This window comes from Palleniella intestinalis (assembly GCF_013166595.1).
GTDB classification, from domain to species: domain Bacteria; phylum Bacteroidota; class Bacteroidia; order Bacteroidales; family Bacteroidaceae; genus Prevotella; species Prevotella intestinalis.
The window spans coordinates 288,358-346,028 of the sequence record NZ_JABKKG010000004.1 but is presented as its reverse complement, the minus strand read 5'-3'; the positions used below and the strand labels follow the sequence as shown (position 1 = coordinate 346,028).

The window sequence follows — 57,671 nt, the reverse complement described above, 5'->3', positions numbered from 1 at the left end:
TCGTACATCAACTACCCTTTCCATATCGACAATTCACAGAACAGAATCTATAACACCGACTCCATCCTCTCCAACACCCACATCGAAAAGAGTCTCGCAAACATCACTGTCAAGAACTCAGGATACATGGGATGGAAGAACCTTGACGACGACCAGTACACAGAGTTCTCCTCCGCAGACACAGTCGACCTCTCAAAGCCACGCATCCTCAGAGTCGTTGCCAACGACGGCTCATGGTTCAAAGACTATACTGTCACAGTCCTCGTCCACACCGAAGGGGCTGACTCTCTCTATTGGGAAGACAAGGGATATGATGCAAACATATCAAAGCTGGCAAACATCCGTGGCACACGCATTGGCAAGAAAATAATCGTTTATGGCACAGAGAACGGCACTCAGAAGGCTTATGCCGCCAACAACAACGACGGACAGGCATGGCAGGAACTGCGGATTAACTCCGAATTCCCTGTCTCCATGGCAACAAACAGCACAAAAGGCTTCGCCCTTATGAGCAACGGCACAGTGCTTTCCTCCGAGGATGGTGAGAACTGGATCACAGAAACGACAAACGCAGACATGCGACAGCTCATCACAGCGTCATCTTCCGAACTCTATTCCATGGGCAACAAAGCTGAGATTATCACCCTTAACCTCAATGACAAGACTGTCAGGAAAGAGACTCTGAAGCTTGACCCTGACGACAAGAGCAAGGGCAAAATTGCCGACCCTGACAACATTTACCCGACAAAGGACATACAGGGCTACACAACAAAGATTATCACAAACCCTGAAATGGAAAGAGTTACGCTCATCGGCAATAACGAGACAGACTCAATCATGACATCATGGGTGAAGATTATCGACAACAGCAATACGGAAAGAAGCCAGAAATGGGCATACCAGATTCCTGACAACACAAGCAAGCACCTGACTCCTGCACTCGAGAACGCAAGCATCACGACCTACGGAACAGGCGCGCTGCTCATCGGAGGCAAGAGGCTTAACCTGGAAGAAGGAAGCGAGGGTGCCAAGAACAACAAGCCTTACGAGAACATATATTTCTCACCTGACAACGGCAAGAACTGGCGGGAAAACTGTGGCGACACACAGATGTATCTGCCAAAGGGCTTCTCCACATATGCCAACTCTGCTGCATTGATCAATGACGGCAGCCATTTCTGGATAATCTGCGGAGGCACCGGACACATCTGGAAAGGTCATATCACCACATTCAGCTGGCGATAAGCATCTCCGGACTATCCGAACTTTCCGCATATACACACTTACGTTATATTATAATGTATGAAGACAACAATTCTCACACTCATCCTCATAATGGCGTCATTGACGAACGCCATGGCGCAGGATGACCCGGAATTCCGCAGGGAAATAGGCATCGGCGTGGGAATGTCAAACTATCTCGGCGACTTCAACGGCTCCCTGACAAAAGGGATGCAGCCCTCCGTGAGCTTGGTCTACAGGCGTCTGTTCAGCCCTTATTGCGGACTGCGCTTCGATTTGGGACACACGCAACTGAAAGGCAGCAGTGCTGATGTCTCAACCTATTACCCTGACTATGCGGAAGAGCCATACACCTTCAAACGCAACATAACGGACTTCAACGTTGTCTTTGAATACAACTTTTGGCCTTATGGGACAGGAAGGGACTATCGGGGAGCAAAACGACTCACGCCTTATGTCTTCGCAGGTATCGGAATGACATTCGCCTCGGGCAATGACGCCAACAGCAGCACGGCAGCAAACGTGCCTCTCGGCATCGGAGTGAAATATAAAGTCGGACAACGCATTAACCTCGGACTGGAATGGGGCATGCATTTCTCCACAAGCGACGAACTTGACGGACTCAAAGACCCTTACGGGATAAAGAGTTCCGGCATATTCAAGAACACAGACTGCTACTCTTCACTGCGCGCAACACTGACTTACAGTTTCTCGGCAAAGTGCAAGACATGCAACAAATACGACTGACAACGACTGTCAGAAAACATAACACAACATCAGAACTCATCTAAAACAACATACCCCGAGCCTATGGACAGGAACAACATCCCACAGCATATAGCAATCATCATGGACGGAAACGGCCGATGGGCAATGGCGCAAGGCAAGCCACGCACTTTCGGACATCAGGCCGGAGTGGACACCGTGCGACGCATAACATCGGAATGCACACGCCTCGGAGTGAAATATCTCACTCTCTACACCTTCTCCACAGAGAACTGGAACCGCCCGTCGGACGAAGTGGCAGCACTCATGGCACTGGTCATCTCTGCTCTTGAAGAACCTCTGTTCAAAGAGAACAACGTGCGCTTCCGCGTCATCGGCGACATGGAACGCCTCCCTGAGAACGTCCGCGAGAAACTCAAAGGACTCGAGGAACGCACCGCAGGCTACACTGCCATGACCATGGTTGTGGCTCTCAGCTACTCATCACGCTGGGAAATCACCGACACTGTGAAGACCATAGCAAAGGAAGTGAAGGACGGCAAACTGGATATTGACAGCATAACCGAAGACACTCTCACAGAAAAGCTACAGACCTCATTCATGCCGGACCCGGACCTCCTGATCAGAACCGGCGGAGAACTGCGCATCAGCAATTACCTCCTATGGCAGATTGCATACTCCGAACTGTATTTCTGCGACACATTCTGGCCCGACTTCATGGAGGAAGACCTGCACAAGGCCATAGAAAGCTACCAACAAAGACAGCGCAGGTTCGGAAAGACAGAAGAACAAGTGGAGAACGAAGAGACGGCATAATCCACGACAAACACCTCACAGCACCCCGCCTTTCCTGGCCACTGCACCCACAAACCGCAACATCGGGGCTGACGGGACAGGAAGAATGAGAACATATAAAGACAGAAAAAAGATATATAGATGAATTTCGCAAAGAGATTATTTGCACTCGCAATCGCCACAGTCCTATGCAACATGGCAATGATGCACGCACAGGATAAAATCGTAAACCCGGAAATCTCGTATGCAGGAAATCCGCGCAGCGTGACCATCGGAGGACTCGCCATAAGCGGCATTGAAGGATATGAAGACTATATGCTCCTGACAATCTCCGGTCTTGCCGAAGGACAGCAGATAACACTCCCGGGCAATGAGATAACCGATGCCGTAAAACGCTACTGGCGCCACGGACTGTTCTCGGAAGTGAGCATCGCGGCCGACTCCCTCGTAGGTGACAAAGTGTACCTGCATATCTATCTGAAAGCACGCCCACGCGTCTCCACAATCAACTATATCGGACTGAAAAAGTCCGAGAAAGAGGACATGGAACAGAAACTGGGACTGCTGAAAGGTTCGCAAATCACACCTAACATGATTGCCCGTGCAAAGACTCTCGCCAAGAAATACTTCGACGAGAAGGGCTTCAACAATGCCGAAATCTCTATACGCCAGCGTGACGATGTGGCACAGAAGAACATGGTCATCCTTGACGTCGATGTCGACAAGAAGTCGAAAATGAAGGTGCACAGCATCATCCTTGACGGAAACGAGAAACTCTCCGACAGCAAAATCAAGGGCGGACTGTTCTCAAAAGGCGCACTCGGGAAAATAAACGAGGCAGGGAAGTTCTACTCTTTCTTCAAGTCAAAGAAATACACTCCCGAACGCTACAAGGAGGCTAAGCAGTCACTCATTGACAAGTACAACGAGCTTGGCTACCGTGACGCGGACATCACCGTGGACAGCGTCTCACAATTCGATGACAAACACGTCAATGTCTACCTCAAAATCGACGAAGGACAGAAATACTACATCCGCGACATCAAGTGGGTTGGCAACACCGTCTACAACACCGACCAGCTGCAAAGCGTGCTCGGCATGAACAGGGGAGACACCTACAACCAGAAACTTCTCCACAAGCGACTCAGCGAGGATGAGGATGCCGTCGGCAACATGTATTGGAACAACGGCTACCTGTTCTACAATCTCCAGCCTACGGAGGTTGACATCAAGGGTGACTCCATAGACCTCGAGATGCGAATATTCGAGGGTCAGCAGGCTCACATCAACCGTGTGCGCATCAACGGCAATGACCGCGTATATGAAAAGGTCATCCGCCGCGAGCTCAGAACCAAGCCGGGCGACCTCTTCTCCAAGGAGTCCCTGCAGCGTACCGCACGAGAACTGGCGACAATGGGTCACTTTGACCCGGAGTCGATCAACCCGGACGTAAAGCCGAACTATGAGGACGGCACGGTTGACATCAACTGGGACCTCGTCTCAAAGTCCAACGACCAGGTAGAGCTCTCCCTCGGTTGGGGACAGACAGGTGTCATCGGACGCGTCGGACTGAAGCTGAACAACTTCTCCATGGCTAACCTTTTCAACAAGAACAAGGAGCACCGCGGCATCATGCCTATCGGCGATGGTGAGGTGATGTCCCTCGGCGCACAGACCAACGGCACCTACTACCAGTCCTACAACATCAACTATTCCACAGGATGGTTTGGCGGCAAGCGCCCTGTATCACTCAATGTGGGAGCGTTCTTCTCCAAGCAGACCGACGTTTCTTCAACCTATTACAACAGCAGTTACTACAATAACTACTACAACTACCTCTACGGATACGGCAACAGTGGTTATTATAACAACTACGAGAACTATTACGACCCTGACAAATACATCCAGCTCTTCGGCGCAAGCCTTGGATGGGGAAAGCGTCTCAACTGGCCTGACGACTACTTCCAGCTGTCACTCTCCCTTGCATACACACGCTATATGCTGAGAAACTGGAACTACTTCCTCATCACGACAGGTAACTGCAACAACCTCAACCTTAGCGTTGCGCTGACACGTCACTCTGTCGACAACCAGCTGTTCCCACGTAAAGGTTCCGAGTTTGAGCTCTCTCTCTCCATCACTCCGCCATGGTCTGCATTCGACGGAAAGGACTATGAGCACCTTGCCACCAACTACAAGTCGGCTACCTACCAGAAGGAACAGCAGGAGAAGTACAGATGGATTGAGTACCACAAGTGGAAGTTCAAGTCCAAGACTTACACTGCGCTCACCGGCGGACAGAAATGTCTTGTCCTCATGACACGCGTCGAGTTCGGTATTCTCGGACATTTCAACAAGTACAAGAAATCACCTTTCGAAACATACTATATGGGTGGTGACGGCATGTCCGGCTATTCCACAACCTATGCGGAAGAGACCATCGGACTGCGAGGCTACGAGAACGGCTCACTCACTCCTAACGGCGCAACCGGATATGCTTACGACCGCTTCGCAGTGGAACTCCGTTACCCATTCCTCCTTGGCAACACCACCATCTACGGTCTGGCATTCGCAGAAGCCGGCAACGCTTGGAGCGACACAAAAGACCTCAATCCGTTTGACATGAAGCGCTCTGCAGGAGCAGGTGTCCGCATCTTCCTCCCGATGGTAGGCCTCATGGGTATCGACTGGGCGTATGGCTTCGACAAAGTCTATGGCACAAAGGGCGGCTCACAGTTCCACTTCATCCTCGGACAAGAGTTCTAAAAGCCACTCCCTGCCAACACCCCGAAAGAAGGAAATACCTCGGCAGAATAGTGGTTCCCCTACACGAAAAAGGCGGTTTCCCCTTTCCCATGAAGGACAAATGCCCTACCTTTGCAGCCGGAAGTATAAACCCTAAAACGAAAAACAGTTATGAAAAAGACACTATTCACACTCGCTCTGCTGCTGACATCGTTGGCAATGTCGGCACAGAAGTACGCTCTCCTCGACATGGAATATATCCTCAAGAACATCCCTGCCTATGAGCGCGCCAACGAACAGCTTGCGCAAGTCAGCAAGAAATGGCAGGCAGAGGTGGAGGCCGTGAACACAGAAGCGTCCACACTCTACAAGAACTACCAGAACGAGGTTGTCTTCCTCTCACAGGAACAGAAGAAGTCCCGACAGGAAGCCATCATGAACAAGGAGCGACAGGCTGCCGACCTGAAGAAGAAATACTTCGGACCTGAAGGCGAACTCTTCAAGAAGCGCGAAGCACTCATGACACCTATACAGGACGAAATCTACAACACAGTCAAGGAAATAGCAGAACTCCGCGGCTACTCCATGGTCATCGACCGCTCCGCCGACAACGGCATCATCTACGGCTCGCCACGAGTGGACATCTCCAACGAGGTGCTTCAGAAACTCGGCTACCAATAACCCTCATCCCTGCCGTTACGAAAGAAAGCATAACAATAACAACAAAATAACAAAACAACAATGAAAAAGATTATCATCATGCTGATGGCACTCTTGCCAATGGCAGCAATGGCACAGAACGCCAAGTTCGGCCACATCGACACACAGTCCATCATGCAGCAAATGCCTGAGTTCATCAAGGCGCGCGGCGAACTCGAAGCTGAGCAGAAGCAGTACGAGAACGAACTCCAGGAGATGCAGAAAGAGCTTCAGGCCAAGGCAGAGAAGTACGAGAAGGAGAAGGCTACAATGAACGCCACAATGCAGCAGTCCACAGAGCAGTCCCTCCAGGAGATGTACACAAAGATACAGCAGGCTTACCAGGACAACCAGCAGAAAATCCAGAAGGCAAGCCAGGAGAAGCTCCAGCCTATCTCCACAAAGCTCCAGAACGCCATCAAGGCTGTCGGCAAGGCTGGCAACTACGTCTACATCATGGACATCTCTGCAGGAATCCCTTACATCAGCGAGACCCTCAGCAAGGACATCTCCAGTGACGTCAAGGCTGAACTCAACAAAATGAAATAAACCCTCCGCGCACCTGTTGTCATGCTCTCAGAAACCGTATGGCAGCAGGTGTGCTTCTTATAGCACATTATGAAAAGACTACTGTTCCTCTCCATCCTACTCGCCACATTGTCCATACCGGCAATGGCACAGGTGAAAATCGGCTATTTCAGCTACGATGCAGCCATAAAGTCCATGCCTGAATACAAAGCAACGCTTGATTCCGTGCAAGCAATACGCAAAGAATACGAAGGCGAAGCAAAACGCGCCGAAGAGGAGTTCAACACAAAATACGAGGCCTTCCTTGACAATTACGACCGCCTCGCGACATCCATACGGCGCAAAAGACAGGCAGAGATGCAGCAACTCATGGAATCCAATGTCAAGTTCCGTGAAGAGACACGCCGACGCATAAGCCGTACAGAGGAAGAGGCAATGGACGCACTGCGCATGAAACTCAACGAGAGAGTGCGCCTTGTGGCACAAAAGCATGGCTTCAGCCTCATCCTCAACACTGACAACAACGCATGCCCGTTCATCGACCCTATGCTCGGTGAGGACATCACAGCACTGCTCAACGAGGACATCAAGCAGCAATAACCCTCATGCCACCAACCCTACAATGAGCCCAATAGGAATCTTCGACTCCGGATACGGAGGACTTACCATACTGCAGAAACTGCAAGAGCGGCTTCCGCAACATGACTACCTCTATTTAGGCGATAACGCGCGTGCCCCCTACGGCTCGCGCTCTTTTGATGTCGTCTATGAATTCACACGGCAGGCAGTGCTCAAACTCTTCGACCTCGGATGCAACCTTGTCATCCTCGGATGCAACACAGCCTCGGCAAAAGCCTTGCGCACCATACAGCAGAACGACCTCATAGCCTACAACCGCGCACACCCTTCCCCTGACGGTACGGAAGGTAAGCGCCGCGTGCTCGGCGTCATACGCCCTACCGTGGAGCAGGTGGGGAGCATAACAAAGACACGCCACATCGGCTATGTCGCCACAGAAGGCACAGTACGCTCCAACAGCTACGAACTGGAGATAGCGAAATTCTTCCCTGACATCAAGGTCACAGGACAGGCATGCCCGCTATGGGCTGCCATCGTGGAAGCCGGTGAGGCGGACAGCGAAGGCGCGGACTTCTTCGTCAAGAAGCGCATCACCCAACTGCTCGCCAAAGACTCACTAATCGACACTATCCTCCTCGGATGCACACACTATCCTCTCCTGATTGGATCCCTCCGCAAAGCCGTGCCGGAGCACATCAGAATCATCCCTCAGGGGGACATCATCGTCGAAAGCCTCGCCGACTATTTCCGCAGGCATCCCGACATGGACGCCCGCTGCTCAAAGGGAGGGACAACGGCATACCTCACCACCGAGAACCCCGAACGCTTCAGGGAATGCGCCCGAATATTCCTGCATCACACCATCGAGGTGGAGCATGTGGACCTCGTATGATTACACCCCCATTTCCCAAAGGTAACCTTTCGCCATACAAAGTGTTACCTTTCACCACCTAAAAGGTTACCTTTCGCCATGTGAAAGGTAACCTTTTGTTTTATGACTTATCACACCCGTTCTCAGAGGAAGGCATATCTGTCATATACGCTTGAAACTATCGGCAAAATCAGGATTTTGGTTACATAATGTAGATTTTTCAATAAAAATCATTACCTTTGCATTCACAACACAAAAGAATCATGAAACAGTTACTGGCATTTATCTTTGCCCTCCCTATATTGAGCATGTCCATTTCCTGCGGAAACAAGAAAAGGAATGTTGATGACACCGTATTCCAAAGGCTGATGGTGAACCCTGACAGCGTGCTGCAGGTGCTTTCCGAACTGGACATAAACAACCTTTCCGAACGTGAAGCTGCACGTTACGCCCTCGCCCACGCTTGGGCGACGGACAAGAGTGGAATGAACGTTGACAATGACAGCCTGCTCAGGATAGCCTACGACTACTACAACGAGCGGAGCAGCGACGCACTGTATCCACGCTGCATGTACTACATGGGCAAGTACTACTCCCTTGTCGACAGTTCGGAAATGGCAATACAGTGCTTTGAAAAGTCTGTCTATGGGGCAAAACTGCAGAAAGACACGATTACCGAGTGTATGGCTTTGGAAAAACTCTCAAAGCTATTATGGTATTATGACATCAAGAAAGCGGTGAAAGTGGCACATGAAGCGACAGAGAAATATTCAGCATTGGCAAATTGTGACACAGTAAATTTGGGGTGGATAGTGCTTAATGAATGCCAAAGTATGAGACATAATGGTGATTATGACAATGCAATGAGACTATGCAGAAAAGCATTTGCCATCGCTAAGGAAAGCAATGATTCCCTGCTTTTGTGTAGTGTTTGTACCGCAATGTCCTATATACACTCAGAAACAGATCAACACGACAGCGCTTATTTCTATGCCAAACAAGCTGTGGAATATGACAGTTTTCATGATTTCAATACAACAATGAACCTTTCCTACGAATATATCCACATTGATTCGCTTAAAGAAGCGGAAAGGGTTCTTATGAGTGTCACGGACTCCGTGCCAATAAGATTGTACACAAAATATTATAACTTGCTTCGCATCTCAATAATGTTGGGCGAGAAAGACAGGGCTTTGGCACTACTGGACTCCACCACAAGCTACATTGACGGAATGTATGTAAGGGAACTTGGTGCAAAGAACGGCTATTACAGGGAAATGACAGACAAGGAACAGGAACGTGCTGAACAGAAAGAATTGTCAGAAATGAAGACAAAATTCATAATAGCCATTGTGGCTTTCTTCCTTGCAGCAATTTCCTTTATTCTATACATTTTCTATAATATCCGAAAAAACATGCAGCACAGGGCAAAGCTCAATAAGGAGAAAATGGAACTCCAACATGAATATGAAAGGAAACTGCATGAGCAGGAGATTGCCAACAAGGACTCGCAGTTGTCCATAATGCGCTCCTATCTGTTGAAAAAGATTGAAGTTGTTTCCAAAATAAAGAACCTTAAAGGAAACTCCGTCATATCACTTGCCGATGCCGACTGGCAAGAGGTACGCGTATTCCTTGACAGTGTCGACAATCTTTTTGTATCGCGCCTGACAGAGAAATATCCTTCTCTTTCAGAAAAGGACATCCGGCTCTTCATGCTCCTCCGTCTGCAAGTGTCATCCAAGACCCTTGCCGACATTTATGGGATAAGCGAGAAATCCATAAAGCAGAAACTTTACCTCTACAAATCCAAGGTGGGATTGGAAACGACCGGCAACTCGTTGCGCTCGTTCATAGAATCATTTTAATACCTGATTTAGACCTCTTTTTGATAAATTTAGACCTATAAATTTTCGCAAATACAATATAACAACATAAAACTCAAACAATTAGCCAAATTTGCATATATAGCAAATTTAGACCTCATTTTCTTGTTTTCAACGGATAATAGCAGTAATTTTACACCCGAAACCAAAACCTAAGTACAACTATGAAAACAAGAATCATCACAACATTGCTGTTAGGATTGTTTGCTATCACAATGTTGGCAGAAGAGAAAAAAGTGGATATCAGACGAAATGAAGTTCATGCACACGGAGGTACACGAAGCGTACAACCATACGTACTGGCATCATACAATGAAAGCCATGTGTCTGTAAGTATCAATAATTACGCAGGCGAAAGCATCATTTATGTATGTAACGAGTATGGTGAAACCGTAAGCATGGAGTCATTGTACATAAGCGGTCATGCGACCTCCTCATCGGACATCTCTTCTTTACAGGAAGGACTATACTACATATACATACAGCTTGGCGACATCTCTTTCTATGGAGAGATAAACAAGTAAAGAACCATATTTGACTATCTAAAAAGAAATAACGAAAGAAGCCGGCATCAATCGTTTTTCATATACTAATTAATTTTATTGTTTAACTTAATCCTAAACCACAATGAAAAAAATATTTATTACAGCAGTCCTTTGTATTGGAGCAATGAGTGCAAATGCGAAAGTTGCTGAACGTACAGATGCAGTATGCATCATCACCGAGTGTGGAACTCAGCATAGAATTCCAAGTGGCTCTACTCCAGCTGATATTGACAGATTTATGGATTTGTGGACAGCTGACGATTGTAGATAGAAAGTTGGCGAGGCTGCTATGAGCCTCGCCAATAACTATATAGCTAAAAATTATGAGAAAGATATTTGTTCTTTTATTATTCATTTGTGTATATACAGCTGGCAATGCACAGAATGCAGGTATACGCATGAGAGTACACTATGCTGTGACTTTCCATGACTTTTATGAGCAGGAACAGGCGCATCAGGATGAGATGGTCTTGGACATAGAAGGAACGCGAAGCCACTTCTATAGCCTGTGGAGTGTACGACGCGCAGAAATCAGAGATAGTATATCTCGCATAGGCGGAAACCGTGCAGACATGGTAAATGCTTTGGATAAGTCAATGTATCCGCGTGCGAAGCATCATTATCAGGTTTGGAAGAACTGCCCTGAGAAAAATATGCTAACATTTGTTGATCAAGCTCTCCTTGATTTCCGTTTTACGGCATCTATGAAACAGCCTGCATGGACGATAGAAGATAGGGACAGCACTGTCTGCAAATATGACTGCCGATTGGCAACGACAGAATATTGCGGAAGGAAATGGCAGGTTTGGTATGCCAAGGACATTCCTGTTTCTGACGGTCCATGGAATCTCTACGGTCTACCGGGGTTAATTCTTGAGGCAAAAGATTCAGAGGGAAAATATACGTTCTCATGTATGGAGGTGCGTAAAGGGACGTTGCGCAACTTGGATGTGCCACAAAAAAAATACACGGACTGTACGCAGGATGAATATTATAACTTGATTCGTGAAAGGTTTAAAGACCCGTATGCATTCAGTGAAAGAGTCGTAGGTTTCAGAGGTGAGGGATTCGATGCCAACGGAAAGCCTTTGGTTTATCCTGAGAGGAAGGCGATGTTTTTGGACAAGCGTTTTGAAAAATAATAATGAAATACAAGTGCCTAAACAAACGCCAATAACCATGAATCCTGTCTATACAACAAAATAATTATGAAAAAGTTATTTATTTTACTGTTCCTTAGTTGCATGTATCTATCGTGCAATGCACAGACAACGAAGTCCGGCATAAGAGTCCATTATGCTGTTACTTTCCATTCCTTTTATGGTCAAGAGCGTGCATCGCAGGACGAGATGGTTTTGGAAGTGGACGGCATAAAGAGCCATTTCTACAGCCTTTGGAGTGTGAGCCGTGCAGAAATCGTGGACAGTGTGAGTCGTGCAGGAGGAAACTATGGTGATATGGATAATGCGTATGCAAAGTTAATGTACCCACGTGCAAGGCATCATTATCGCGTTTGGAAAAATTGTCCGGAACGGAACAAACTGACATATACAGATGTGAGTCTTACCCATTTCCGTTTTACGGCACCTTTGGAGCAACCAGTGTGGACGATAGAGGACAGGGATAGTGTCATCTGCGAATATGCTTGCAGATTTGCGACAGCAGATTATTTAGGAAGGAAATGGCAGGTTTGGTTTGCCAAGGACATTCCTGTCTCTGACGGCCCATGGTATCTTCATGGACTCCCGGGATTGATTCTTGAAGCGAAAGATTCAGAAGGCTTTTTCACATTCTCATGTATGGAAGTGCGCAACGGAACGCTACGCAGTTTGGATGTGCCGCAGAAAAAATATGCCGAGTGTACTCAAGATGAATATTATAGTCTGCAACGCTTATCGTGGAAAGACCCGGAGGCTTATGTCGAGAGGCTGACAGGTTTCCGAGGTGAGGGCTATGATGCCAATGGAAAGCCTTTGAAACATCCGGAGCGAAAGGCGATGTTTTTGGACAAGCGTTTTGAAGAGTGATAAAGGCAGAGTGTATGTGCAGAGTTTTTGTCATAATGTCCTTTATGTTCTTGTGCTTGCATGGCTGCTTTGCACAAGAGATAAGCGGAAAAGTCACTGACACCGGAAAGAAGTCTCTTGCCGGTGCCAGCATTGTTGTCGTGGATAATGGTGGCAAGACAGTGGCATATACGATCTGTGGCGATGGCGGGCGATTCTCTATCAGCCTGAAAGGGAAGGATCAGTCCGGGCTGAAGATTGAATTCATGATGCTGGGATATGAGAAAACAATCATTCCGCTTTCAAAGTTCCGCCAAGGTCAAAGCATTGTTCTGAAGGAGCAGATGTTCACACTGAAGGAGGTCAGTGTGCGTCCTGACAGGATAAAGCAGCGTGGCGACACTCTGGATTACAGTGTGGCGATGTTCAAGCAGACACAGGACCGCTCCATTGCTGATGTGATAAGGAAACTCCCCGGATTGGAGGTTAGCAGCAATGGCAGCATCTCTTATGAGGGCAGGGCCATAAACAAGTTTTACATTGAGGGTATGGACCTTATGGGCAGCAAATACGCCCAAGCCAGTGAGAATTTGCAGGCTGACAAGGTGAAGACAGTGCAGGTTGTCCAGAACCACCAGCCTGTGAAGTCCTTGCGCGGTGTGCAGTTCAGCGAACAGGCAGCATTGAACATTGTGCTGAAAGAAGACGCAAAGAATGTTTGGTCGGGAGTGATGGACATTGGTGGCGGAAGCCATGTGCAAAATGCTGCAAAGCTTCTTTATGACAGCAAAATTATGGTAATGATGTTCAGCAAGAAGATGCAGAACCTCTCCATGTACAAATGCAACAACACAGGAAAGGACATCACATACGAACTCCGTGACCTTGCCACCATGATGCGTGACAACCAAGAGGAAAATGGGATTCTTGACAACATCAGTGTCACAACTCCAAACATTGGCAGTGAGCGTTCACGGTTCAATGAGACGCATGTCGTTGCCACAAACCAGCTGTTCAAGACATCCAAGGACAATGACCTGAGGGTGCAAGCCGACTATCTGTGGGACAGGAAGCACTCGGACTTTGACCGGTCAACATCATATACTGACATAAGCGGCGCTATTGTCTCTGAAGAGAGTGCCACCACTGCGATCAGCAACCAAGTGAAGGCGGATTTGACATATAAGGTGAACAATGACAATATATACCTGAACAACCGCCTGCACGGCAATTTGGGGTTTGACAGAAGCTATGGCATGACATCCCTTAACGGGACAGAGACACGCCGGATGGTGCGCCCACGGAAATCGTTCATCACTGAGGATTTCGAGATAATCCGCACGACAAGGAACGGCAACAGCATGAATTTCTCTTCACAAACCACGTTCAGCTATTTGCCGGGACAGCTGCTTACTGTGCTTGGCGAGACAGAGAAGCTGGACATCCGCTCACTTGTAAGCATGAACAGCCTTTCTTTCCGTCAGCGTATCGGCAGGTTCACTGTGAACTACCGCACAGGAGCAGATGTGCAGGCGCAGCAGCTTGATGTCCGTTATGGTGACACCGATGCTTCAGAAAGCTACAATGAGCAGAACTTCTACATTGCCCCTTCAATGAACCTTGAAACACAATCGCTCAAGATGGTCATTGCCATGAAGGCGAACCTTGCCCACCGTGCTTATGCAGATTATGACAACTGCCGGCTGACTTTGCAGCCACGCGCCTCACTGAACTATCACTTTACTTCTGCCTTGTCCTCTTCTGCCGGCTACAGCTATCAGGAATCGGAAAACTCCTTGATGAGCATCTACCGCACACCAATATTCACATCCTACCGCACACAGGCATCATACAGTGGCAAACCGGAGAATCGTGGGATGCACTCGGCAAACATCAACGCCAGTTACAAGAATCCGATAAAAGGAATCTTCTTCACCGCCTCAACATCATGGTCACACCGTACAAACGAGATGCTTTTCTCAAGCAAGCTAACAGATAATGTCTATTTGCGCACACCGACTGACCAACGCTATGACGCAGACACATATTCCGTCAGGGCACGGTTCTCGAAATCATTCTTTTGGGCTAAGACCTCCATTTCTCTGAACGCAAGCAAGATGTGGTCGGATTATGCCCTCCTCTTTGGCGAGCAGCTCAGCAAATGGCAGCTGAAAAGCTCCATTGTGCAATTGCACCTTGCCATGCAACCTGTAAAAGCATTCTCTTTTGAAATAGATTCGGAGATGAACGCCAGCAAGCAGTCATGCAAGGACAACACCGACTTTACCACTGAAAATCTGGTAAATTTTGCACATAAGCTGTCGCTATTCGTCTTTCCGGCAAAAGGACTCGAACTTTCAATTAAAGGGAGTGCCTACCATTCGTCCGACAAGGATGTGCCGTCAAACTTCTTCATCGACTCCGGAATCTCTTATAAGGCAAAGTGCATCGAATACAGCCTTCATGCAAACAATATATTGGGAAACATGACATACGAGCGCCAGTTACTGACAACGAACGCCAACATTTGTTCCGTCTACTCGCTCCGTCCGCGTGAAATTGTCGCACAAATATCCTTTGACTTGTTTTAGCAAAACAAACTCATAAAGCAGCATTTATATACGTGGGACATACAAAGTTTGCTGTTTTTTTGCTATTACAGAAAATTGTTTGTAATTTTGCATAGGACAAGCTGCAATTTGGCAATTATTGTTGTTTTTATCAGCAGCCATAAACCCTAAACAAGCATGAGAATAGAAGAAAAAGCAAACACGTTCACCCACCTCCTCGGTGCTGTGTTCGCACTGACATGTATTTGGGCAGTATGGCCCGCAACGGAGAAAGGATGGCAGATGACCATGGGTGTCATCTTTTTTATAACGGGCATGTTCCTCATGTTCCTGTCAAGCACTGTCTATCACCTGCTGCCCAAAGGCAAGGCAAAGGACATGATGCGCAAGTGCGACCATATAAGCATCTATGTCATGATAGCCTGCTCCTACACTCCCATCTGCATCGGAGTGGTTGGAGGATGGATTGGATGGGGATTCTTCATATTCCAATGGCTTGTGGTTCTTGGCGGAACGGTATACAAAATCGTGGCTATCAACCGTTTCCCAAGGCTTTCCCTCGCCATTTATCTCATTATGGGCTGGAGCGTCCTCGTCATTGCGCCGGAGGCTTGCCGCCACCTCTCCACGACAGCAATGTCACTCATCGTGGCGGAAGGTGTATTCTACACTGCCGGAACATATTTCTTCTCCCACGACAACCGCCCGAACTACCATGCCATTTGGCACGTGTTCGTGCTTCTCGGGGCAGCAGCCCATTGGTCTGCCGTACTGAGCATTATCCTTTCATAATGATATTTTCCTGTAAAACGTTCCTACCTTGAGGAGCGTTTTCTTATTTTCCACCCTGACCAGAACACAAGCATTGCGACTATTCCTGCCACGAAAATCCACAACAGGACTTCCATTCCGCACATAAACGTGTAAATCCTGCCTGTATGAACCTCCAGCGCCAACTGCCAAACGGACATCGGCAGTCCCTCGTAGCGTTGTGGTTGCGGGATAGCTTCCGTGCCTTCATACCATGTCGTGAAGAACTTTCCACATGCGAAATCCTTTGAATAACCTGCAACAGCGAGCTTCCCGAATGGCGCACCGGCTGTCTCCGGTGCTCTTTCCCCTGTCACTGCGTCAACGGCAGTGCCATGTTTCCTGTCCCATTTGTACATGCCTGTGAACGACCCTACCAGCCATCCGCCCTGTTCCCTTTCGAGGACATTAAGCCCCATGACACTCACCGGCGGCGCTTTCCGCTCACGCAGAGGAACTGAGGCAAAATCTTTCATCGAATAAAAGCCCTCGGATGTGGACAACAGCCAGTCGCCCTTGTCCGCATCATAGCGCACCATGCGCAGCTTGTCCTGCCACGCATTCTTTGTGTCAAGGACGGAATACGGCATGGCAGGCATGGTGCATTTCACGAGTGCTATAAGCAATGGCGGACGCAATGCCCAGCCCGTAAGGCAGAGGAGCATGGTTATGACTATCGTCTTCCGCCCAAACAACTCATGCCATTTGTAGCTTATGCGGAACAGTTTCGGCATTCTTCCATGTCCGGAAGCCCACAGGGCAATGCCTGAAACACAGAAAAAGATGACAAGGATTCCAAGAACATCCACAACAACCTTTCCCGGAACGCCGAACAGTTCGCCACTGTGGAGCAAAAGGACTGTGCGGAAAAGTGACACCTTGCCTGTATATCCTTCAGGCGCTTTGAGTTCGTGAGCGGTGAAAACAGTGTACGGTGGCGTTGCTATGTACACCTTGCTGCGTGAGAGAATGACGAGGGTGTCGCCCCTCATTGTCATGTCCGCCCCTTTGTCTCCCTTGTCCCAAGGCGCGGAAAACTCTTTCCACGCTGCTCCTGTGTGGCGATAGACATTGAAAGGCGACAAGGCAAAAAGCTCCCCTGACGGTGTACGGACAACAGAACGGACAGTCCTCGCATCAGCACCCGACGGCATTCCTGCGGAGAACTCTTTGAAAGAGGACACTCTGCCGTCTGTAAGGAACACACCGCCTGTGCCATAGACGAGGACAGAGTCCCCTGCTTTTAATGTCCCGCGCAGCAGCCCGTTGTTCCAATTATTATAATGGAACGACTCCGGCAACAGGTTTCTGCTCACATTAACGTTCCCATACCAATGGCGGTGGTTCAGGATTATCCCCGAAACGCTGAACATCACCAGGAAGAATGAGAATACTATGCCTAACCATTTATGCCACTTTCGCCAACTTTTTCTCTTCATTTTTGTTTCAAAAGTCTATGTGTTTTCGTCAAATCCGTTACAAAGGTAGCTATAAATGATGACTCAAGCAATACTTAAAAACAAGGATTTCTTGCTTTTATTCATTTTTCTTTGTAACTTTGCAAAAGCGAAGCGGCACCTCAGCAATTCAGAGCAAGCTCCATTGCGTTCGGTTTGCATTCGCTTTGCAAAAGAGTATGCCGCCATTGATATTAAGGTAACGGCAACCATAACCCTAAGACAACAGCAAGTGAGTTACACCAACCCCATACTTGAACTTGAGAAGCAGAAGCGGCTTCTCCAACTGGAATATGAGGCGGAGCGTGATGCGTTCCGCCAACAGACTGAGGCGCAGGGCATCGGAAGGAAGATAAAGCGAGGAGAAGCGTGGCACCCTTTGCAGACGGGAAAGGCGTACTACAATTCGCTGAACCAGTACTGCATCGAAGTGCATCGGCAGAAAGAGGACGAGACAGAGCATAATTTCGAATACGGAAAGCCGGTCTGCTTCTTCACTCTTGCCGACGGCAAACCGTCCTATCTGCCTTTCACCGCCATCGTCTCCTACGTCGACGGCGACCGTATGGTGATAGCCTTGAACAACGAAAGCCACGCTGTAGAACTGCAGGGAAAAGAGAATCTCGGCGTGCAACTGAGCTTTGACGAGACAAGCCACCGCACGATGATTGCCGCCCTTGACCGTGTGATACGCGGAAAAGGCACACGCCTGACTTATCTGCGTGACCTTTTCTACACCGACATGCCTGCACAACGCTACCGCTTTGACACGCCTGTGCGCCTTCCATGGCTCAACCCTACTCAGGAGAAGGCTGTCAATGAGGTGCTGCTGGCAAAGGATGTCGCCATCGTCCACGGCCCTCCGGGAACGGGAAAGACAACGACTCTCGTGGAGGCTGTGTTCGAATGCCTGAGAAAAGAGAACCAGGTGCTCATCTGCGCACAAAGCAATATGGCGGTGGACTGGATTTCCGAGAAACTTGTTGACCGTGGTGTGCCGGTGCTCAGGATAGGAAACCCTACACGAGTGAACGACAAGATGCTGTCTTTCACCTACGAACGGCAGTTTGAGAGCCATCCCGACTATGAGCAGTTGTGGGCGATGCGCAAGGCGATGCGTGAGCTTCGTGCCAACCGAAAGCGTGGCGACCGCTCGTTCCACCAGAAGATGGACCGACTGAGGTCACGCGCAACGGAGATTGAAATGCGGATAAACCAACAGCTGTTCGGCGATGCGCGTGTCATCGCCTGCACACTTGTCGGTTCTGCAAACCGTATCCTCGAGGGACAGAAGTTCGGCACTCTGTTCATCGACGAAGCGGCACAGGCTCTTGAAGCGGCATGCTGGATACCTATACAGAAGGCTTCGCGCATAGTCTTTGCAGGCGACCACTGCCAGCTTCCGCCAACAGTGAAGAGCAACGAGGCGCTGAAAGGCGGACTTGGCGTGACACTCATGGAGCGCATTGCCAAACAGAAGCCGGAGGTTGTGACACTGCTGAAGGTGCAGTACCGCATGAACCACGAGATTATGAAGTTCTCTTCCGACTGGTTCTATGGAGGAAAAGTGGAGTCGGCACCTGAGGTAAAGAACCGCTCTGTCCTTGATTTTGACATCCCCATGCTATGGATTGACACGGCGGACATGGCTTGCCATGAGGAGTTTGTGGGCGAAAGCTACGGCAGAATCAACAAGACGGAGGCAAAACTGACCCTCGCCGCCCTGCAACTCTACTTCGACAAGATTGGCAAAGAGCGCATCCTCAGCGAGAGAATCGATGTCGGAATCATCTCACCTTACCGTGCACAGGTGCAGTATCTGCGCCAACTTGTTAGGAAAGAGCCATATTTCAAGCCCTACCGCCACCTTATCAGCGTGAACACTGTCGACGGTTTCCAAGGTCAGGAGCGTGATGTTGTGCTTATCTCCCTTGTCCGCGCCAACGACGAAGGACAGATAGGATTCCTCCGTGACCTGCGAAGAATGAACGTGGCGATAACGAGGGCAAGGATGAAACTTATCATACTTGGTGACGCTCCGACAATGACGCGCCACCCTTTCTACAAGAAGCTATATGAATACATTGACAATCTCTGACCTTACCATAGGCCACGGCAGACACATTCTGGCATCGTCCCTCAATGCACAGCTGGCTGCCGGCAAACTGACCTGTCTTGTCGGACGGAACGGTGTGGGGAAATCCACACTGCTGAAGACTCTTGCGGGTTTCCTCCCTCCTATGCATGGGGAGATAAGGTACTCAGGAGACAATGGCTCTGACGACATCGTCATAACTCCCGACAGTGGCAGACGGACGGACAACGGACGGCTGGCAAGGCGGGTGAGCGTGGTGCTTACAGGGCGGCCTGATGTCTCAATGATGACCGCACGTGACATTGTGGGTCTCGGGCGCTCACCGTACACGGACATGTGGGGGACACTCCGCGACATCGACCGTGAGATTGTGGAGAGGAGCATGGCACGTGTTGGCGTGTCAATGCTGGCAGAAAGGGACATTGAGACCCTTTCCGACGGCGAGTGCCAAAAGGTTCTCATCGCAAAAGCCTTGGCACAAGAGACGCCAATCATCCTCCTTGACGAGCCGACCGCCTTTCTTGACTATCCGTCAAAGGTGGAGACAATGCGCCTGATGAAGGCCATCGCAGCGGAAAACAATGGCAGCGGACGCCTGGGACAAGGGGTACTGCTCTCCACACACGACATGGAAATGGCGCTGCACCTTGCCGACGAGATATGGCTCATGACGCAGGACAGACGCCTGCTCCATGGCTCTCCAAAGGAGCTGGAAGAGGCTCTCAGAAAGGAAAACCTGAAAATCAGCTTCTGAAAGCACACCCCTGCAATATCGACATTACTGACACTAACGACAATCCTGACAGTCCTGTCATTACTGACATTACTGACCAAATCAACCCAACCAACCCATGAAACTACTGAAAAATCTGCTTCTCCTCACCGCAATCCTGCCCCTCGCAACCTTCGCCGGCAAAGACACATGGAAAAGCGTGACACTCAACACCGCTATCCGCTACACCACCACGGAGGCAAAAAAGCCTGCCTTGGACAAGAACGGCAAGCGGATGACTGTCGTCTACCTCGAGAATCTCGCCTGCGAAAAGGTCGGCCGGAACTCCAACAAGAAGGATGTAAACTGGCTTCTCAAACAAGGTTACTGCGTCATCGAACTTGATTACGGCAAGCATGCAAACGCTGTTTCACCGCTAATCAACAAGGACATCATCGCCATAAACAGCGAAATGCGCAACGGAACGTTCTGCGGAATGGACGACATCTCACAGGACCGTGCATATATCCTCTTTGAAGGCTACCGCATACTGCGTGATGTGAGCTATCATCTTGACGATAAGGATGTCTACAACATGGCCGCCGAGAACGATTCCCTGTACATGGACATCGTCTATCCTGCAAACCCGAAGCGACCTGTGCCCACAGTCCTCTCATTCTCTTACAGCAACAGCTACTACGGCAACACTCACAAACGCATGTTCCTGCCCTACCATTGGGCGGCGTTCAACGACTCTTTCGTCCAGGGAGCGCCGGCCGTGGGATGCGCATGGGCAATAGCCGACCACCCGAAATATTGCGACTGGGGCAACGGAAAGTACAAAGGCGGACCGAACAAGTCGCTCGGCTCCATAGAGATTGCCGATGATGCGGCCCGGAAAGTGCGCTCCGCCATACGCACTGTGCGCGGCATTGGCAGGACGGTAGGCCTTGGGCATGACATCGCCATCTATGGCTTCTCACGCGGCTCCACGGCAGGTTCGCTCGCCATCGGCGACAAACCGTTCGAGGAATGGACACAAAGGGAACGCGGACGCTGCCCGAATGAGGCGGCATACATTCAGGTTGCATTCCTCGGTCCCGGCGTTTTCGACTACAATCTGATGAAAAAGGACTCCCGGGAGTACAAGAACATGGACGCTTACTGCAACTCCACCGCTAACCCGAAAGCTACATGGAAGCGTCAGGGAGGAGCGTTGACAGCCAAGACGAACAGGACTGCGCCGACATTCTTCTTCTACAACAGTGACGATGACCCGAACTATGGCATACAGATGGACAACATCGTCAAAAGCTTCAAGGCGAAAGGCGTTACCCATGAGGTACTTAAAGACTATGGAAAAGGGCATTCCGTCCCACAGAGCATGGAGGATTTGCAGAAGATGTACACATTCCTGCTGCGCCATGTAACAGAATAAGTAGTCTGCAAAAACAGCTTTTATTCCCCAAAACTTATACTCTTACAATGCAAATCGGGCAGTGCTCCTAATGGTGGAACACTGCCCGAAATTGTTATATGTCTTTATGTGTAAAACAAAGTATAACACTTTATATGATAAAAGGTATCACTTCAGTGTGTAAAGTGATACCTTTTACTATGCAAAGTGTTACCTTTCGCAATCTTAAAAATAACAGCTTGATATACAATACATTAGTACAACCACACCATTTTACATCAACCCTATCCAACGAAGGAAATCATTCATGTTGGCAACAAGCATCAGCAGGAGCAGAAGACCCATGCCTATGTTCTGCGCAATCTGCTGGAAACGGAGGCTCGGCACTTTTCCTGTCACCACTTCCATAAGGAGGATGAGGATGTGTCCGCCGTCAAGTCCCGGAATAGGGATGATGTTCATGAAGGCGAGGATTATGGAAAGGAACGCCGTCATGCGCCAGAACATGCTCCAATCCCACACCGGAGGGAACATCGAGCCTATCGCTCCGAAACCGCCAAGGTTCTTCGCGCCGTCGGCGGAGAATAGGTATTTCAGGTCGCCGACATAGCCGCCAAGGACATCAAGACCGTAGTTGATTCCGGCAGGGACACTCTCGGCAATGCCGTAGGAGACGTGTGTCGGTTTATAATAAGAGAATATGCTGCTCTCAACCACACCGAATTTCAGTTTTGGAGTCATTACAAGTGTGATTGTGTCCTTAACTGCGGACTCCAAAGGAATGGCTTTTGCTGCGGAAGGATAGAGCACCGACGATGCGTCACGTGCCACAACAAACTGCACTGTGCGTATTTTAAGACTGTCCTTTGCTGTCTCTGCAGCCATAAGTCTGTCGTCAAGGATTCCCAACTGATAGTGGCAATCGTTCCAAGAGTCAACCGGTTTGCCGTTGATTGAGAGGATTTTATCCCCTTTTCTTATCCCGGCCTTGGCGGCAGGAGTACCGGCAAGCACGCTGTCTATGTCACATGGCACGAGAGGGCGCACAAACACAGGGTCGGATTTCAGCATTTGGAGAAGGTCAAGGTCACCGGGAAGAGCCACGGCGGTCTTCTTTCCACAGCGAAGTACATACGCCTCATGAGCGGTGGTGAGGTCGCGGAACATGTCGGTAGAGAACTCGCGGAAATCTCCTTGGTCAGTTCCGAGGAGTATGTCGCCGTCCTTGAAGCCGAGGGCTTTGGCGGATGAGTTGAACTTCATTCCGCTTTTCATGTCCTTGAGGGCAACATAGTCCTCGCCCCATGTGTAGAACACGGCAGAATAGATTATCAGTGCGAGGAAGAAATTGACCATTACGCCGCCTGCCATGATGAGGAGACGCTGATACGCTTTCTTACTTCGGAACTCCCAAGGCTGCACAGGCTTCTTGGCAAGGTCGTCGGCAGACTGTGTCTCGTCCACCATGCCGTCAATCTGGCAGTAGCCGCCGATAGGCAGCCAGCCCAGTCCGTACTCGGTTCCTGCCTCTTCGTTGTATTTCTTGTTGCCGTCCTCTCCACGTTCGGTGATGAGTTTTTTGCCTCTCAGCCTGCGCCACCAGTTGTCGTAGGAGCTCCAGATGTGGAACTTGAAGTTGGCGAAGATGTAGAAGCGTGACACGCGTGTCTTGAACAACTTTGCGAAGAAGAAGTGTCCTCCCTCATGGAGAGCCACAAGGATTGTTATCGAAAGCAGGAATTGTAATGTCTTTATCCAGAATGTTTCCATTGGAGTTTTGCTTGAATGGTTGTGTGTGGTTGGTTTGGTTATGGGTGTTGAGGGCGGGTCAGTATTGTCAGAAATGTCAGTATTGACAATATTGACGTTTCTGACAATACTGCCTTATAACAGCGAAGCGGCTATGCGCCTTGCCTCAGCGTCGGACATGAGGTAGTCGTCGAGTGTCGGTTTCTTCACGAAAGTGGCGCGCTGCATTGTCTCGGCGATGATGTCGCCCATCTGCAGGAACCCGCATTTGTCCTTGCGGAACGCCTCGTTGACCACCTCATTGGCGGCGTTCACGATGCACGACATGTTGCCGCCCATGCGCAAAGACTCGTAAGCCATGGCGAGACAGCGGAATTTCTCCATGTCCGGCTCAAAAAATTCCAGCGGCTGTTTGAACAAATCAAGCCGCTCACCTGACAGGTGCAGGCGCTGCGGGAAGGAGAACGCATACTGTATAGGCAGTCGCATGTCAGGCACACCAAGCTGCGCCTTCACGCTGCCGTCCACGTATTGCACGGCAGAATGCACTATCGACTGCGGATGGACAAGGACTTGTATTCTGTCAGCGTCCACACCGAAGAGCCATTTTGCCTCTATCACCTCAAAGCCTTTGTTCATCATCGAAGCGGAATCTATGGTAATTTTCGCGCCCATGTCCCATGTCGGATGCTTCAATGCGTCAGCGGCGGTGACACTCTTCATCTCCTCCAAGGTGAACTTTCTGAACGGTCCGCCGGAAGCAGTGAGGAGAATCTTCTCGATTTCCGTGTCGGCATCGCCCACAAGGCTTTGGAATATGGCGGAGTGTTCTGAGTCTACAGGAAGTATAGGGCAGTGGTTTTCCTGCGCCAATCCCATTATAAGTTCGCCTGCAACGACAAGAGTCTCCTTGTTGGCAAGGCATATTTTCTTATGCGCCTTTATCGCACGGATGGTCGGTTTCAGACCTGCGAAGCCCACCATGGCGGTGAGTACCATGTCGATAGGCTCTGCCTCGACAATCTCTTCAAGGGCTTCCGCACCGGCATAGACCTTGATGTCCGGGCAGTCGGATAGCAGGGAGCACAGCCGCTCGTAATGATCCTCATTGGCGATGACCACCGCTGCCGGCTTGAACTTGTGCGCCTGTTCGGCAAGCATCTCCACATGGTTGTATGCAGTAAGGCAATACACCTCGTAAAGGTCGCTATGTTCCTCGATGACCTCCAACGCCTGAGTGCCTATGGAGCCGGTGGAACCTAATATACATATTTGCTTTTTCATTGTTTTTCTTTGTTTTTGTCAGGATTGGCAATACTGGCATAATTGACAATATTGACAAGGTTGACGCGATTGACAATCAGCAGAACGAACCGTCAAGCAGACCTTCCGGCACGGCAACTGTAACCTTACGGCATTCCGTGTCCACCTCTTCGATAAGCTCTTCGGGAGCAGGAATAAGGAGACCGTTGTCGAGTTCAAAGAGAATGTTCTCTGTCGCATCGTCCACAGCCTCTATTGTTCCTACGGTCTTGCCTGTGTTCGAGTCCGTGAGCTCATAGCCCACAAGCTCCGCATAAGTAAGGTCGTGCTCCACTTCGTCGGCAAGTGAGCGTGGGAAAAACACCTCACAGCCGGTCAGTTCGCGCACTTTCTCGGCGGAATCCATGTCACAGAAGGTGACAAGGGCTATCTCGTCACTCTTGAAACGGTATTCCTCCATGAAGAAAGGCACAAGGATTCCGTCGATGCGCAGCACAAGATAGTCCGCTCCGACACGGTCGAACACATCATCATCTATCTGCACCTGCACCTCACCTTTCACTCCGTGGGGCTTTCCAACGCGCCCAATCTTGTAAACATCAGTGTCCTTTATCATCTCTGTTCGTGTATTATTTCCGCACTGTTTCCAAGCAATCGCCCGTCATTCCGTGGCAGAATCACTGGCGTGTGATTCTCGCTCCGAGAGCGTTAAGACGCTGTTCGATGTCCTCATATCCACGGTCAATCTGCGCAATGTTGGCAATCCGCGATGTGCCGTCTGCCGTCAATGCGGCTATAAGCAGGGCAATGCCGGCACGGATGTCCGGACTTGACATGACTCCTGCACGCAGTTTCTTCGAGTGGTTAAGACCCACAACCACCGCACGGTGAGGGTCACAGAGGATGATGTTTGCCCCCATGTCAATGAGTTTGTCAACAAAGAACAGTCGGGACTCGAACATCTTCTGGTGGACAAGCACCGAACCGTTGGCCTGAGTGGCAACAACGAGCAGCACACTGAGCAAGTCCGGAGTCAGTCCTGGCCATGGTGCATCGGAGAGAGTCATGATTGTGCCGTCCATGAATGAGTCGACTGTGAAGGTATCATGCTTCGGAATGAACAGGTCATCGCCTTCTTCCCTGACGTCAACACCAAGGCGGCGGAATGTTTCCGGTATGATTCCGAGATTCTCTATTGACACATCCTTTATCCTTATGCCGTCGCCAATCATCGCCCCCATACCGATAAACGAGCCGACCTCTATCATGTCAGGCAGCACACGGTGCTCACAGCCATGGAGTTCCTTCACACCCTTGATGTGCAACAGATTGCTTCCTATGCCCGTAATGTCAGCACCCATATTGTTAAGCATGCGGCAAAGCTGCTGTATGTATGGCTCACAGGCTGCATTATAGATAGTTGTCTCGCCCTCAGCCAAGACAGCCGCCATGACGATGTTCGCCGTTCCTGTGACAGAAGCCTCATCAAGAAGCATCTTACAGCCCTTCAAACGCTCTCCGCGAAGCTCATAGACATCCCTTCCCTCGACACGGGAGAACTCCGCACCAAGCTTGCTGAAGCCGAGGAAGTGTGTGTCAAGACGACGGCGGCCAATCTTGTCGCCACCCGGCTTTGCCACAGTAGCCTTGCCAAAGCGTCCGAGAAGCGGACCAATCATAAGCACCGAGCCACGCAATGAAGAGCATTTCTTCACGAATTCATCGCTCCCAAGATAGTCAAGGTTAAGACTGTCAGCCTGAAATGTGTATTCGTTCCGCGCATGTTTCGTCACCCTCACACCGATGTCTGTGAGCAATCGGATGAGATTGTTCATGTCAAGAATGTCCGGAACATTGTTTATACGCACCGGCTCTGCAGTAAGAATCGAGGCGCAGATGACTTGCAGAGTCTCGTTTTTCGCACCCTGTGGGACGATAGTACCCTTTAGCGGATGACCGCCTTCTATGATGAAAGTGTCCATGATTTGCTTGGATATAATTGTTTCTTTTTATCAATTAACTGTTCAAAATTGTTTTTTGCCGGAGCTTTCCCTCACAAAACAATTTTGAACAGTCATTCATTTGCCCTTTTTCTTCTTAGGCTTTGCCTTCTTTGTGGCATTGCTCTCAATGGTAAAGAAGTCCAGTTTAACTTTCTCAGGGTCAAGCTGTATCACACCGTCAGTGAACTGTGCGATGTCAGAGAATATGCGGTCATTCTCAGGAATGGCGAAACCATGCTGTATGATGTCACGCTTCATCTGGTTGGCGATGACACGGCTCGCCTCATCACGTGCCGGTCCCGGCGGCATCTCCTTTATGCAGTCGAGAGCCTGGAACACAAGACTGCCGTAATGGCGTACCGGAATCCTCCGTTTCGGATAAGGCATGGGAGCCGGACGCGAGAAGATTTTCTTCGCCCCGGAGATATCATAAGGGTAGTCGATGTCAAGTTTGAAGTCGCACATTATGGCGAGATGGTCCCACAGCTTCTGCTTGTAGTCGGGCGTCTGGCGTATCTCTGGGTGCATGAGTTCCATTGTCTTCACAATGTTCTCCGCAAATCTCTGCCGTGCACTGCGGTTTTCCATTGCCATGCACTGCTTCACCAGAGTATGCACACAACGTCCATACTCCGGCATCTTCATACGTTCACGCTGGGTATTGTAGTCCAGTCCTTCAAGGTTCATAGGAGTTTCTTTGGTTTTAATGCTACAAAATCTTTCAGATAGAAAGGCACGAAATAAGCCACATCCTCTGTCTTTCCCTGCATAAGCCTGCGCTCGGCGAGAGGGAACATGTTCTTTGCCAGAGGCTCTATGCCTTCAATGAGCCGTGCATTGGGATGATTGACAGCCTCCATGCACTTGGCTGCGCCGTTGCCGAAGAAGTAGACAGGGTGGCGGTCAAGATACTCGCGGTAGGTCTCCCCGTCGACAATGTCCGCCTGCACCTGCCGTACAGGGCGCAGGGCACGGTCGTACAGTCCGGCATAGACCTCCATGCGGCGTGCGTCAAGCATCGGACAGAGGAGCGCATCCTCAGGAAGGTCGTCATGCTTCAGCAGCACCGGCACACTGAGGAGCTCAAGCGTGGGCACCGCAATCAGCGGAATGTCAAGACTATAGCACACGCCTTTCGCCATCGATACACCGATTCGCAGCCCGGTGTATGAGCCCGGACCCATCGAAACGGCAACGGCATCGACAGGAATGGCATGGCTGTCGGCAAAGCCAAGGGCTTGGTCGACGAACGTTCCCAATCTCTCATTGTGGTTCGGGCCTGTGCGGTCCTCGTCAGAGTAGATACACTTGCCATCCTCACTAATGGCGACAGAGCACACATCGGTGCTGGTTTCAATACTGAGTATACAAGCCATTTTTCGCAAAATACTTAAATATTCTGCAAATTTACTATTTTTTTCGCAAATAATTTGTACTTTTGCATAAATTTAACGTAGACACACAAGAAAATGATACAATCAATGACAGGTTTCGGAAAAGCAACCGTAACCTTTGAGAACAAGAAAATCAACGTTGAGGTCAAAGCTCTCAATTCCAAGACTCTTGACCTCTCGACACGCATCGCCCCACTCTATCGCGAGAAGGAAATGGAGATTCGCCAGATTGTCTCCGACAGACTGTCACGCGGAAAGGTGGATTTCTGCATCTGGATTGACAAGGACGAGACTGCGGCTGCCACTCCCATAAACCCTGAAATGGTGGACTTCTACTATCAGCAAATCAACAAGATAGCTTACGAGAAGGACATCTCGCTCGCCATGGACTGGTCGACAATCCTGCGGCTCCCTGACGTCCTCAGCCGCAACGAGGTGGAGACACTCGGCGAAGAGGAATGGACGGCGGCACGGAACGCCATAGACTGCGCACTTGCACAGCTCATCGAGTTCCGCATTCAGGAAGGTGCAGCGCTGCAAAAGAAGTTCAGCGAGAAACTGGACAACATCGCCAGCCTTCAGAAGGAGCTTGAACCGTATGAGCAGAGCCGTGTGGAGAAGATACGCCAGCGCATCACCGACAATCTGAAGCTTATCCCTGACGTGGAGTATGACAAGAACCGTCTGGAGCAGGAACTCATCTACTACATCGAGAAACTTGACATCTCCGAGGAGAAACAGCGTCTGACAAACCACTTGCAGTACTTCCGCGACACAATGCTTCTTGACGAACCTATCGGCAAAAAGCTCGGTTTCATCGCTCAGGAGATGGGACGCGAGATTAACACCACCGGCTCAAAGAGCAACCAGGCTGAGATGCAGAACATCGTCGTGAAGATGAAAGACGAACTGGAACAGATAAAGGAGCAGGTGCTGAATGCACTGTAAAATCATTGGTCAGTACTGTCAGCAATGTCAATACTGACAATATTGTCAAAAAAACAACCCAAAACCACCAAATGAAACAAGGCAAACTTCTCATTTTCAGCGCGCCAAGCGGCTCGGGAAAGTCCACCATCGTACAGTGGCTAATGCAGGAGCATCCGGAGCTTAACATGCACTTCTCCATCTCATGCACCACTCGCCAGCCGCGCGGAACAGAGCAGGACGGCGTGGAATACTTCTTCCTCACGCCTGAAGAGTTCAAGGCAAAAATCGCGAAAGACGAGTTTGTGGAGTACGAGGAGGTGTACACCGACAAGTTCTATGGCACACTGAAATCCCAGGTGACAAGCCAGACAGCGAAGGGCGACAACGTGGTCTTCGACATTGATGTCAAGGGCGGATGCAACATCAAGCAGCAGTATGGCGCACAGGCTCTGAGCATCTTCATCCAGCCGCCTTCACTCGAAGAGCTCCGCCGACGCCTTGTTGGACGCGCGACAGACGCTCCGGAGGTCATCGAGCAGCGTCTTGCAAAGGCTGAATACGAACTGTCCTTCGCACCGAAGTTCGACACTGTCGTGGTCAATGATGACCTTGAAACAGCCAAACAAGAGACTTTGGATAAAATCCGAAAGTTCCTTGCAGAATAACCCACCAACGCTCTGATTTGCAAGGAATTACAAATCACGAAACAAAAGGTAACACTTTGCCATGCGAAAGGTAACGATTTACATGGCGAAAGGTTACCTTTCACACCTTAAAAGGTAACCTTTCGCAATGCCTTCCCTGACACCCCACAAAACGCACCATTATGAAGCCACTTGCGGAGCAATGACGAAGCACATGGGAACAAAGAAAAAAGTCGGACTTTTCGGTGGCACTTTCGACCCTGTCCACATAGCCCACACTGCCCTCGCAAAGGCTTTCCGCCGGCAGTTCGGGCTCGATGAGGTGTGGTTTCTTGTCACGCCGCAGAACCCGTGGAAGACGGATTCAAGGCTCTCCCCTGACCATGACCGCCTCGCAATGACACGCCTCGCCCTCGAAAATGAGGAGGGGCTGACGGCGTCCGACTATGAGTTCCACCTTGAAAAGCCGTCATTCTCCTACCGCACACTGAGGAGTCTGCGCAAGGAGTTCTCCGCCACGGAGTTCACACTGCTCATCGGCGGCGATAACTGGGCGGCTTTCGACAAGTGGGCTGAACACCGCGAGATTCTCACCCACCACCCTGTGGCTGTATATCCGCGCACAGGCTCCGCCCTCACCACGCCTGAAGCCCTGCAAGACATGGACTTCCGCCTTTCCATTGTGACACAACCGCTGCTGGACATCAGCAGCACGGATGTCCGCCATCGTGTCATGGAGGGCAAGGAAATAACAGACCTCGTATGTCCGAAAGTGGCGGAATACATCAGAAATAACAGGCTTTATTTGGAATAAACGCACCGCCGCAAGTGTGGCAGCGCCACATTCCTCATGATACCCCTTGGCTTCAGCCATGGGGCATACAAAGACAACATCAGTCGTGTGGCAGAGCCACACTCCTTTATACTACTGCAAAAACGAATGAAAAACCGGTTACGTTGGCTTGACATCATCACCGCACCGATAGCGAGAAACCCGGAGTTTCTTGTCTTCATGTTCGCCCTCGGCATCACGGCAGCACTGCTCTCCGTGGACTATGCCCACAAGGCGAAGCTCTACGAGTATGCCTGGGAGGAGCTGTTCTTCTGCCTTTACGTCGTCTGTGCAGTGCTTGCGGTGCTGCCGCAACGGCTGCGGGCAGTGGCAAGGGGCTTGGTTTATGCCGTCGCTTATCCCGTGACAATCGTGGACATGTACTGTTTCGTGAAGTTTGACACGACGCTCAATCCGTCAATCCTCATGCTTGTCAACGAGACAGACCCACGCGAGGCAGGGGAATTCTTCTCCGCCTATCTCTCGCCGGATGTCCTTATGACAAACGTGGGCTGGGTTCTTCTCATACCTATCCTGCATATTCTTTGGTCGATACACCGCAAACTGCGCAAGCCTTCACGGCTTATCGCCCTCGAAAGCAAGGCTGCGGACGGCATAAAGAGAGTGCGCCCGTTGTGGAATGTGCTTGTCGCCGTGTGCGTCATCGTGTCAGGAATCCACTGTTTCCCCAACCTCCGGAACCTGCAAAGCCTTATGTCGCAGAAAACAGTCGGCGGCATCGAGCACAGACTCACGGAGAAAGATTGCGGCAAACAGTATCTTCCGCTTTATCGTTTCTCCTTCAGTGTCTATGCAAACTATCTTGCTTCAAAGCAGATAGACATAATAAAAGATGTGGCAAAAACCGTCACCGTCGACAGTTGCGACTACACTTCGCCGAACATTGTGCTGATTATCGGCGAGGCATACTGCAAGCGCCATTCCGGACTTTACGGCTATCATCTGCCCACAACGCCACGCCAGGTGGCTATGGCAAAGAGGGGTGAGCTTGTGGCTTATAGCGATGTGGTGACTCCATGGAATCTTACGAGCTATGTGTTCAAGCACATCATGTCGACATACACTGTCGGCGACAAAGGCGACTGGTGCGACTATCCGCTGTTTGGAGAGATATTCCGCAAGGCGGGGTATCACGTTACGTTCCTCACAAATGAGTTCCTGCCTAAGGCAAAGCAGGCTGTCTATGACTTCAGCGGTGGCTTTTTCCTCAACGACCCGGAGATGTCGGCGGCTCAGTTTGATGCGCGCAACGACAAGCTGCACATCTTTGACGAGGGACTTCTTGACGATTACAAGGCGGTACAGGAACGCCGCACGCATGACGGTGACACACTACAGAAAGGGAATCTCACCATTTTCCACCTTATAGGTCAGCATCAGACTTACCGTGTGCGGTGTCCGAAGTCGAAAAAGCATTTCACCCTCGACGATTACAGTGACCGTGAGGACCTGCGACCGAAATGGAAGAAGAACGTGCGCGACTATGATAATGCCACATTATATAATGATTCCATCGTCCGTGAGATAGTCCGGCTCTTTGAAAACACCAACACTGTGGTCATCTACATGCCTGACCACGGCGAGGAAGTGCACTCGCGCGAGCTGCCGCACTTCAGTGGCAGGATGCACTCCACCACCATTACGGAGCGTCTTGCACGAGAGGAGTTTGAGATACCGTTCTGGATTTGGGCGTCAAAGTCTTACCGCAAGTCGCATCCGGAGCTGTGGAAGGCGATACGAACCTCGGCAAACAAGCCGTACATGACTGACGCTCTGCCGCATCTTCTGATGTATCTCGCAGGGATAAAGTGCAAGTATTACCGCGATGACCTTAACATCCTGTCGCCCGAATACAATGCTTCACGACCGCGAATCCTTAAGCATCAGACGGACTATGATGTCGTGATGAAACGCAAGAAATGAGGAGTGGCATAACCAACTACAATAGAAATACAACCCAAAAGCAGCAACCACACCTATGAACAAAGAACTCATAACACGCAGGGAAGCGGCAGCGATGCGCGGATTGGCGATTCTCGCCATTGTCCTCCATAACTACACGCACTGGCTTGGGCCAATGGTGAAGGAGAACGAGTACACCTTCTCATGGCATAATGTCGAAAGACTGTTTGCGGAACTTGCACATCCGTCATGGGACATCATTGCGCATCTGTTCTCATTCTTCGGGCATTATGGTGTGCCGGTGTTTGTTTTCCTCAGTGCATACGGCTTGGTCATGAAGTACGAAGGCGGCCGTCAATGCGCCGGAGAGCCACGGAAACCGGTGAAAGAGGAGGGCGCATGGACTTTTGTCAAGAAGCATTTCATGAAGCTGTGGATAATGATGGCGGTGGGGTACAGTGCCTTTGTCCTTGTGGACTATATGACTCCGGGGCATTACCGTTACACTTTCTGGAATGTTGTGGGGCAGTTGGGAATGTTCAGCAACCTCTATGCCGACCCGGATCATGCCATCTGGCCCGGTCCATACTGGTATTTCGGACTGACGATGCAGCTGTATCTCGTCTACCGTTTTGTGCTTTATCCCGGCAAAGCGTCACTATCGGGACATATTTCCAAGAAGATGCGCCTTCTTGTCCCTGTCGTTCTCGCTGTCGGATGTATCGCCGTGCAGCTCAGTTTTGAGCCTTTGAGCACGGAACTTAATTGGTTCCGCTACAACTGCATGGGCAATCTGCCGGTCTTTGCGTTGGGAATCATCTATGCAAGGACTATGGAACGCACGGAGAAACCGCGCCTTTTAGAGGCTCCGTGGGCAATCTCGGCATTGGCGCTGGTGGCTGTTTTCAGTGTTGACTTCGTGTTTTGGACATTCGCACCGTTCTTTGTGTGCATAGGAACGATTAAGCTTGTCCGCGCGTTGCCCGGCACTCTGCTGCGTCCTTTGGCATGGACGGGCGGCATATCCGCTGCGATGTTCGTGTGCCACCCTGTCACAAGGAAAGTCATAATCCCAATTTCACGCCACGGAGAGATATACGCCGGACTGCTGCTCTATATCCTTGCGACAATCATCACCGCCATTCTCTTCAAGAAGGCGATAGAGATTGTCACGGAAAGCATAAATAAGAGCTGACAATATTGTCATTATTGACAGTACTGTCAGTAATGACGGTCAATACTGACAATACTGACATTATTGACAAAACTGACTGAAATCCCCCACCCTATGAAAATCAAAGACATCAACCTCACCGACATTTCGCGCTTCCGTGCAGAGCAAATGGGAGTGGCAATGGTCATCGTTGTCCTCTTCCATGTCGCCCTTCCACGCTCCGATGCGTTCTTCGGACTGCGGAGAATGGGCAACCTCGGAGTGGACATCTTCCTTTTCCTGAGCGGCATGGGACTATGGTTCTCATGGATGAAGACCACCGTCTCCACCGCTCCTTTTTGGAAAAAATGGAAAGATTTCTATTGGCGAAGGCTCGTAAGGGTGTACCCTGCGTGGCTGGTGATAGCCTCTTTGTACTACATCCCACGCTTCCTTGGGCACGAACAGCACACTACGGCACAATGGATTGACCTCATTCTCGACATCGCCATTAACTGGAACTTCTGGACACGTGATGAGTTGACCTTTTGGTACATCCCTGCCACGATGATGCTCTATGTCTTCGCAGCACCTTACATGGAACTCATACGCAAGCATCCCGTCTACCGCTGGCTCGTCGTTGGTATGATAATGTGGTGCGTTGCAGTGCAGTATGTCACGCCAATCCACACCACCGTGGGACATATTGAGATATTTTGGAGCCGTGTGCCGATATTCTTCCTCGGCATAAACATAGCGGAGAGCGTAAGGAAAAAGGAGACAATCGACGGCTCTGCAATATGGCTTGTGGCATTGCTCTTCGCCTTTTCCCTCGCCACCTGCGTCTGGCTGGAGCAGTACAAGCACGGACGATTTCCGCTGTTCCTTGAGAGAATGCTCTACATTCCCCTTGCCGTGACAATGATTATCCTGCTTAACAAGCTCTTCTGCCACACACCGCAATGGATAAAGCGTGCCGCGGCGTTCATCGGAACAATATCCCTTGAGATGTACCTCATCCATGTCGAGTTTGTCATGCGCCCTGTCGAACGCTATCATCTCGGCTATTGGCGCACGTTCCTCATAGTCATGGCAATATCCATCCCTCTCGCATGGCTGCTCCACAAGGCAATAGCCAAAGTACAGAAACTCATCCCCTAACAAAACAAAAGCCACATGAAAAGCCTGATTCTACTCACTCGTCCGCACCAATGGATAAAGAATGCGTTCATCTTCATGCCTATGTTCTTTGGCGGAGCACTAACGAATATGACAAGTCTCGTGAGCACTCTCATCGCATTCTTCGCCTACAGTTTCGCCGCATCGTCAATCTATTGCTACAATGACATCATCGATGTGGAGGACGACCGGCGCCATTCCGTCAAATGCAAGCGTCCGATTGCCTCCGGAAAGATAACCATCGGGCAGGGCTATGCCATAATGCTGCTGATGTTTTCCCTCTCAATGGCAATGGTATATACGCTCGGCGACAGGGCAACAGACCTCGGTTGCGTCATCGCAGCCTACTATGTGCTCGACATAGCGTATTGCCGTCTGCTGAAACACTATGCCATTGTAGATGTCTGCGTCCTCTCTTTCGGATTCGTACTGCGCATAATCGCCGGCAGTGCAGCCACAGGTATCGTGCCGTCCCATTGGCTTGTGCTGATGACTTTCCTGCTTACGCTCCTTCTCGGCTTTGCGAAAAGGCGCGATGATGTCATCAGAATGATGAAGACCGGCGAGGCTCCGCGCCACAATACGCATCGGTACAACCTTGCATTCATCAACCAATCAGTGACAATAACCGCCGCCGTGACAGTCGTATGCTATATAATGTACACCATCTCACCTGAACTTTTGGCACGAACAAACTCAGAATACATCTACCTTACCACCATTTTCGTGCTTCTCGGACTGCTCCGCTACATCCAGCTTGCGGAGGTTGACGACGCCACAGGTGACCCAACGAAACTCTTGTATAAGGACCATTTCCTGCAGGTTGTAATCTTTCTTTGGATACTTTCCTATGTTTTCATCCTTTATGGAGATAAGGTTTTAGATTGAGGGTTGCAGGTTATAGGTTGTTTTTTATACCAAAAGAAATGAAGAAACTATTCGTATCGGATTTTGACGGCACACTGACGACTACGGACTCCATGATGTCCATTATCATTTTCCAACGCGGACGACTCGGTCTGGCATTGGCAATGCTGCGGATTATGCCGTGGATTCTGCTCATGGTTGCACGCCTTTACCCTAACCAAAGGACAAAGGAAAGGCTGCTTCACAACTGCTTCGGCAAGATGAGTGAAGAAGAGTTCAACGCTTTCTGCCAACAGTTTGCCGACACGCACAGGCACATCCTGCGCACAGACCTCCACCACCGGTTGATTAAAGAGCAGCGCAACGGCAATGAAGTGGTGCTCGTGACCGCAAGCCCTGAGAATTGGGTGAGCCGTCTTGTGCCGGAGTTCAAAGTGTTGGGCACAAAGATGGAGTTTGATGAAAAAGGCTTTACGGGGCGTTTTCTGTCAAAGAACTGCTACGGAAAGGAGAAGGTGAGCCGCCTCCTATGTGAATATCCTGACATAGAAAAACAAAGAAAAGAGTTCTTCATCACCGCTTTTGGGGATTCGCGCGGTGACAAAGAACTCTTGGAATTTGCAGATGAGGGGCATCTGATAAAGTGATTTTCACGGTTCATTCAAGTGATTCGGATTAATCGAATCGCTCGAATGGTTCGGAAATTCCTCTACGCCCGCTTCCTAAGACTGAACGAGAACTCCACTCCTCCACCGGGGAGAGCACTCGCCGTGATATTGCCGCCATGCAGCATCACGGCATTTTTTACTATGGCAAGCCCAAGACCCGTACCGCCAAATTTCCTTGCCCGCCCGCTGTCCACACGGTAGAAGCGCTCGAAAATGTGAGGGATATGCTCCTCAGGTATGCCAATGCCGTTGTCCGAAATGCGGAAATGATACCAGTCCTTCTCCTCCCGGCAGCGGATGACAATGGCTGTTCCCTCACCGGAATAAGCTATGGAATTGTCGATAAGGTTACGGAAGATAGAGTAAATCATGGACGGATCGCCCATGATAGGCAGCGTCCTCGGAAGCGTGTTGGTGATTGTCATGCGCCGTTCCGCCAGTTGCAGCGCCACCTGCTGCTGTATGTCGTGGACAATAGCGGCAATGTCCGCCACCTGCATGTTCAGCGAATGCAGCACCTCATCCATACGGTTAAGCGACGATATGTCCTGGACAAGCTGCGCAAGCCTCTCACTTTGCGCATGGCATCGCATGATGAAGTTGTCGCGCTGCTCAGGAGTGATGTCCGGATTGTCGATTATAGTCTCCAGATAACCCTTGATGCTCGCCACCGGAGTCTTCAGTTCGTGCGAGATGTTCTGCGTCAGCTGGCGCTTAAGTCTCAGCTTGTCCTCCTGGCTTTCCTGCAGACGCTTGTAGAGATGCACAATGTTCTGTGAGATTTCCCCAAGCTCTGTGTCAGGGAAAGCCGCCGCCTCACGCTCCGCATCATAGTTCTCGCCCCTATCGACAAGCATGGCGAAGCGGCGCAACTGTGCTATGGACTTGCCAAGACGGTGGGTGCACAGCCAGAAAACGACCATAATGATGATACTCGCCGCCAGTGTTATCCATATAGAAATCATGTCCGCACGCAGATGGTCGGCAAGTTCGAAATCATAAGGCAATGCCGTACGCACAATGATTCCCTGCCGTGGAAAATACGTCGCGGCATAGAAATAGTTCTCGTTCATGGTGTCCGAGTAGCGGTTTATCTCAAACCCTTCCCCTGACATAAGAGCCTGCCGCACCTCCGGGCGTTCCAGATGGTTAGGCAGCGAGGAATAAGAGCGTTGGCTGTTGTCATAGATCACACCGCCACGTGTGTCAAGCAGCGTGACACGCAGTCCGCGAAGAGGATGGCTCCTGACATAAGCCGTGAGCGAAGAGTCCGTCATTTCACCGGCTTCGGCTATGCTTTCCGCAAGCTGGTGGTTATAGTCCTTCAGGCGAGTGTGCAGGATTCCTATCTTGAACTGCTTCTCCCGCTCATACTGATAATATACAAAGCCCGCCACAAACACCGAGAATAGCATAAGCACGGTGAGGAACAGCTGGCTGCTCAGTGACCTTTTATTTCCCATAAATCATTCCTTTCTTTTTATTTCTCAAACGAATAACCGTACCCTTGGCGCGTGTGAATACAATCGCCATAGGCACCTATCTTCTTTCTCAGGCGCGTTATGTTCACATCAACGGTACGCGCGAGGACGTAAACATCGTCATCCCACACACGGGAGAGTATCTCCTGGCGCGAGAACACTCTGCCGGCGTTGCCCACAAGCAGCAGGAGTATCTCGAACTCCTTCTTTGTCAGGGCAATCTCTGTGCCGTCGACAGTGACACGCTTCGATACAGTGTCAATGCGCAATGTCTCATATCCAACGACACCTTTGTCACGTTCATGCCGCACATTGGCATCCTTTCCTGCACGGCGAAGCACCGCCTCAACCCTTGCGACGACCTCCTTCAGGCGAAAAGGCTTTGTGATGTAGTCATCCGCCCCTATAGAAAGCCCTTCCACCGTGTCATCCTCGGCAGTCTTTGCCGTGATGAATATAATAGGTATATGGGCAGTGTCAGGGCGGCGTTTCAGCACACGTGCGAGAGCCATTCCGCTGATTTCGCCCATCATGATGTCAAGGAGCAGCAGACTGTACGAGGCGATGTCAAGCGTCAGAGCCTCTTCGGCGGAAGCGGCTGTGTCAACCTTGAACCCCTCTTTCTCGAGATTGAACCGAAGGATTTCCCTCAGATCCTCCTCGTCATCGACAACAAGTATTCTACGTTCTGTCATAATCGCAAAGTTTTTCTGTGGTGCAAATTTAGCATTATTTTCCTATAAAACAAGCGTTTCCGGCATTACAATTCGGTTACATTTTGATTTATTACGGACTCCGGCGTGAAGTTCACCGTTTTATAGCATATTTGTAACAGTTTCGTAACAATACAAAAGTAACTTTGCACCCGAAAAACCGCAAGACGGTTGAAAACGAAAAGCAATATTACATCAGAAAAAACGACAGAAACATGGAAATGATTTTCTTAGGAGTTATCATCTTTGTCTTCGTCCTTGCGATATTCGACCTCATGGTAGGCGTGAGCAACGACGCCGTGAATTTTCTCAACTCTGCCATCGGAGCAAAGGTGGCGAAACTGCGCACAGTCATCATAATCGCCTCGATAGGTGTGCTGGCAGGAGCATTGATGAGCAACGGAATGATGGACATCGCGAGGCATGGCATCTTCCGTCCCGAGATGTATTCTTTCGAAAACATCATGTGCATCTTCCTTGCCGTCATGGTTACCGATGTCGTGCTGCTCGACTCATTCAACAATCTGGGTCTGCCGACATCGACGACAGTGTCCCTTGTCTTCGAACTTCTTGGCGGAACATTCGTGCTGGCATTGCTGAAGATAATCGCTGACGACACCGGCACACTGACCTTCGCGCAGCTTCTCAACACGGAGAAGGCTCTGTCCGTAATCCTCGGCATATTCTGCTCCGTGGCGATAGCCTTCTTCTTCGGCACCGTGGTGCAGTGGCTGGCGCGACTGCTCTTCACGTTCAACTACGTGAAACGGCAGAAATATTTCATCGGACTGTTCGGAGGCATGGCACTGACAGCCATAGGCTATTTCATACTTATAAAAGGTCTGGGGCAGTCTTCATTTATGAACGACGACCTCAGGGCATGGATTGCGGAGGAGACTCCTTTGCTTGTGGCAGGCGGATTCGTCCTCTTCACCGTGCTCATGCAGATGCTCCATGCCGCAGGAGGCAATGTCCTCAAACTCATAGTCCTTGTGGGAACGTTCGCACTCGCCATGGCTTTCGCCAGCAACGACCTTGTCAACTTCATCGGTGTGCCATTGGCGGGCTACAGTGCATACACGGATTTCACCGCCAACAGCATGGGAAACCCTGACACATTCATGATGGACTCGCTCAACAGCAGTGCACGCACACCGTTTGTTTTCCTTCTTGCCGCCGGAATAATCATGATTTATTCCCTTGCGACATCAAAGAAAGCGCACAACGTTGTGAAGACTTCCGTCGACCTTTCACGCCAAGATCAGGGCGAAGAGATGTTCGGTTCGTCAAGCGCGGCAAGAAGCATGGTAAGGTCATTCAACACCGTCAGCGAGACAGTGGTGAGGATTGTGCCGAAGAACATGCGCCAATGGATTGACAAAAGGTTCAGCAAGGAAGGGACTGTCATAGCCGACGGCGCAGCGTTTGACCTTGTCCGCGCTGCCATAAACATAGTCCTCGCGGCATTGCTCATAATCCTCGGCACATCACTTAAGCTGCCTCTCTCGACAACCTACGTGACATTCATCGTCGCCATGGGTACATCCCTCGCCGACAGGGCATGGAGCAGAGAGAGTGCGGTGTTCCGAATCACAGGCATGCTCAGCGTCATCGGTGGCTGGCTGATTACTGCCGGAGTGGCTTTCCTTGCAGCCGGCATTGTAGTTCTGGTGATGCATTTCGGCGGCTTCATCGCCATGGCAGGATTCATAGTCCTCGCAATAGTGCTGCTTTTCAAGAGCAACAAGCCAAAGACAGACAAGGAGCCAAGAGTCGACGACGGACAGTTCCTGAAGGAAATCATGCAGATTCAGGACAAAGATGAGCGCTGGCCGCTGCTCCGCGACCACCTCCGCTCGGTGCAGACGGAAGTGCTTGCGCATGCCGGAGCGTGTTTCGACTCCACCGTCAGCGGCATGATAAACGAGAACCTGAAGCAGTTGCGCAAGGCAATAAGGCAGCTTGACATTGACAACGAAAGGCGCAAGAAGACTCGCCACCGTCTCCTCATAGGCATGAGGAGCATAGACAGGACACTGTCCTTGGAGAAGAACACATGGTTCCACCTTGCCATGAACGCCGACGAGCAGGTCATCTACTGTCTGAAACGTATGGCTGTGCCATGCAAGGAGCATGTCGACAACAACTTCACACCGCTCAACAATGCACAGATAGCTGAACTGCAGCCGGTCAAGGAGCAGGTTCTCGGCTTCATACAGCGCGGCATCACCGCCATAAAGCACAACGATGTGGCAGCCATCGACACCCTCCTCGCTGAGAAAGAGGGCTTCAAGAGGCACATATCCGCCCTGCGGAAACGCCAGATGGACCACCTTCAGGAAGATGATTCGAACATCAACACCACAATCCTCTATCTCAACATCCTCCAGGAAACACAGGAGTTCATCGCCGCGACACGGCGCATCCTGAGAAGCAGCAAGAGGTTCTACAACTAACAACGTATTCTCCTGTAAAACAACACATTAGCAACCGCATAACAAAAGGTTACCTTTCGCACCATGAAAGGTAACCTTTTTCCATGCAAAGTATTACCTTTCACCACACAAAGTGTTACCTTTCGTTTTCCCAACTTTTGCCATTGTGCCATGATTCTTTCAATGAGGGCAAAACAATGCCGCCAAGGCGAGTTCACATCTCCTCATCAAAAAACATGGGAAACATTTCTTTCACACCTTAATTATTTTATAATTAAATAATTTCCTTATTCCATTTTTTTTTAGTATCTTTGCACGGAAATACGGCTTCCGCCGACCTTCGCGCAGAGGAGCGCAACAGACTCCACCGAAAGGCTGTGGCGGAACAAGGGAAAAGAACAATAAATTATTTATAAGATAAATGGAAGAAATACAGAAAACTGAAGGGAACTACACAGGTAGCAGCATCCAAGTCCTCGAAGGACTCGAGGCGGTGCGCAAGCGACCTGCGATGTATATCGGCGACATCTCTGAGAAGGGTCTCCACCATCTTGTCAACGAGACGGTGGACAACTCCATCGACGAGGCTATGGCAGGCTACTGCACAGACATTGAAGTGACTATCAACGAGGATAACTCAATCACTGTAGAGGACAACGGACGCGGCATCCCTGTCGATGAGCATCCGAAGCTCCACAAGTCAGCCCTTGAGGTCGTGATGACCGTGCTGCATGCCGGCGGCAAGTTTGACAAAGGTTCCTACAAGGTTTCCGGCGGTCTCCACGGCGTGGGTGTCTCCTGTGTCAACGCCCTTTCGTCACACATGCTCTCACAGGTGTTCCGCGACGGCAAGATTTACCAGCAGGAATATGAGCAAGGAAAACCGCTCTATCCTGTGAAAATCGTTGGCGAGACAGAGAAGCGCGGCACTCGCCAGCAGTTTTGGCCTGACCCGACAATCTTCACAACAACGACATACAGATATGACATCGTGGCGACACGTATGCGCGAACTGGCATTCCTCAACGCAGGAATCAAAATCACTCTCCGCGACATGCGCCCCCAACTGGACGCTGAAGGCAATGTGGCAGAGGGATGGACTCCAAAGGAGGAGGTGTTCCACGCACAGGACGGCCTGAAGGAGTTTGTGCGCTACATCGACCAGCACCGCTCTCATCTCTTCAATGATGTCATCTATCTGAAGACAGAAAAGGCGGGTGTGCCTATCGAGGCGGCTATAATGTACAACACCGATTACTCTGAGCATATCCACTCTTATGTCAACAACATCAACACCATCGAGGGCGGTACGCACCTCACAGGCTTCCGCATCGCCTTGTCGCGCTCACTGAAGAAGTATGCCGACAATGACGACCAGATTCGCAAGCAGATAGAGAAAGCGAAGATAGAGATTGCACAGGACGACTTCAAGGAGGGACTTACTGCCGTCATCTCCGTGAAGGTTGCAGAGCCACAGTTTGAGGGTCAGACAAAGACAAAGCTCGGAAACTCTGAGGTGAACGGTGCCGTTCAGCAGGCTGTCGGTGAGGCAATGAACGACTATCTCGAGGAGCATCCTAACGAAGCGCGCATGATTTGCAACAAGGTTGTCCTTGCAGCAACAGCGCGTGTGGCGGCGAGAAAGGCCCGCGAGAGTGTGCAGCGAAAGAACCCTATGTCGGGAGGCGGTCTGCCGGGCAAGCTCGCCGACTGCTCAAGCCGTGACCCTAAGAAGACGGAAATCTTCCTTGTCGAGGGTGATTCCGCCGGCGGTTCGGCAAAGCAGGGACGCGACCGCCACTATCAGGCGATACTCCCGTTACGAGGAAAGATTCTCAATGTGGAGAAAGTGCAGTGGCACAAGGTGTTCGAGGCTGAGTCCGTAAACATCATCCTGCAGGCTATCGGTGTGCGTTTCGGCATCGACGGCGAGGACTCCAAGGAGGCAAACATCGACAAACTGCGTTATGACAAGATTATCATCATGACCGATGCCGACGTCGATGGCTCTCACATCGACACACTTATCATGACTCTCTTCTTCCGCTTCATGCCGAAAGTCATTCAGGAAGGTCACCTCTACATCGCCACTCCACCGCTCTACCGCTGTTCATACAAGGACAAGAAAGAGTACTGCTACACAGAGGAGGACCGTCAGAGATTCATCGACACTTACTGTGGCGGCAATGCTGACGACAGCAAGCTCCACACCCAACGCTACAAAGGTCTGGGTGAGATGAACCCGGAACAGCTTTGGGACACTACAATGAACCCTGAGACACGCCTTCTGAAGCAGGTGACAATCCACAATGCCGCCAAGGCTGACGAGATTTTCTCCATGCTCATGGGCGACGATGTGGAACCACGCCGACAGTTCATCGAGGAGAACGCGACATACGCTAATATCGATGCGTAAATAGAAACAATAACCATGATGAATCATGATGCAACATGAGACATCATGATTCATCATGGTTTCTCGTGAAAAATCTTGATAAAACAAAAATCAACCAACAACAATAAAAGAAAAAACAAACAGATGGCAAAGAAAGCACTTTTGATGATTCTCGACGGATGGGGAATCGGCAAGCACAACAATGGTGATGTTATCTTCAACACTCCGACACCTTATCTTGACTATCTCACAGCCGTATCGGCTCACTCACAGCTTCAGGCTTCAGGCGAAGATGTAGGTCTGCCTGACGGACAGATGGGCAACTCCGAGGTGGGTCACCTCAACATCGGTGCCGGACGCATAGTCTATCAGGACCTCGTGAAAATCAACCGCGCATGCGCTGACGGCTCTATATCCCAGAATCCACAGGTTGTGGAGGCTTACAACTACGCCAAGGAAAACGGCAAGAAGCTCCACCTTATGGGGCTTGCGTCAAACGGTGGCGTACACTCTTCACTGGACCATCTCTTCAAACTTATTGAGGTAGGCAAGGAATTCGGACTCTCTCAGCAGACTTTCGTACACTGCTTCATGGACGGCCGTGACACAGACCCTAAGTCAGGCAAGGGCTTCATCGAGCAGATTGACGCAAAGTGCAAGGAGAACGATGCCAACATAGCATCCATCGTTGGACGTTTCTATGCCATGGACCGTGACAAGCGCTGGGAGCGTGTTAAGGAGGCTTACGACCTTATCGTGAACGCTGAGGGCAAGAAGGCTGACGACATGGTGAAGGCTATGCAGGAGTCTTACGATGAAGGCGTTACCGACGAGTTCATCAAGCCTATCACAAACGCTGCCGTAAACGGCAAGATTGAGGAGGGCGATGTGGTCATCTTCATCAACTTCCGTAACGACCGTGCAAAAGAACTGACACAGGTGCTCACACAGCAGGACCTCCCTGAGCAGGGCATGAAGACTATTCCGGGACTCCAGTACTATTGCATGACTCCTTATGACGCAAGCTTCACAGGCGTGAAGATTCTCTTCCCAAAGGAGAATGTGATGAATACTCTCGGCGAATATCTCTCACAGCAGGGCAAGAAGCAGCTCCACACAGCGGAGACAGAGAAGTATGCTCACGTGACATTCTTCTTCAACGGTGGCAGAGAGACTCCTTACGAGGGTGAGGACCGCATACTTGTCGCTTCACCGAAGGTTGCCACTTACGACCTCAAGCCTGAGATGTCTGCTTACGAGGTCAAGGACAAACTGTGCGCAGCGATACTCACCGAGCAGTATGACTTCATCGTTGTGAACTTCGCAAACGGCGATATGGTGGGCCATACAGGCATCTACAACGCCATAGCAAAGGCTGTACACGCTGTTGACAACTGTGTTGAGGATGTCATCGAGACAGCTAAGGCTTGCGGATATGAGGCGATTATCATCGCTGACCACGGCAATGCAGACAACGCAATCAACGCTGACGGCACACCAAACACTGCACACTCACTCAATCCTGTTCCTTTCATCTATGTCACAGACAACAACTCTGCGACAGTGAAGGACGGCCGTCTAGCTGACGTTGCTCCTTCAATCCTCCACATCATGGGACTGGAGAAGCCGGCAGACATGACAGGTGAGAACCTCATCGTTGACTAATACGGACATAAAACCGCAGTCAGGATGAAATCCCAAGTGAACATCGAGCCTTCTTGGCAAGAAAAACTACAGGGTGAGTTTGACAAAGATTACTTTGTCGGACTCACCCGTTTTGTACATGAGGAGTACAGTCATTACAGGTGTTATCCTCCGGGGAACGAGATTTTCAACGCTTTCAACCTCTGCCCTTTTGACAAGGTGAGGGTCGTGATTATAGGACAAGACCCATACCATGGCGCAGGTCAGGCGGAAGGCCTGTGCTTTTCGGTGAAGACAGGCATACCGTTGCCGCCGTCTCTCGTCAACATTTTCAAGGAAATAAAGGACGACATCGGCACTGTTCCGCAGATTATAGAGGATGCTAACGGCAGGAAACTCTATGACGGTTCTCTCCGCCGATGGGCAGAACAGGGAGTATTGCTCCTCAACGCCACACTGACCGTGCGTGAGCATGTTGCCGCTTCGCACCAGCGGAAAGGATGGGAGGAGTTCACGGATGCCGTCATCGAGACCGTCTCCCGTGAATGCCCACATGTTGTCTTCCTGCTTTGGGGCGGCTATGCGCGCAACAAGAAGCGTCTCATCGACCGGCAGAAGCACTTCATTCTTGAGTCCGTCCACCCGTCTCCCCTCTCCGCCAACCGTGGCGGATGGTTCGGAAACCACCATTTCTCCCGTTGCAACGAATGGCTGAAACAGCAAGGTCTTGAGCCGATACAGTGGTAGAAAAAAGATACTAATAACAAACAAATAGCCTCCACATCTTCTATATAACAAAAGGTGTGGAGGCTATAAATATTTTATGTTTTCACATAAAAGTTATTCTACATACTTTATGTTCACATGTATTTTATCCGCTGAGACATGGGGCTTCTTCATCAGGAATGCCACGTACCATGGTTCAGGCGCTAACAGACGGCCCAGCTTCACAGAAACATCTATCACCACCGAATCATTGGACTTAGATACATCATAGCTGAGATTCTCAATGCCACACCGAGCTTCTCCTCTCACTACGCACAAGGAATATCTCTTCCAATTAATATTGTCAGGGACAGGTTCATTCTTGCATAATGACTTGAAGGTTGCTTCATCCTCTATAATATAAGACTTATCATATTCCAAGTCTGAGAAATGCCACAACTCATACTCAGATTTCTCTATCTGATATTTTATAATATCCTCACCGCTACCTTCTTCAGAATCATGGCAGCCACATAAAAACATTGCCATAAGACAACACAAAAACAAAAGTCTGCTTTTCTTCTCCATAATAACTTATATTTATTTGATTTCAACTACTTTCTGCACACAAAAGTACACATTTTTTTTATTATAAAGCAATCTTCTAATAAGAAAAATATCTGTTCTATGCTCAAATGAAACATCAAATGTATTTTTTGTAACATAGAAGAATTTTGATAAACAGAAAAATAAATAAAACTATAAATTCATATCATTGCAAACATTTCAAAGAGCACTTGCCTTAGTCTTGAAAGGCGAGTGCAAAGATACTACATTTCGGAAGCGATTGCAAGTTTTATGGGGGTATACTTGGGGGTATGTATACAAAAAAACGTGCCATCTTGGGCACGCTTTACCGGTTATCGGTCTATCCGAAGAACATGTAGCAGATGATTATTGCAGCGATGATTCCTGCAAAGTCGGCGGTGAGACCGCAGGTGACGGCGTGGCGGGTCTTGCGTATTCCCACACTGCCGAAATAGACTGCAAGGATGTAAAAGGTGGTATCCGTAGAGCCTTGGAAGATACTTGCCAGCCTGCCGACGAAGGAATCCGCACCATACTGTGTCATAGCATCGACCATCATGCCACGCGCACCGCTGCCGGAAAGGGGCTTCATGATGGCGGTTGGCAACGCTCCGACAAACTCTGTGCTGCCACCAACAGCCTCTATCGCCCACGAAATGCCGCCAATAAGCCAATCCATGCCGCCTGAAGCGCGGAAAACACCGATGCCTACAAGTATAGCCACGAGGTAAGGAATTATGGTTACAGCGGTCTTAAAGCCTTCTTTCGCGCCCTCAATGAACACATCATAGACATTAATGCGCTTCCGCATGCCTGCCACAATGAATATGCAGATGATGGACATGAGGATGACATTCGCCGCCGTCCGTGATACTATCTCCATAGTTTCCCTGTCCATCATGGAGAAACCCCATATTATCGCCGACACAATAAGGCACATTATGCCGAGTGCGGAGAGCATTGTGCGGTTGAGAAGGTTTATCTTCTGAAACATCGAAGTCACTATAATGCCGGTCAATGTGGAGAAGAATGTGGCAAGAAGCAATGGGATAAAGACATCGGAAGGGTTCGCCGCACCGAGCTGTGCCCGATAAACCATGATACTGACCGGTATGAGTGTCAATCCGGAAGTGTTCAGCACAAGGAACATAATCATAGGATTCGTGGCAGTGTCCTTCTTCTTGTTCATCTCCTGAAGCTCTCCCATCGCCTTCAGTCCCATAGGAGTGGCGGCATTATCCAAGCCGAGCATGTTTGCCGCTATGTTCATAAATATTGTTCCCGTGACAGGATGTCCCTTGGGAACGTCAGGGAACAAGCGGCAGAAAACAGGCGAAAGCAAGCGTGCAAGACTGTTTACCACGCCGCCTTTCTCACCGATTTTCATTATTCCGAGCCACAGCGAGAGTGCTCCGGTAAGACCGATGGAGATTTCAAACGCCGTCTTTGCCGACTCGAAAGTGGAGTCTATGATTGCCGGAAATACGGTTATATCGCCGAAAAAGACCAACTTCACAAGCCCGATTACAAAGGCTATGAGAAAGAATGCGATGAATATGTAGTTAAGTACCATAATTTGCTTTTCTGTATTTTTACTGCATTAAGAAAAGAAATGCACACGCATATAATGCTTAAATCCTTTCCAAACAGACTCTTCAGCAAATGTGGCGGAGCCACATTTGCAGAAAAGGTTGAACTTGCCATACTAACCATGAGATTAGCAATGCCAGTCAGGCTTCGCCACATCTGCTTGAGACAGTCTACTTATACACTATCGGAACTTTTTAGAAACATACTTCTAAAAATCCGCTCGGCAGATTTCTAACAACCACCGCCTATCTGAACTCCACGACCACTGTCTCGTAGCCTATCGCACGGAAGCGTTCCGACATCCTGTCCGTGGCGAGACGGCGCGCGTCGGACACCACACGAGGAGTCACGGCAGTCTGTATCATCTTGCGTTTCGCACGCTCCAGCATCGCTTTCTTGATTGATTTGTCCGCCTCGATGTCATCATTCTCCGACAGGACAAGCACCGTGCGGCTCTCGTCTATGAAGTTTGAGTCCAGCAGACTGACATCAGGAAGCAGCAAGCGGACAGTGTCTTTCGTGCGCACACACCAATCTTCAGGCAGCTTCTGCATATCTATGCCCACGGAAAGCCTGCCATAATAGCGTCTCTGCAGCTTGTCATTGACAAATCCGAGCCAACGCTTCACAACGGTGTCCACCTGCACATTGGTGTCAACATAGGTCAGTTCCCACTGCCCTATGGAGCGTATGGAGTCCATCACCGCCTTTGTCTGCTCCACCCTCTCCTCTTGTGAGGTGGAGATTCCGGTGTCCTTCAGCATCCATTTCATGCCGAACCACAGCACGGCAAGCAGCACAACAGCTGCCAAAGCCATGTACAAATATTGCTTCAGTATGTTCATTTCTTCAAGTGTAAGCGTTTGAGTATCGGACCGAGTGGCAGGTCATAGTGCACGACATGCGCCACAAAAAGGAATATAACGCCGGTGTTCACACCGAGTGCGGCCACCGTCGGCAGATTGCCATTGCTCCATTCTATGACAAGATAGAAAAGAATCGTTATCAGAATGTACACCGATATGCTGCCCATAGGATAAGCGATAGGGTTCTTTCTCTGCCCCACGATGTAGGAAAGCACCATCGCCGTGGCATAACCGGCAAAGCCTCCCCATGCGCAAGCCATATAGCCGTAGTCCGGAACAAAGAGTATGTTCACCGCCACAAGCACCGCACAGCCTGCGAATGAGAACCATGCGCCCCAGATGGTCTTGTCGATGAGCTTGTACCAGAAGGAGAGATTGAAGTAGATTCCCATCATTATCTCCGCCGCCATGACAATAGGGATGGTGGAAAGTCCGGCATGATAGTCGCTGCGCACTATGTGTTTCAGGATGTTCAGGTAGCCCATGACGCAGAGAAAGGCGAAGAGCGTGAAGATGAGGAAGTACTTCATCGCCACGGCATAGTACTCCTTGGAGTCCTTGTCCTTAGCCTTTGCAAAGACAATCGGCTCATAGGCATAGCGGAAAGCCTGGGTTATCATCGCCATAATCATCGCCACCTTGACACACGCTCCATAGACTCCGAGCTCCACCTGCGCCTCCTCCATGGTATGGATGCCTGTCCTTGTGTACGCCCATGGGAATATCATCTTGTCGAAAGCCTGATTGAGTATGCCGGCAATGCCTAACACAAGGATCGGCCATGAGTAGGAAAGCATGCGCCGGAGCAGCGAGAAGTCGAACCACCACTTTATCGCCAGCAGTTCGGGAATGAAGAAGAAGGTTATCAGGGCTGTGCATACGAGGTTCAGGGAGAAGACGTAATAGACATCATCCTTGCCGAGAACGACGAAATAAAGCAGGTTAAGCCCGATGTTCATGATGATGAACAGGAGTTTCAGGGCTGCGAATTTGAGTGCCTTTTTCTTGTATCTGAGGAACGAGAACGGTATTGCCTGAATGGCATCGAGCGCAACCGTGGCAGCCATAAGCAGCACATAGGCATGGTGGTCGGCATACCCGAGCCATTCGCACAGTGGCGTCGCAAAGCCGAAGACTCCGAGCAGGAACACCGCCGTAAGTGCTCCGACAATGCCCATGGTGGTGGAGAACACTGTGTCCGGGTTCTCTCCGTCCTTGTTGGCGAAGCGGAAGAAGGTTGTCTCCATGCCGAAAGTGAGGATGACGAGTATCAGTGCGGTGTAGGCATAGAGGTTTGTCACCACGCCATATCCGCCGCTTGACGCTGCGATGACATGGGTGTAGAGCGGCACAAGCAGGTAGTTGAGAAACCTGCCCACTATGCTGCTCAAGCCGTAGATGGCTGTGTCTTTTGCTAAAGAAGCGAGTTTTGACATTGTTGTGGTTGATTTTTTTCTTTTGGTCAATAATGACAGTAATGACAGTATTGTCAATAATGACTATTGGACAACATTGACAATACTGACACAACTGTCATTACTGACCTTTTTGCCTATCCTACCGAACCTTCGAGCGACACGGACAGGAGTTTCTGCGCCTCCACAGCGAACTCCATAGGCAGCTTGTTGAGCACCTCCTTGGCATAGCCATTGACGATAAGTCCCACAGCCTGCTCCATAGGGATGCCGCGCTGCTGGCAGTAGAAGAGCTGGTCCTCGCTGATCTTCGATGTCGTCGCCTCATGCTCAAAGATGGCGGTGTCGTTGCGCACATCCATATACGGGAACGTGTGCGCCCCGCATTCCGAACCAAGAAGCAGGGAGTCGCAGGAAGAATAGTTACGCGCATTGTCCGCCTTGGATGTCGCACGGACAAGTCCGCGGTAAGAGTTCTGCGAGTGTCCGGCGGAGATTCCCTTGGAGATGATTGTCGATTTCGTGTTCTTTCCCATGTGAATCATCTTCGTGCCGGTGTCCGCCTCCTGATAGTTGTTTGTCACCGCAACGGAATAGAACTCCGCAACAGAGTCGTCGCCACGCAGGATGCACGACGGATATTTCCACGTTATGGCAGAGCCGGTCTCCACCTGAGTCCACGAGAGCTTGCTGCCCACACCACGGAGGTCGCCGCGCTTGGTCACAAGATTGAGCACACCGCCCTTTCCGTTCTCATCGCCCGGGTACCAGTTCTGCACGGTGGAGTACTTCACTTCCGCACGGTCGTTGACAATAATCTCGACAATGGCGGCGTGAAGCTGGTTCTCGTCACGCATCGGTGCCGTACATCCCTCAAGGTAAGAGACATAAGAATCGTCATCGGCGATAATCAGTGTGCGCTCAAACTGTCCCGTGTTTCTTGCGTTGATGCGGAAATAGGAGCTGAGTTCCATGGGGCAGCGCACACCCTTCGGTATGTAGACGAACGAGCCGTCACTGAACACAGCAGAGTTGAGGGCGGCGAAATAGTTGTCGCGGTAAGGCACAACGCTGCCGAGATACTCACGGACGAGGTCGGGATGCTCCTTTATCGCCTCGCCGATGGACATGAAGATGATGCCCTTCTCCTTCAGCTTCTCCTTGAAAGTCGTCTTCACGGAGACAGAGTCCATGATGGCATCCACCGCCACACCGCTCAGTGCGAGGCGTTCCTCCAGCGGGATTCCCAGTTTGTCGAATGTCTTCATCAGCTCCGGGTCGATGTCGTCCACGGTCTTCACCTTGCTCTCCTTCTTTGCCATAGGGTCGGCATAGTACGAGATAGCCTGATAGTCTATCTCCGGAAGGGTGACATGCGCCCATGACGGCTGCTCCATTTTCTCCCAATGGCGGAATGCCTCAAGGCGGAAATCGAGCATCCATTGCGGCTCACCCTTCTTGGCTGAAATGAGGCGCACGACATCTTCGTTGAGCCCGACGGGTATTATCTCGGTATGCACATCGGTGGTGAAGCCATACTCGTACTTCTGTTCAGCCACCTGCCGCACAAATTCGTTCTTCTCTGCCATATTTCTATATAGAGTGTCTTTTATTCTTTTGTTTTTCAATAAGTTACAAAACACCTTGCAAAAGGTGTCACTTTACCCTGCAAAAGGTATCACTTTATCGGTCAAAAGGTAACCTTTTACATGGTAAAGTGTTACCTTTCGTTTTCCATTCTCTGCTACTTCATGAACAACCTCATGAATGAAAGCCCTGCGCCTTCAGTTCATCGGCCACGGTACACAGTTCATCGTACCACTCTTTTCCGAAGCGTCGGATGAGCGGTTCTTCAAGGAACTTGTACAAAGGGAGGTGCATCTCCCTGCCTTTCTTCACGCCTGCCTTGCAGATGTCCCAGCGGTGGTAGTTCAGACCGACAGTGCCGTTGCCGAACTCCTTCACGCGGATGGGGTAAAGCGCACAGGAAATGGGCTTGCACCATGACGATTTCCCTGCACGGAAAGCCTTTTCCGTGGCGCAAAGGCAGCAGTTTCGGATGACAGAACCGCCAAGGTCGAGGTCGTCATAATAGGTGAAGACGCAGTCCTTTCCGTTGACAATGCTTGTCACAAGGTCACCCTCGCGGTCGGTGTATGCCACGCCCTGCTTGTCAATCGTTGCCTGCGCATTGGCGGAAAGGTCCTGCCAGACTGTGTCGAGGGTGTCCTCAAGCCGGGCTATCTCGTCAAGAGTGACCGGCGCACCGGCGTCACCCTCTATGCAGCACTGCCCTTTGCAGGCCTCGAGGTCGCAGCAGAACTCCTCGGTGAGTATGTCTGTCGAAACGAGTATTCCTTGTATCTCAACTATCATTCTTTATTTCCATAGAAGGTCTGCAAACGCTTTTCCTGCGCCTGCAGACCATAAGTTTCATTTCCGGTTCCCTGTGTCTTACGTGAAGCTGATGACCTTCACCTTGTCCGCCCCATGGTCACTGCCTGACAGGTCGATGCGGTGCGGTGCGCCTGTCGACTGGCTGATGAGGTCATTGAGCTGCTGGCGTGTGCGCTTTGCGGTAGGAGTGTTCTCCACGGCGTCGATGATTGTGTCGTTGTCCAAGTCCTCGGCGTTGAAGATATAGACATTGGCAGCACGGCGCACGAACTTGTTGTCAGTGTCGCCATAGTACTTGCGGCGGCGCTCATCCCTCTTCGCTTCAGCCTCAGCCCTGGCAGCTTCGGCGATAGCCTCTTCTTGGTTCTGCTTCTTGACACGCTCGGAGAGCCCGTCGACAGAGGAGATTCCGAAGCCTGTGGCAAGGATTGTGACCTTGACCTTGTCGCCAAGTTCAGGGTCGCTGAACAGTCCCCATTTGGTCTCTATCTCATCGCTGAAGCCGTCCATGAAGTCGTTGACGTCGTTCATCTCGTCCATCATAAGCCCCTGGGCGTTCTTTTCGGCAGAGGAATAGATGGCAAGGAGGATTTTCTTTGAGTTGTAAATGTCCTTGTTGTTGAGCAGTGGAGAGTCGAGAGCGTCCCTGATAGCGTTCTTCACACGACCCTCGCCTTCGCCGTAGCCTGTGGACATGATTGCCACTCCGCCGTCCTTGAGGACTGTCTTGACATCGTTGAAGTCGAGGTTGATTATACCGTGCTCGGTGATAATCTCCGCAATGGACTTTGCAGCTATGGAGAGTGTGTCGTCAGCCTTGCCGAATGCCTGCATGATAGGCAGGTCAGGGTAGATTTGGAGCAGGCGCTGGTTGTTGATGACAAGCAGCGCATCGACATTGTTGGCTATCTCTTCCACACCGTTAAGAGCCTGGTCAATCTTCCTTTTGCCCTCAAACTGGAACGGGATGGTGACGATGCCGACGGTCAGGATGCCTTGTGCCTTGGACTCGCGTGCGATGACAGGAGCGGCACCAGTGCCTGTTCCGCCGCCCATTCCTGCGGTGATGAATGTCATTTTTGTGCCGTCAGAGAGCATGTTGCGTACAGCATCGATGGTCTCTTCTGCCGCTTCACGGGCACGGGCAGGGCGGTTGCCTGCACCAAGTCCCTCGGTGCCGAGCTGCAGCTTCACCGGTACAGGGGAGTCGTTGAGAGCCTGTGCGTCAGTGTTGCAGAGCACGAAGGACACATCATGTATGCCTTCGCGGTACATGTGGTTGACAGCGTTGCCGCCGCCGCCGCCGACACCGATGACTTTTATTATGCTATGCTTCTTGTCCGGAGCACCGAAATCCACGAGATTGGATAATGTATTGTTGTTGTCTGCCATAAATTACTGTTCTTGTTTTACGTTTCAATATTGGTCGTTCTTGTTCTCCGATGTTATTCTTCCGGGGAGATCATCTTGTTGAAGAAGTCAAGGAAGCCGCGCTTTATCTTGCCTCTGGTGGAGTTTCTCTTGCGCTCCTCCTCTTCGGCAGCCTTCTTTGCCTCCTCTTCCTCTGCCTTCTTGCGTGCTTCCTCCTCTGCTCTCCTGCGCGCTTCCTCGGCAGCCGCCTCGCGTTCCCTTGCTCCCTGGATCTGTCCCGGTTTCATTTCGCTGCCTGTGCGTGTGCCGGCAATCTCGGAGTTGGCGTCGTTATCCTCACCGAAGAGTGTGTTAATCTCGCTCAAAGGTCTGCCGGAAGAGATGCCGTCAGCCTTTACAAGGAGTGAGAGAGCTGTGCAGATTGTGGCATTTTCGTCAATGTTGACATTCTTGGCAGTGTTGACACTGACATTGATTTCCTTTGCTATGCGTATCTTGTCGATATCGGAATATTTGCGGAACGCCAGCTCTATGTTCTTCAGGTTGCATCCGCCGCCGGTGAGGATGATGCCTCCTACAAGTTTGTCGGCGTACTCGGAAGGAATCTGTGCTATGGCATTCCTTGTGATTTCCTCGGCACGCGCCTCCACGACAGGGATGAACTCACGCTGAGGGACTGACCTCAAAGGGTCGATACTGAGCTTCATGTCAGGGTCGACATCTGAGGAATTTGTCAGTGCGGAAGCGTATTTCAGTTTCATGTTCTCGGCGTCCATCTCGTCGACATGGAAGGACATGATGTCCTTTGTTATGTTACGGCCGCCCATAGGGACAGTGACGATATGACGGAGGATGTTCCTGTAATAGACTGATACTGTGGTTGTCTCGGCTCCAAGGTCGACAAGGATACATCCGGTGCGCTTCTCTGACTCGGTAAGGACACAGTCAGCGAGTGCTATCGGGGCAAAATAGTAGCTTGTGGCAGGCATTTTCTCCTGCTCGAAGCATTTTGAGAGGTTGCGGTCAAAGGTGTCGCGCCATACGATGTTGAGGAAGTTCCCCTCTATGCGGTTGCACTCTATGCCGACAGGGTCAAGCTGGAACTGCGAGTCGACTTTATACTCCTGTGGCACGACATCAAGGATTGTCTTGCCCTGATAGTGTGTGGCGCGGTTGCCGTCCATCATGTGGTCGATGAGGAAGTTGTTGACTACGGTTGCTTCGTCAAGGTCTCTTACGATGGTGTTGACGACACTGCGTATTCCCTGTCCTCCTATTCCGACATGCACACGGACGATTTCTGTCTGCAGCTGGTCCTGCAGGCGGCGTATTATGTTGCGTATGCTTTGGTTTGTTTTCTCTATATTATAGACGGTTCCTTTGCGTATACATGTTGGTGAGGTCTCGGAGGCGATGGCGAGAACGGAGATGCTTCCGTCCATCTTCTTCTGTCCGGCTATGCCGATAATCTTGGAAGAGCCGAGTTCTATGGCTACATAAAATTCTTTTGTTGCTGGCATAATGTGTATTTTTTTAGGAGTATTTTCTGTTGTTAATTATTCTGTTTCTTGTTTTGTTCTTGCTTCTTCTCTTGTCCATCCAAGATTCCTGCCGCCATGTCATGAATGCTTTCGGGCTTCTGTTCCGGTGGTGTGGCGATCTGTATTTGCGTTTTTTGCGGATGTTTCTTGCAGATAATCTGGTTGCGGAACTGCACATCAATGGTCTCATACTTGTTCCATCCTGTCTCTTTCAGGCCATAGATGTAGAACTTTTCGAGGCGGTCGAGCTTCTCGTTGGTGTATGCCGTGACCTCGTCTATCCTCTTTTGCTGTGTCGCAGCCTCAGGCAGGTAGCCGAGGAAGATGATATGGTCACCTACACGTGGAACAACTTCTATGCCAAAGTCTTGCCTGACATTGATTTGCTCAACCTGGTTGCGCCAGAAATCGCTCTTCATTATCGCATTGGCAAGTACCGAGATGTACTGTCTTGCGAACTGTTTTGAGACATTGCCCGTGACGATTATGAGGTCGGAAGTGTACTTTGAGTTGGGCATTATGCCACCATTCTCATCGATATAGTAGTCATCGCCGTTCCGGCTTTTGATGCGCACGAGCGGCGAGCGTTGGGTGACATAGATGAGGACATGGCCGTCAGTGGTCTTGCAGCATTCGGCGGTGTTTACAAACGGTGAGTTCCGCAGCACGCTCTCTATCTTGCGTGGCGAGATTTTGTCAAGGTCTTTCTCCAGAGGGTATATCCCTTTCTTTGTGAGAATTGCCTTTATCTCCTCGGCATCAAGGAAGCCGTAGGTCGACTCGTCGGTGATATTGATGTTCACCTTCGTGCATTTCTTCACCAGTTCCTTAGGACTGTTGAACGCAGTGACGGCAAGCAGCAGATAGACCGCAAGGACTATGTCAATCAATATGATGATATACTTTTTCAATTATCTGTCCTATTGTTTAAAAGTATGTTGTTGCAATGGTTGTGATACTTCCGCATGTTTTGTGCCGAAGGCTATTCTTTTGCCCGTATGATTTCAGCTATCTTGCCGCAATAGCTGTCAAGGTCGCCCGCGCCAAGTATGATAAGGACATCGAAATCGCGAGACTTCACGAAATCAAGCACACCGTCCTTTGTGATAATCTGCTTCTCCACGCCTTCCGCAAGGTTGTCATAGATGAGCCGGGAGGTCACGCCCTCTATCGGCAACTCACGTGCCGGATAGATTTCAGTGAGCACAACTTCATCGAGAATGCTCAGCGCAGCGGCGAATTCCTTGTAGAAATCGCGTGTGCGGGTGTAGAGATGCGGCTGGAATATGGCAGTAATCTTGCGGTCCTTGTACAGTTCGCGCATGGAGCGTGCCGACTGCAGAATCTCCTTCGGGTGGTGGGCATAGTCGGAGAGGAACACATGGCGTGCGTCCTTTATCTTGAAATCGAAGCGGCGGTCGACACCTCCGTAGGTCTCCATGCCGTGGCGCAACTCCTCTGCCGTGCATCCGTTGAGCTGTGCCATAGCCATGGCGCAGATGCCGTTCTCTATGTTTATCGGTATAGGCTGTCCGAGATTGATGTCGCGGACGTTCTCTATCGGGGAGATGAAGTCAAAGACTATCTCACCGTTTGCTATGCGGATGTTCTCCGCATGGAAATCTCCTTCATCCTTGGAATACTCATACACGCGCACTCCCGGTTGTGGTTCAGCCTTCATTACCAGTCCTTTGCGGAGGATAATGGCACCGCCCGGCTGCACGAGGGTACTGTAATGGCGGAAGGATTCGAGATAAGCCTCTTCCGTCCCGTAGATGTCAAGGTGGTCAGGGTCAGTGGATGTGATGACGGTCATCCACGGACGGAGCCAATGGAAAGAGCGGTCAAACTCATCAGCTTCTATCACAACGAACTCTGATTTGTCGGAAAGGATGTTGTTTGTGCCGTAGTTCTTGGATATTCCGCCAAGGAAAGCGTTGCAATCGACATGGGATTGGTGCATGATATGCGCGCACATGGTCGATGTTGTGGTCTTTCCGTGAGTGCCGGCGAAGCACAATCCCTTCTTGTCCTGTGTCAGCATGCCGAGAATCTGGGCACGCTTCATCACTTGGAAACCGTTCTTTTGGAAATAGCACAGCTCTGTATGGTCCTCCGGAATGGCAGGAGTATAGCAGACAACGCAGTTCTCCTTGTCCTTGAACTCCGGTGCAACGGCGTCTATATTGTCTTCATAATGTATGTCGATGCCCTCCTTGACAAGAGTTTCGGTAAGGGCGGA

Annotated in this window: 49 protein-coding genes (2 of these 49 only partly in view); 30 read left to right on the top strand and 19 right to left on the bottom strand. The window is 50.4% G+C overall.

Annotation, left to right across the window (positions count from 1 at the left end):
• The 15 genes from HPS57_RS07905 to trhA all read left to right on the top strand — a co-directional run.
• On the top strand, positions 1–1,245 hold the 3' portion of the coding sequence (locus tag HPS57_RS07905) for a DUF6242 domain-containing protein (RefSeq protein WP_172181882.1). It extends 201 nt beyond the left edge of the window; only the last 1,245 of its 1,446 coding nucleotides appear in the window; its start codon lies beyond the left edge, outside the window; the stop codon is at positions 1,243–1,245.
• Between the two features lie 57 nt (positions 1,246–1,302).
• Complete coding sequence (gene porG, locus HPS57_RS07900; RefSeq protein ID WP_172181880.1) at positions 1,303–1,989, top strand: type IX secretion system protein PorG; 687 nt, start codon at positions 1,303–1,305, stop codon at positions 1,987–1,989.
• A gap of 63 nt (positions 1,990–2,052) precedes the next feature.
• Positions 2,053–2,784, top strand: a complete 732-nt coding sequence (locus HPS57_RS07895) for an isoprenyl transferase (protein ID WP_172181878.1) — start codon at positions 2,053–2,055, stop codon at positions 2,782–2,784.
• A 120-nt stretch (positions 2,785–2,904) separates the two neighbouring features.
• The gene (locus HPS57_RS07890) at positions 2,905–5,529 is read left to right on the top strand and encodes a BamA/OMP85 family outer membrane protein (protein WP_172181876.1); all 2,625 of its coding nucleotides are present in this window, start codon (positions 2,905–2,907) and stop codon (positions 5,527–5,529) included.
• A gap of 150 nt (positions 5,530–5,679) precedes the next feature.
• Positions 5,680–6,189 (top strand): OmpH/Skp family outer membrane protein, encoded by a 510-nt coding sequence (locus tag HPS57_RS07885; protein WP_135938365.1) that lies wholly within the window; start codon positions 5,680–5,682, stop codon positions 6,187–6,189.
• 60 nt (positions 6,190–6,249) lie between these two features.
• The gene (locus HPS57_RS07880; protein ID WP_172181874.1) at positions 6,250–6,756 is read left to right on the top strand and encodes an OmpH/Skp family outer membrane protein; all 507 of its coding nucleotides are present in this window, start codon (positions 6,250–6,252) and stop codon (positions 6,754–6,756) included.
• A 69-nt stretch (positions 6,757–6,825) separates the two neighbouring features.
• Positions 6,826–7,335 (top strand): OmpH/Skp family outer membrane protein, encoded by a 510-nt coding sequence (locus tag HPS57_RS07875; protein WP_172181872.1) that lies wholly within the window; start codon positions 6,826–6,828, stop codon positions 7,333–7,335.
• A gap of 22 nt (positions 7,336–7,357) precedes the next feature.
• Positions 7,358–8,206 (top strand): glutamate racemase, encoded by an 849-nt coding sequence (locus HPS57_RS07870; RefSeq protein WP_172181987.1) that lies wholly within the window; start codon positions 7,358–7,360, stop codon positions 8,204–8,206.
• 242 nt (positions 8,207–8,448) lie between these two features.
• Positions 8,449–10,053 carry a tetratricopeptide repeat protein gene (locus HPS57_RS07865; protein ID WP_172181870.1) on the top strand — a complete coding sequence of 535 codons (1,605 nt, stop codon included), beginning with the start codon at positions 8,449–8,451 and terminating at the stop codon, positions 10,051–10,053.
• Between the two features lie 182 nt (positions 10,054–10,235).
• Positions 10,236–10,595, top strand: coding sequence for a T9SS type A sorting domain-containing protein (locus HPS57_RS07860; protein ID WP_172181868.1), 360 nt, complete (start codon positions 10,236–10,238; stop codon positions 10,593–10,595).
• A gap of 103 nt (positions 10,596–10,698) precedes the next feature.
• Positions 10,699–10,887: a hypothetical protein gene (locus HPS57_RS07855; protein WP_172181866.1), complete on the top strand. Its 189-nt coding sequence runs from the start codon at positions 10,699–10,701 to the stop codon at positions 10,885–10,887.
• A gap of 52 nt (positions 10,888–10,939) precedes the next feature.
• Positions 10,940–11,758 (top strand): GLPGLI family protein, encoded by an 819-nt coding sequence (locus HPS57_RS07850; RefSeq protein WP_172181864.1) that lies wholly within the window; start codon positions 10,940–10,942, stop codon positions 11,756–11,758.
• A gap of 66 nt (positions 11,759–11,824) precedes the next feature.
• Positions 11,825–12,643 carry a GLPGLI family protein gene (locus tag HPS57_RS07845; RefSeq protein ID WP_172181862.1) on the top strand — a complete coding sequence of 273 codons (819 nt, stop codon included), beginning with the start codon at positions 11,825–11,827 and terminating at the stop codon, positions 12,641–12,643.
• 14 nt (positions 12,644–12,657) lie between these two features.
• Complete coding sequence (locus tag HPS57_RS07840) at positions 12,658–15,213, top strand: TonB-dependent receptor (RefSeq protein WP_172181860.1); 2,556 nt, start codon at positions 12,658–12,660, stop codon at positions 15,211–15,213.
• A 156-nt stretch (positions 15,214–15,369) separates the two neighbouring features.
• A complete protein-coding gene (trhA, locus tag HPS57_RS07835) occupies positions 15,370–15,984 on the top strand; it encodes a PAQR family membrane homeostasis protein TrhA (protein ID WP_172181858.1) in 615 nt (204 codons plus the stop codon).
• Between the two features lie 23 nt (positions 15,985–16,007).
• Here the strand turns inward: trhA and HPS57_RS07830 are convergent, their stop codons facing one another.
• A complete protein-coding gene (locus HPS57_RS07830; RefSeq protein WP_172181847.1) occupies positions 16,008–17,441 on the bottom strand; it encodes a PepSY-associated TM helix domain-containing protein in 1,434 nt (477 codons plus the stop codon).
• A gap of 250 nt (positions 17,442–17,691) precedes the next feature.
• On the opposite strand from HPS57_RS07830, the gene HPS57_RS07825 reads away from it, so the two are divergent.
• The 3 genes from HPS57_RS07825 to HPS57_RS07815 all read left to right on the top strand — a co-directional run bounded on the left by HPS57_RS07825 (position 17,692) and on the right by HPS57_RS07815 (position 21,704).
• Positions 17,692–19,557: an AAA domain-containing protein gene (locus tag HPS57_RS07825; protein WP_369811478.1), complete on the top strand. Its 1,866-nt coding sequence runs from the start codon at positions 17,692–17,694 to the stop codon at positions 19,555–19,557.
• Positions 19,535–20,308 (top strand): ABC transporter ATP-binding protein, encoded by a 774-nt coding sequence (locus HPS57_RS07820; protein ID WP_172181845.1) that lies wholly within the window; start codon positions 19,535–19,537, stop codon positions 20,306–20,308. The genes HPS57_RS07825 and HPS57_RS07820 overlap by 23 nt, the downstream gene beginning before the upstream one ends.
• A 97-nt stretch (positions 20,309–20,405) precedes the next feature.
• Positions 20,406–21,704 carry an alpha/beta hydrolase family protein gene (locus HPS57_RS07815; protein ID WP_172181843.1) on the top strand — a complete coding sequence of 433 codons (1,299 nt, stop codon included), beginning with the start codon at positions 20,406–20,408 and terminating at the stop codon, positions 21,702–21,704.
• Positions 21,705–21,956: 252 nt separating this feature from the next.
• On the opposite strand, the gene rseP is transcribed toward HPS57_RS07815, so the two are convergent.
• The 6 genes from rseP to tsaB all read right to left on the bottom strand — a co-directional run bounded on the left by rseP (position 21,957) and on the right by tsaB (position 28,074).
• Complete coding sequence (rseP, locus tag HPS57_RS07810; RefSeq protein WP_172181841.1) at positions 21,957–23,453, bottom strand: RIP metalloprotease RseP; 1,497 nt, start codon at positions 23,451–23,453, stop codon at positions 21,957–21,959.
• Positions 23,454–23,567: 114 nt separating this feature from the next.
• Positions 23,568–24,716 (bottom strand): 1-deoxy-D-xylulose-5-phosphate reductoisomerase, encoded by a 1,149-nt coding sequence (locus tag HPS57_RS07805; RefSeq protein ID WP_172181839.1) that lies wholly within the window; start codon positions 24,714–24,716, stop codon positions 23,568–23,570.
• A 76-nt stretch (positions 24,717–24,792) separates the two neighbouring features.
• The gene (gene rimM / locus HPS57_RS07800) at positions 24,793–25,311 is read right to left on the bottom strand and encodes a ribosome maturation factor RimM (protein ID WP_172181836.1); all 519 of its coding nucleotides are present in this window, start codon (positions 25,309–25,311) and stop codon (positions 24,793–24,795) included.
• Between the two features lie 61 nt (positions 25,312–25,372).
• Positions 25,373–26,677 carry a UDP-N-acetylglucosamine 1-carboxyvinyltransferase gene (gene murA / locus HPS57_RS07795; RefSeq protein ID WP_172181833.1) on the bottom strand — a complete coding sequence of 435 codons (1,305 nt, stop codon included), beginning with the start codon at positions 26,675–26,677 and terminating at the stop codon, positions 25,373–25,375.
• A gap of 96 nt (positions 26,678–26,773) precedes the next feature.
• Complete coding sequence (locus HPS57_RS07790; RefSeq protein WP_172181830.1) at positions 26,774–27,385, bottom strand: DUF4290 domain-containing protein; 612 nt, start codon at positions 27,383–27,385, stop codon at positions 26,774–26,776.
• Positions 27,382–28,074: a tRNA (adenosine(37)-N6)-threonylcarbamoyltransferase complex dimerization subunit type 1 TsaB gene (gene tsaB / locus HPS57_RS07785; RefSeq protein ID WP_172181827.1), complete on the bottom strand. Its 693-nt coding sequence runs from the start codon at positions 28,072–28,074 to the stop codon at positions 27,382–27,384. Before tsaB ends, HPS57_RS07790 begins: the two co-directional genes overlap by 4 nt.
• Before the next feature lie 93 nt (positions 28,075–28,167).
• On the opposite strand from tsaB, the gene HPS57_RS07780 reads away from it, so the two are divergent.
• From HPS57_RS07780 to HPS57_RS07745, 8 genes are all read left to right on the top strand, one after another.
• On the top strand, positions 28,168–29,040 hold the full coding sequence (locus HPS57_RS07780) for a YicC/YloC family endoribonuclease (RefSeq protein ID WP_172181818.1): 873 nt from the start codon (positions 28,168–28,170) through the stop codon (positions 29,038–29,040).
• A gap of 71 nt (positions 29,041–29,111) precedes the next feature.
• Positions 29,112–29,687, top strand: a complete 576-nt coding sequence (gene gmk, locus HPS57_RS07775; RefSeq protein WP_172181815.1) for a guanylate kinase — start codon at positions 29,112–29,114, stop codon at positions 29,685–29,687.
• A 193-nt stretch (positions 29,688–29,880) separates the two neighbouring features.
• A complete protein-coding gene (gene nadD / locus HPS57_RS07770; protein ID WP_172181814.1) occupies positions 29,881–30,480 on the top strand; it encodes a nicotinate (nicotinamide) nucleotide adenylyltransferase in 600 nt (199 codons plus the stop codon).
• Between the two features lie 126 nt (positions 30,481–30,606).
• Complete coding sequence (locus tag HPS57_RS07765; RefSeq protein ID WP_172181813.1) at positions 30,607–32,442, top strand: phosphoethanolamine transferase family protein; 1,836 nt, start codon at positions 30,607–30,609, stop codon at positions 32,440–32,442.
• 55 nt (positions 32,443–32,497) lie between these two features.
• Entirely contained in the window at positions 32,498–33,616 is a 1,119-nt protein-coding gene (locus tag HPS57_RS07760; RefSeq protein ID WP_253946497.1) for an acyltransferase family protein, read from the top strand.
• Positions 33,617–33,709: 93 nt separating this feature from the next.
• Positions 33,710–34,735: an acyltransferase family protein gene (locus tag HPS57_RS07755; protein ID WP_172181812.1), complete on the top strand. Its 1,026-nt coding sequence runs from the start codon at positions 33,710–33,712 to the stop codon at positions 34,733–34,735.
• A gap of 15 nt (positions 34,736–34,750) precedes the next feature.
• The gene (locus tag HPS57_RS07750) at positions 34,751–35,641 is read left to right on the top strand and encodes a decaprenyl-phosphate phosphoribosyltransferase (RefSeq protein WP_172181811.1); all 891 of its coding nucleotides are present in this window, start codon (positions 34,751–34,753) and stop codon (positions 35,639–35,641) included.
• A 38-nt stretch (positions 35,642–35,679) separates the two neighbouring features.
• Complete coding sequence (locus HPS57_RS07745; protein ID WP_172181810.1) at positions 35,680–36,267, top strand: HAD family hydrolase; 588 nt, start codon at positions 35,680–35,682, stop codon at positions 36,265–36,267.
• Between the two features lie 62 nt (positions 36,268–36,329).
• Here the strand turns inward: HPS57_RS07745 and HPS57_RS07740 are convergent, their stop codons facing one another.
• Both HPS57_RS07740 and phoB read right to left on the bottom strand, forming a co-directional pair.
• Positions 36,330–37,751, bottom strand: coding sequence for a sensor histidine kinase (locus HPS57_RS07740; protein WP_172181809.1), 1,422 nt, complete (start codon positions 37,749–37,751; stop codon positions 36,330–36,332).
• A 17-nt stretch (positions 37,752–37,768) separates the two neighbouring features.
• Positions 37,769–38,464 (bottom strand): two-component system response regulator PhoB, encoded by a 696-nt coding sequence (phoB, locus tag HPS57_RS07735; RefSeq protein WP_172181808.1) that lies wholly within the window; start codon positions 38,462–38,464, stop codon positions 37,769–37,771.
• A gap of 233 nt (positions 38,465–38,697) precedes the next feature.
• On the opposite strand from phoB, the gene HPS57_RS07730 reads away from it, so the two are divergent.
• The 4 genes from HPS57_RS07730 to ung all read left to right on the top strand — a co-directional run bounded on the left by HPS57_RS07730 (position 38,698) and on the right by ung (position 45,703).
• Complete coding sequence (locus HPS57_RS07730) at positions 38,698–40,938, top strand: inorganic phosphate transporter (protein WP_172181807.1); 2,241 nt, start codon at positions 38,698–38,700, stop codon at positions 40,936–40,938.
• Positions 40,939–41,338: 400 nt separating this feature from the next.
• Positions 41,339–43,333, top strand: a complete 1,995-nt coding sequence (gyrB, locus tag HPS57_RS07725) for a DNA topoisomerase (ATP-hydrolyzing) subunit B (RefSeq protein WP_135938389.1) — start codon at positions 41,339–41,341, stop codon at positions 43,331–43,333.
• A gap of 123 nt (positions 43,334–43,456) precedes the next feature.
• A complete protein-coding gene (gpmI, locus tag HPS57_RS07720; protein WP_135938390.1) occupies positions 43,457–44,977 on the top strand; it encodes a 2,3-bisphosphoglycerate-independent phosphoglycerate mutase in 1,521 nt (506 codons plus the stop codon).
• A gap of 24 nt (positions 44,978–45,001) precedes the next feature.
• The gene (ung, locus tag HPS57_RS07715; RefSeq protein WP_172181805.1) at positions 45,002–45,703 is read left to right on the top strand and encodes a uracil-DNA glycosylase; all 702 of its coding nucleotides are present in this window, start codon (positions 45,002–45,004) and stop codon (positions 45,701–45,703) included.
• A 93-nt stretch (positions 45,704–45,796) separates the two neighbouring features.
• Here the strand turns inward: ung and HPS57_RS07710 are convergent, their stop codons facing one another.
• The 10 genes from HPS57_RS07710 to HPS57_RS07665 all read right to left on the bottom strand — a co-directional run.
• Positions 45,797–46,249: a hypothetical protein gene (locus tag HPS57_RS07710; RefSeq protein WP_172181803.1), complete on the bottom strand. Its 453-nt coding sequence runs from the start codon at positions 46,247–46,249 to the stop codon at positions 45,797–45,799.
• Between the two features lie 340 nt (positions 46,250–46,589).
• On the bottom strand, positions 46,590–47,822 hold the full coding sequence (locus HPS57_RS07705) for a nucleoside recognition domain-containing protein (RefSeq protein WP_172181801.1): 1,233 nt from the start codon (positions 47,820–47,822) through the stop codon (positions 46,590–46,592).
• A gap of 262 nt (positions 47,823–48,084) precedes the next feature.
• On the bottom strand, positions 48,085–48,684 hold the full coding sequence (locus HPS57_RS07700) for a DUF4230 domain-containing protein (RefSeq protein ID WP_172181799.1): 600 nt from the start codon (positions 48,682–48,684) through the stop codon (positions 48,085–48,087).
• Positions 48,681–50,141, bottom strand: a complete 1,461-nt coding sequence (locus HPS57_RS07695; RefSeq protein ID WP_172181798.1) for a lipopolysaccharide biosynthesis protein — start codon at positions 50,139–50,141, stop codon at positions 48,681–48,683. Before HPS57_RS07695 ends, HPS57_RS07700 begins: the two co-directional genes overlap by 4 nt.
• A gap of 116 nt (positions 50,142–50,257) precedes the next feature.
• Positions 50,258–51,709 carry a Fe-S cluster assembly protein SufB gene (gene sufB, locus HPS57_RS07690; RefSeq protein WP_172181797.1) on the bottom strand — a complete coding sequence of 484 codons (1,452 nt, stop codon included), beginning with the start codon at positions 51,707–51,709 and terminating at the stop codon, positions 50,258–50,260.
• 172 nt (positions 51,710–51,881) lie between these two features.
• On the bottom strand, positions 51,882–52,496 hold the full coding sequence (locus HPS57_RS07685) for a DUF3109 family protein (protein ID WP_172181796.1): 615 nt from the start codon (positions 52,494–52,496) through the stop codon (positions 51,882–51,884).
• 78 nt (positions 52,497–52,574) lie between these two features.
• Complete coding sequence (gene ftsZ, locus HPS57_RS07680) at positions 52,575–53,909, bottom strand: cell division protein FtsZ (protein ID WP_172181795.1); 1,335 nt, start codon at positions 53,907–53,909, stop codon at positions 52,575–52,577.
• Positions 53,910–53,962: 53 nt separating this feature from the next.
• Positions 53,963–55,408, bottom strand: a complete 1,446-nt coding sequence (gene ftsA, locus HPS57_RS07675; protein ID WP_172181794.1) for a cell division protein FtsA — start codon at positions 55,406–55,408, stop codon at positions 53,963–53,965.
• Positions 55,409–55,440: 32 nt separating this feature from the next.
• Positions 55,441–56,340 carry a cell division protein FtsQ/DivIB gene (locus tag HPS57_RS07670; RefSeq protein WP_172181793.1) on the bottom strand — a complete coding sequence of 300 codons (900 nt, stop codon included), beginning with the start codon at positions 56,338–56,340 and terminating at the stop codon, positions 55,441–55,443.
• A gap of 71 nt (positions 56,341–56,411) precedes the next feature.
• Positions 56,412–57,671, bottom strand: the 3' portion of a protein-coding gene (locus tag HPS57_RS07665) for a UDP-N-acetylmuramate--L-alanine ligase (protein ID WP_172181792.1). The gene runs 105 nt beyond the window's last position; the window shows 1,260 of its 1,365 coding nt (coding positions 106–1,365); its start codon lies off the right edge, out of view; its stop codon occupies positions 56,412–56,414.

What these genes read in the sequence shown, in the direction of transcription:
- porG (WP_172181880.1), top strand. Translation starts at nt 1,303, where the DNA reads ATGAAGACAACAATTCTCACACTCATCCTCATAATGGCGTCATTGACG.
- HPS57_RS07895 (WP_172181878.1), top strand. Translation starts at nt 2,053, where the DNA reads ATGGACAGGAACAACATCCCACAGCATATAGCAATCATCATGGACGGA.
- HPS57_RS07890 (WP_172181876.1), top strand. Translation starts at nt 2,905, where the DNA reads ATGAATTTCGCAAAGAGATTATTTGCACTCGCAATCGCCACAGTCCTA.
- HPS57_RS07885 (WP_135938365.1), top strand. Translation starts at nt 5,680, where the DNA reads ATGAAAAAGACACTATTCACACTCGCTCTGCTGCTGACATCGTTGGCA.
- HPS57_RS07880 (WP_172181874.1), top strand. Translation starts at nt 6,250, where the DNA reads ATGAAAAAGATTATCATCATGCTGATGGCACTCTTGCCAATGGCAGCA.
- HPS57_RS07875 (WP_172181872.1), top strand. Translation starts at nt 6,826, where the DNA reads ATGAAAAGACTACTGTTCCTCTCCATCCTACTCGCCACATTGTCCATA.
- HPS57_RS07870 (WP_172181987.1), top strand. Translation starts at nt 7,358, where the DNA reads ATGAGCCCAATAGGAATCTTCGACTCCGGATACGGAGGACTTACCATA.
- HPS57_RS07865 (WP_172181870.1), top strand. Translation starts at nt 8,449, where the DNA reads ATGAAACAGTTACTGGCATTTATCTTTGCCCTCCCTATATTGAGCATG.
- HPS57_RS07860 (WP_172181868.1), top strand. Translation starts at nt 10,236, where the DNA reads ATGAAAACAAGAATCATCACAACATTGCTGTTAGGATTGTTTGCTATC.
- HPS57_RS07855 (WP_172181866.1), top strand. Translation starts at nt 10,699, where the DNA reads ATGAAAAAAATATTTATTACAGCAGTCCTTTGTATTGGAGCAATGAGT.
- HPS57_RS07850 (WP_172181864.1), top strand. Translation starts at nt 10,940, where the DNA reads ATGAGAAAGATATTTGTTCTTTTATTATTCATTTGTGTATATACAGCT.
- HPS57_RS07845 (WP_172181862.1), top strand. Translation starts at nt 11,825, where the DNA reads ATGAAAAAGTTATTTATTTTACTGTTCCTTAGTTGCATGTATCTATCG.
- HPS57_RS07840 (WP_172181860.1), top strand. Translation starts at nt 12,658, where the DNA reads ATGTGCAGAGTTTTTGTCATAATGTCCTTTATGTTCTTGTGCTTGCAT.
- trhA (WP_172181858.1), top strand. Translation starts at nt 15,370, where the DNA reads ATGAGAATAGAAGAAAAAGCAAACACGTTCACCCACCTCCTCGGTGCT.
- HPS57_RS07830 (WP_172181847.1), bottom strand. Translation starts at nt 17,441, where the DNA reads ATGAAGAGAAAAAGTTGGCGAAAGTGGCATAAATGGTTAGGCATAGTA.
- HPS57_RS07820 (WP_172181845.1), top strand. Translation starts at nt 19,535, where the DNA reads ATGAATACATTGACAATCTCTGACCTTACCATAGGCCACGGCAGACAC.
- HPS57_RS07815 (WP_172181843.1), top strand. Translation starts at nt 20,406, where the DNA reads ATGAAACTACTGAAAAATCTGCTTCTCCTCACCGCAATCCTGCCCCTC.
- rseP (WP_172181841.1), bottom strand. Translation starts at nt 23,453, where the DNA reads ATGGAAACATTCTGGATAAAGACATTACAATTCCTGCTTTCGATAACA.
- HPS57_RS07805 (WP_172181839.1), bottom strand. Translation starts at nt 24,716, where the DNA reads ATGAAAAAGCAAATATGTATATTAGGTTCCACCGGCTCCATAGGCACT.
- rimM (WP_172181836.1), bottom strand. Translation starts at nt 25,311, where the DNA reads ATGATAAAGGACACTGATGTTTACAAGATTGGGCGCGTTGGAAAGCCC.
- murA (WP_172181833.1), bottom strand. Translation starts at nt 26,677, where the DNA reads ATGGACACTTTCATCATAGAAGGCGGTCATCCGCTAAAGGGTACTATC.
- HPS57_RS07790 (WP_172181830.1), bottom strand. Translation starts at nt 27,385, where the DNA reads ATGAACCTTGAAGGACTGGACTACAATACCCAGCGTGAACGTATGAAG.
- tsaB (WP_172181827.1), bottom strand. Translation starts at nt 28,074, where the DNA reads ATGGCTTGTATACTCAGTATTGAAACCAGCACCGATGTGTGCTCTGTC.
- HPS57_RS07780 (WP_172181818.1), top strand. Translation starts at nt 28,168, where the DNA reads ATGATACAATCAATGACAGGTTTCGGAAAAGCAACCGTAACCTTTGAG.
- gmk (WP_172181815.1), top strand. Translation starts at nt 29,112, where the DNA reads ATGAAACAAGGCAAACTTCTCATTTTCAGCGCGCCAAGCGGCTCGGGA.
- nadD (WP_172181814.1), top strand. Translation starts at nt 29,881, where the DNA reads ATGGGAACAAAGAAAAAAGTCGGACTTTTCGGTGGCACTTTCGACCCT.
- HPS57_RS07765 (WP_172181813.1), top strand. Translation starts at nt 30,607, where the DNA reads ATGAAAAACCGGTTACGTTGGCTTGACATCATCACCGCACCGATAGCG.
- HPS57_RS07760 (WP_253946497.1), top strand. Translation starts at nt 32,498, where the DNA reads ATGAACAAAGAACTCATAACACGCAGGGAAGCGGCAGCGATGCGCGGA.
- HPS57_RS07755 (WP_172181812.1), top strand. Translation starts at nt 33,710, where the DNA reads ATGAAAATCAAAGACATCAACCTCACCGACATTTCGCGCTTCCGTGCA.
- HPS57_RS07750 (WP_172181811.1), top strand. Translation starts at nt 34,751, where the DNA reads ATGAAAAGCCTGATTCTACTCACTCGTCCGCACCAATGGATAAAGAAT.
- HPS57_RS07745 (WP_172181810.1), top strand. Translation starts at nt 35,680, where the DNA reads ATGAAGAAACTATTCGTATCGGATTTTGACGGCACACTGACGACTACG.
- HPS57_RS07740 (WP_172181809.1), bottom strand. Translation starts at nt 37,751, where the DNA reads ATGGGAAATAAAAGGTCACTGAGCAGCCAGCTGTTCCTCACCGTGCTT.
- phoB (WP_172181808.1), bottom strand. Translation starts at nt 38,464, where the DNA reads ATGACAGAACGTAGAATACTTGTTGTCGATGACGAGGAGGATCTGAGG.
- HPS57_RS07730 (WP_172181807.1), top strand. Translation starts at nt 38,698, where the DNA reads ATGGAAATGATTTTCTTAGGAGTTATCATCTTTGTCTTCGTCCTTGCG.
- gyrB (WP_135938389.1), top strand. Translation starts at nt 41,339, where the DNA reads ATGGAAGAAATACAGAAAACTGAAGGGAACTACACAGGTAGCAGCATC.
- gpmI (WP_135938390.1), top strand. Translation starts at nt 43,457, where the DNA reads ATGGCAAAGAAAGCACTTTTGATGATTCTCGACGGATGGGGAATCGGC.
- ung (WP_172181805.1), top strand. Translation starts at nt 45,002, where the DNA reads ATGAAATCCCAAGTGAACATCGAGCCTTCTTGGCAAGAAAAACTACAG.
- HPS57_RS07710 (WP_172181803.1), bottom strand. Translation starts at nt 46,249, where the DNA reads ATGGAGAAGAAAAGCAGACTTTTGTTTTTGTGTTGTCTTATGGCAATG.
- HPS57_RS07705 (WP_172181801.1), bottom strand. Translation starts at nt 47,822, where the DNA reads ATGGTACTTAACTACATATTCATCGCATTCTTTCTCATAGCCTTTGTA.
- HPS57_RS07700 (WP_172181799.1), bottom strand. Translation starts at nt 48,684, where the DNA reads ATGAACATACTGAAGCAATATTTGTACATGGCTTTGGCAGCTGTTGTG.
- HPS57_RS07695 (WP_172181798.1), bottom strand. Translation starts at nt 50,141, where the DNA reads ATGTCAAAACTCGCTTCTTTAGCAAAAGACACAGCCATCTACGGCTTG.
- sufB (WP_172181797.1), bottom strand. Translation starts at nt 51,709, where the DNA reads ATGGCAGAGAAGAACGAATTTGTGCGGCAGGTGGCTGAACAGAAGTAC.
- HPS57_RS07685 (WP_172181796.1), bottom strand. Translation starts at nt 52,496, where the DNA reads ATGATAGTTGAGATACAAGGAATACTCGTTTCGACAGACATACTCACC.
- ftsZ (WP_172181795.1), bottom strand. Translation starts at nt 53,909, where the DNA reads ATGGCAGACAACAACAATACATTATCCAATCTCGTGGATTTCGGTGCT.
- ftsA (WP_172181794.1), bottom strand. Translation starts at nt 55,408, where the DNA reads ATGCCAGCAACAAAAGAATTTTATGTAGCCATAGAACTCGGCTCTTCC.